49 protein-coding genes (2 of these 49 cut by a window edge) are annotated in these 57,671 nt (G+C 46.3%); 28 read left to right on the top strand and 21 right to left on the bottom strand.

Annotated elements, in window-relative coordinates; translation table 11 throughout:
* Together L5M17_RS09695 and L5M17_RS09700 are read left to right on the top strand one after the other, a co-directional pair.
* Positions 1-88 carry the 3' end of an HDOD domain-containing protein gene (locus tag L5M17_RS09695; protein ID WP_028761421.1) on the top strand. It extends 755 nt beyond the left edge of the window, so only the last 88 of its 843 coding nucleotides appear in the window; its start codon lies beyond the left edge, outside the window; the stop codon is at positions 86-88.
* A gap of 90 nt (positions 89-178) precedes the next feature.
* Positions 179-1,672 carry a putative bifunctional diguanylate cyclase/phosphodiesterase gene (locus L5M17_RS09700; protein ID WP_263147021.1) on the top strand — a complete coding sequence of 498 codons (1,494 nt, stop codon included), beginning with the start codon at positions 179-181 and terminating at the stop codon, positions 1,670-1,672.
* A 214-nt stretch (positions 1,673-1,886) separates the two neighbouring features.
* On the opposite strand, the gene L5M17_RS09705 is transcribed toward L5M17_RS09700, so the two are convergent.
* On the bottom strand, positions 1,887-2,312 hold the full coding sequence (locus L5M17_RS09705; RefSeq protein ID WP_263146938.1) for a thioesterase family protein: 426 nt from the start codon (positions 2,310-2,312) through the stop codon (positions 1,887-1,889).
* Positions 2,313-2,663: 351 nt separating this feature from the next.
* Here L5M17_RS09705 and L5M17_RS09710 point away from each other — a divergent pair, with 351 nt between their 5' ends.
* The gene (locus tag L5M17_RS09710; protein WP_028761419.1) at positions 2,664-3,644 is read left to right on the top strand and encodes a chemotaxis protein; all 981 of its coding nucleotides are present in this window, start codon (positions 2,664-2,666) and stop codon (positions 3,642-3,644) included.
* Between the two features lie 152 nt (positions 3,645-3,796).
* Here the strand turns inward: L5M17_RS09710 and L5M17_RS09715 are convergent, their stop codons facing one another.
* Positions 3,797-5,053 (bottom strand): adenylosuccinate synthase, encoded by a 1,257-nt coding sequence (locus L5M17_RS09715; protein WP_263146941.1) that lies wholly within the window; start codon positions 5,051-5,053, stop codon positions 3,797-3,799.
* A 140-nt stretch (positions 5,054-5,193) separates the two neighbouring features.
* On the opposite strand from L5M17_RS09715, the gene L5M17_RS09720 reads away from it, so the two are divergent.
* Entirely contained in the window at positions 5,194-6,084 is an 891-nt protein-coding gene (locus tag L5M17_RS09720; RefSeq protein ID WP_028761417.1) for a LysR family transcriptional regulator, read from the top strand.
* Between the two features lie 28 nt (positions 6,085-6,112).
* On the opposite strand, the gene L5M17_RS09725 is transcribed toward L5M17_RS09720, so the two are convergent.
* Entirely contained in the window at positions 6,113-6,937 is an 825-nt protein-coding gene (locus tag L5M17_RS09725) for a substrate-binding periplasmic protein (protein WP_263140160.1), read from the bottom strand.
* Between the two features lie 593 nt (positions 6,938-7,530).
* Entirely contained in the window at positions 7,531-7,965 is a 435-nt protein-coding gene (locus L5M17_RS09730; RefSeq protein ID WP_263146943.1) for a PACE efflux transporter, read from the bottom strand.
* Between the two features lie 90 nt (positions 7,966-8,055).
* Between L5M17_RS09730 and L5M17_RS09735 the strand changes: the two genes are divergently transcribed.
* Positions 8,056-8,943, top strand: coding sequence for a LysR family transcriptional regulator (locus L5M17_RS09735; RefSeq protein WP_212599308.1), 888 nt, complete (start codon positions 8,056-8,058; stop codon positions 8,941-8,943).
* 99 nt (positions 8,944-9,042) lie between these two features.
* Here the strand turns inward: L5M17_RS09735 and L5M17_RS09740 are convergent, their stop codons facing one another.
* Positions 9,043-9,660 carry a TetR/AcrR family transcriptional regulator gene (locus L5M17_RS09740; protein ID WP_198572928.1) on the bottom strand — a complete coding sequence of 206 codons (618 nt, stop codon included), beginning with the start codon at positions 9,658-9,660 and terminating at the stop codon, positions 9,043-9,045.
* A gap of 418 nt (positions 9,661-10,078) precedes the next feature.
* Between L5M17_RS09740 and L5M17_RS09745 the strand changes: the two genes are divergently transcribed.
* The 6 genes from L5M17_RS09745 to L5M17_RS09770 all read left to right on the top strand — a co-directional run bounded on the left by L5M17_RS09745 (position 10,079) and on the right by L5M17_RS09770 (position 19,336).
* Positions 10,079-11,317, top strand: a complete 1,239-nt coding sequence (locus L5M17_RS09745; protein ID WP_263146948.1) for an efflux RND transporter periplasmic adaptor subunit — start codon at positions 10,079-10,081, stop codon at positions 11,315-11,317.
* A 13-nt stretch (positions 11,318-11,330) separates the two neighbouring features.
* Entirely contained in the window at positions 11,331-14,489 is a 3,159-nt protein-coding gene (locus tag L5M17_RS09750; RefSeq protein ID WP_113939332.1) for an efflux RND transporter permease subunit, read from the top strand.
* 442 nt (positions 14,490-14,931) lie between these two features.
* Complete coding sequence (locus L5M17_RS09755; RefSeq protein ID WP_263146951.1) at positions 14,932-15,609, top strand: methylamine utilization protein; 678 nt, start codon at positions 14,932-14,934, stop codon at positions 15,607-15,609.
* Positions 15,599-17,905: a GGDEF domain-containing phosphodiesterase gene (locus tag L5M17_RS09760; protein WP_263146954.1), complete on the top strand. Its 2,307-nt coding sequence runs from the start codon at positions 15,599-15,601 to the stop codon at positions 17,903-17,905. The genes L5M17_RS09755 and L5M17_RS09760 overlap by 11 nt, the downstream gene beginning before the upstream one ends.
* Positions 17,906-17,981: 76 nt before the next feature.
* Positions 17,982-18,863 (top strand): DUF3034 family protein, encoded by an 882-nt coding sequence (locus L5M17_RS09765; protein WP_263146956.1) that lies wholly within the window; start codon positions 17,982-17,984, stop codon positions 18,861-18,863.
* Entirely contained in the window at positions 18,860-19,336 is a 477-nt protein-coding gene (locus tag L5M17_RS09770) for a group I truncated hemoglobin (protein WP_263146958.1), read from the top strand. The genes L5M17_RS09765 and L5M17_RS09770 overlap by 4 nt, the downstream gene beginning before the upstream one ends.
* Before the next feature lie 111 nt (positions 19,337-19,447).
* Here L5M17_RS09770 and L5M17_RS09775 read toward each other — a convergent pair whose 3' ends face one another.
* Both L5M17_RS09775 and L5M17_RS09780 read right to left on the bottom strand, forming a co-directional pair.
* A complete protein-coding gene (locus tag L5M17_RS09775; protein WP_263146961.1) occupies positions 19,448-19,921 on the bottom strand; it encodes an NYN domain-containing protein in 474 nt (157 codons plus the stop codon).
* Between the two features lie 115 nt (positions 19,922-20,036).
* Entirely contained in the window at positions 20,037-20,897 is an 861-nt protein-coding gene (locus L5M17_RS09780; protein ID WP_263146963.1) for a helix-turn-helix transcriptional regulator, read from the bottom strand.
* Positions 20,898-21,090: 193 nt separating this feature from the next.
* Between L5M17_RS09780 and L5M17_RS09785 the strand changes: the two genes are divergently transcribed.
* Positions 21,091-22,002, top strand: coding sequence for a DMT family transporter (locus L5M17_RS09785; RefSeq protein WP_263146966.1), 912 nt, complete (start codon positions 21,091-21,093; stop codon positions 22,000-22,002).
* Between the two features lie 75 nt (positions 22,003-22,077).
* On the opposite strand, the gene L5M17_RS09790 is transcribed toward L5M17_RS09785, so the two are convergent.
* Complete coding sequence (locus L5M17_RS09790; RefSeq protein ID WP_131523569.1) at positions 22,078-22,845, bottom strand: AraC family transcriptional regulator; 768 nt, start codon at positions 22,843-22,845, stop codon at positions 22,078-22,080.
* Positions 22,846-22,990: 145 nt separating this feature from the next.
* Between L5M17_RS09790 and L5M17_RS09795 the strand changes: the two genes are divergently transcribed.
* The 3 genes from L5M17_RS09795 to L5M17_RS09805 all read left to right on the top strand — a co-directional run bounded on the left by L5M17_RS09795 (position 22,991) and on the right by L5M17_RS09805 (position 26,670).
* Positions 22,991-24,154, top strand: a complete 1,164-nt coding sequence (locus tag L5M17_RS09795) for a multidrug effflux MFS transporter (protein WP_263146970.1) — start codon at positions 22,991-22,993, stop codon at positions 24,152-24,154.
* 677 nt (positions 24,155-24,831) lie between these two features.
* Positions 24,832-25,635, top strand: coding sequence for a sensor domain-containing diguanylate cyclase (locus tag L5M17_RS09800; RefSeq protein WP_263146973.1), 804 nt, complete (start codon positions 24,832-24,834; stop codon positions 25,633-25,635).
* Positions 25,636-25,746: 111 nt separating this feature from the next.
* Positions 25,747-26,670 (top strand): GGDEF domain-containing protein, encoded by a 924-nt coding sequence (locus tag L5M17_RS09805; RefSeq protein ID WP_219254128.1) that lies wholly within the window; start codon positions 25,747-25,749, stop codon positions 26,668-26,670.
* A gap of 117 nt (positions 26,671-26,787) precedes the next feature.
* Here L5M17_RS09805 and L5M17_RS09810 read toward each other — a convergent pair whose 3' ends face one another.
* The 7 genes from L5M17_RS09810 to L5M17_RS09840 all read right to left on the bottom strand — a co-directional run bounded on the left by L5M17_RS09810 (position 26,788) and on the right by L5M17_RS09840 (position 36,079).
* The gene (locus L5M17_RS09810) at positions 26,788-29,931 is read right to left on the bottom strand and encodes a multidrug efflux RND transporter permease subunit (protein ID WP_263146974.1); all 3,144 of its coding nucleotides are present in this window, start codon (positions 29,929-29,931) and stop codon (positions 26,788-26,790) included.
* A complete protein-coding gene (locus L5M17_RS09815) occupies positions 29,931-31,040 on the bottom strand; it encodes an efflux RND transporter periplasmic adaptor subunit (RefSeq protein ID WP_263146976.1) in 1,110 nt (369 codons plus the stop codon). The genes L5M17_RS09810 and L5M17_RS09815 overlap by 1 nt, the downstream gene beginning before the upstream one ends.
* Positions 31,041-31,250: 210 nt before the next feature.
* Positions 31,251-32,045, bottom strand: coding sequence for a substrate-binding periplasmic protein (locus L5M17_RS09820; protein WP_263146979.1), 795 nt, complete (start codon positions 32,043-32,045; stop codon positions 31,251-31,253).
* Positions 32,046-32,293: 248 nt separating this feature from the next.
* Positions 32,294-33,496: a metallophosphoesterase gene (locus L5M17_RS09825; RefSeq protein WP_263146981.1), complete on the bottom strand. Its 1,203-nt coding sequence runs from the start codon at positions 33,494-33,496 to the stop codon at positions 32,294-32,296.
* A 307-nt stretch (positions 33,497-33,803) separates the two neighbouring features.
* On the bottom strand, positions 33,804-34,274 hold the full coding sequence (locus L5M17_RS09830) for a nuclear transport factor 2 family protein (protein ID WP_198572917.1): 471 nt from the start codon (positions 34,272-34,274) through the stop codon (positions 33,804-33,806).
* A 2-nt stretch (positions 34,275-34,276) separates the two neighbouring features.
* Positions 34,277-34,969 carry a DsbA family protein gene (locus L5M17_RS09835; protein WP_198572916.1) on the bottom strand — a complete coding sequence of 231 codons (693 nt, stop codon included), beginning with the start codon at positions 34,967-34,969 and terminating at the stop codon, positions 34,277-34,279.
* Positions 34,970-35,155: 186 nt separating this feature from the next.
* Complete coding sequence (locus L5M17_RS09840; protein WP_198572915.1) at positions 35,156-36,079, bottom strand: MBL fold metallo-hydrolase; 924 nt, start codon at positions 36,077-36,079, stop codon at positions 35,156-35,158.
* Positions 36,080-36,361: 282 nt separating this feature from the next.
* Between L5M17_RS09840 and L5M17_RS09845 the strand changes: the two genes are divergently transcribed.
* On the top strand, positions 36,362-37,303 hold the full coding sequence (locus tag L5M17_RS09845) for a LysR family transcriptional regulator (RefSeq protein ID WP_263146987.1): 942 nt from the start codon (positions 36,362-36,364) through the stop codon (positions 37,301-37,303).
* Between the two features lie 130 nt (positions 37,304-37,433).
* Here the strand turns inward: L5M17_RS09845 and ettA are convergent, their stop codons facing one another.
* Positions 37,434-39,101, bottom strand: coding sequence for an energy-dependent translational throttle protein EttA (gene ettA / locus L5M17_RS09850; RefSeq protein ID WP_028761391.1), 1,668 nt, complete (start codon positions 39,099-39,101; stop codon positions 37,434-37,436).
* A 189-nt stretch (positions 39,102-39,290) separates the two neighbouring features.
* Between ettA and glyA the strand changes: the two genes are divergently transcribed.
* The 9 genes from glyA to L5M17_RS09895 all read left to right on the top strand — a co-directional run bounded on the left by glyA (position 39,291) and on the right by L5M17_RS09895 (position 47,071).
* Entirely contained in the window at positions 39,291-40,544 is a 1,254-nt protein-coding gene (gene glyA / locus L5M17_RS09855) for a serine hydroxymethyltransferase (RefSeq protein WP_263146991.1), read from the top strand.
* 302 nt (positions 40,545-40,846) lie between these two features.
* Positions 40,847-41,296 (top strand): transcriptional regulator NrdR, encoded by a 450-nt coding sequence (gene nrdR / locus L5M17_RS09860; protein ID WP_006082643.1) that lies wholly within the window; start codon positions 40,847-40,849, stop codon positions 41,294-41,296.
* Positions 41,297-41,415: 119 nt separating this feature from the next.
* Entirely contained in the window at positions 41,416-42,594 is a 1,179-nt protein-coding gene (ribD, locus tag L5M17_RS09865) for a bifunctional diaminohydroxyphosphoribosylaminopyrimidine deaminase/5-amino-6-(5-phosphoribosylamino)uracil reductase RibD (RefSeq protein WP_263146993.1), read from the top strand.
* A gap of 50 nt (positions 42,595-42,644) precedes the next feature.
* Positions 42,645-43,301, top strand: coding sequence for a riboflavin synthase (locus tag L5M17_RS09870; protein ID WP_263146994.1), 657 nt, complete (start codon positions 42,645-42,647; stop codon positions 43,299-43,301).
* 95 nt (positions 43,302-43,396) lie between these two features.
* A complete protein-coding gene (ribBA, locus tag L5M17_RS09875; RefSeq protein ID WP_028761388.1) occupies positions 43,397-44,500 on the top strand; it encodes a bifunctional 3,4-dihydroxy-2-butanone-4-phosphate synthase/GTP cyclohydrolase II in 1,104 nt (367 codons plus the stop codon).
* A gap of 130 nt (positions 44,501-44,630) precedes the next feature.
* Complete coding sequence (gene ribE, locus L5M17_RS09880) at positions 44,631-45,110, top strand: 6,7-dimethyl-8-ribityllumazine synthase (RefSeq protein WP_006082639.1); 480 nt, start codon at positions 44,631-44,633, stop codon at positions 45,108-45,110.
* Positions 45,111-45,121: 11 nt separating this feature from the next.
* Entirely contained in the window at positions 45,122-45,526 is a 405-nt protein-coding gene (gene nusB, locus L5M17_RS09885) for a transcription antitermination factor NusB (RefSeq protein WP_006082638.1), read from the top strand.
* 78 nt (positions 45,527-45,604) lie between these two features.
* Positions 45,605-46,561 carry a thiamine-phosphate kinase gene (gene thiL / locus L5M17_RS09890; RefSeq protein ID WP_037392620.1) on the top strand — a complete coding sequence of 319 codons (957 nt, stop codon included), beginning with the start codon at positions 45,605-45,607 and terminating at the stop codon, positions 46,559-46,561.
* Positions 46,562-46,576: 15 nt separating this feature from the next.
* Positions 46,577-47,071, top strand: a complete 495-nt coding sequence (locus tag L5M17_RS09895) for a phosphatidylglycerophosphatase A (protein WP_263146996.1) — start codon at positions 46,577-46,579, stop codon at positions 47,069-47,071.
* Between the two features lie 152 nt (positions 47,072-47,223).
* Here the strand turns inward: L5M17_RS09895 and recN are convergent, their stop codons facing one another.
* Together recN and L5M17_RS09905 are read right to left on the bottom strand one after the other, a co-directional pair.
* Positions 47,224-48,882, bottom strand: a complete 1,659-nt coding sequence (gene recN / locus L5M17_RS09900; protein WP_131523581.1) for a DNA repair protein RecN — start codon at positions 48,880-48,882, stop codon at positions 47,224-47,226.
* A 128-nt stretch (positions 48,883-49,010) separates the two neighbouring features.
* A complete protein-coding gene (locus L5M17_RS09905) occupies positions 49,011-49,973 on the bottom strand; it encodes an AEC family transporter (protein ID WP_263146999.1) in 963 nt (320 codons plus the stop codon).
* A 291-nt stretch (positions 49,974-50,264) separates the two neighbouring features.
* Between L5M17_RS09905 and lldR the strand changes: the two genes are divergently transcribed.
* Entirely contained in the window at positions 50,265-51,164 is a 900-nt protein-coding gene (gene lldR / locus L5M17_RS09910; RefSeq protein ID WP_105251752.1) for a LysR family transcriptional regulator LldR, read from the top strand.
* Between the two features lie 36 nt (positions 51,165-51,200).
* Here the strand turns inward: lldR and L5M17_RS09915 are convergent, their stop codons facing one another.
* From L5M17_RS09915 to barA, 3 genes are all read right to left on the bottom strand, one after another.
* A complete protein-coding gene (locus tag L5M17_RS09915; protein ID WP_131523583.1) occupies positions 51,201-51,434 on the bottom strand; it encodes a DUF3319 domain-containing protein in 234 nt (77 codons plus the stop codon).
* 143 nt (positions 51,435-51,577) lie between these two features.
* Positions 51,578-52,177, bottom strand: coding sequence for a YjaG family protein (locus tag L5M17_RS09920; RefSeq protein WP_028761381.1), 600 nt, complete (start codon positions 52,175-52,177; stop codon positions 51,578-51,580).
* On the bottom strand, positions 52,152-54,953 hold the full coding sequence (gene barA / locus L5M17_RS09925) for a two-component sensor histidine kinase BarA (protein WP_263147002.1): 2,802 nt from the start codon (positions 54,951-54,953) through the stop codon (positions 52,152-52,154). Before barA ends, L5M17_RS09920 begins: the two co-directional genes overlap by 26 nt.
* Before the next feature lie 100 nt (positions 54,954-55,053).
* Between barA and rlmD the strand changes: the two genes are divergently transcribed.
* Positions 55,054-56,406, top strand: a complete 1,353-nt coding sequence (gene rlmD, locus L5M17_RS09930) for a 23S rRNA (uracil(1939)-C(5))-methyltransferase RlmD (RefSeq protein WP_263147004.1) — start codon at positions 55,054-55,056, stop codon at positions 56,404-56,406.
* A gap of 152 nt (positions 56,407-56,558) precedes the next feature.
* A protein-coding gene (relA, locus tag L5M17_RS09935; RefSeq protein WP_263147008.1) for a GTP diphosphokinase crosses the window boundary here: on the top strand, positions 56,559-57,671 show its 5' portion. 1,095 nt of this gene lie beyond the right edge of the window; 1,113 of the gene's 2,208 nt are visible here — the first part of the coding sequence; its start codon is at positions 56,559-56,561; its stop codon lies beyond the right edge, outside the window.

Consider the following 57,671-nt stretch of genomic DNA (forward strand, 5'->3'; position numbering starts at 1 on the left):
CGCCCGTGGATTACCTGTGACGACCGATGATTTAGCCAGTGATGAGTTTATGGAAAAATTCCATTCAATTAGAGAAAGTTACCAATAATCGTTAGGCCTAAATGGAATTCAAATGGCGCTGATATCTTTTATCGTGTCATTTGAGAAAAAGCTTACGTGGTATGGCAGAGGCCAAGGTATGTTCGTAATCGGGTTAGTTGTCGCTTCTCTCGCTTTATTGATATTTTCATTGTATATCCTGCAGTCAAAATACAGATCTTTACGGTCGCAGCAAAATTTTTTAGAACAGCTTTGTACCCAGCTAGAACTGCAAAAGGTTGAACGCCAAGCTTTAGACATTGGCATCGTCCCCCAAGCGTTTGCTCCTCTCTACCATACTTTAAATGAATTATTAAAGGCGTTACCGGCAAGTGTGGGTAAGGATAAGCTAACAGGACTTATTAATCGTGTCGGCTTGAAACGTACTCTTACTGGCATGATGCCGCTGACTCAAGGGACATTAGTGCTAATTGATATTTATCGATTTCGCTATGTGAATGATCTCTTTGGTTTTGTATTTGGCGATATCCTGCTGAAGCAATTTGCCGAACGCTTAAACAGCTTAAGTTTATCCCCGAGATTAATCGCACGCCTCAATGGTGATGAATTTTGTTTGTATTACGAGCAAGCGTTGACTGAGGAGCGATTAGTCCACTTAAGAGGGCGGTTGCAAGTGCCTTTTAACATTAAGAACACGCCAGTCAGCGTTAAGCTTCAAATCGGTTGTCTGCATTTACAAGAACACCACGCCGACACGAGTCAGATGCTACGTCGAGTCGATTTGGCGCTGAAGAAAGCCCGCCATTCTCGTAGCGCGATTGCATACTATGCCCAAAATGATGATATTCGTCAGTTAAGGGAACTGAAAATTATCGATAGTTTGCCTAAAGGTTTGCAACGTAATCAAGTATATATGGTGTATCAAGCGAAACAGGATATTGCCACGGGTCGATGTTTTCAGGTTGAAGCCTTGATGCGTTGGGAGCATGACGAACTCGGCATTATTTCTCCGGGAGAATTTATTCCCTTAGCTGAATATGCTGGCATGATTGATTTAGTCAGCCAATGGGCACTCGATCAGGTTTTAGCACAGCAGGCAAAATGGCGTGCGGCGGGGATACAATTGTGTGTTGCAGTTAACCTGTCGACACGGGACCTTGACAGTGAAACCTTACCCCAAGAAATTGCTGCAAGATTAGCCTATTACCAGCTCCCACCCGAATCCTTGATGATCGAAATTACTGAAAGCACTTTAATGGCGGATTTAACTAAGGCGGTTGAGACGTTAGGAAAGATACGTGCTTTAGGGGTTAGACTTGCAATTGATGATTTTGGTACGGGTCATTCTTCCTTAGCTTATTTAAAGCATTTACCCGTTAATGAAGTCAAAATCGATAAAGCCTTTTTAAAGGATCTAGAGCAGGATAAACCGTCGGAATACATCCTCGAAGCCAGTATTAATATTGCCAAAAAACTCGGTTATGAGGTAACTGTTGAAGGAATTGAAACGCTTGAGATTAGAGATAGGTTAGTGGCTATGGGGGTTGATACTATACAAGGTATGTATTACGCGAAGCCCATGAGTGCCGCCGAACTCGAAATGAACTGGGCCCAACTACATAATACAATCTAAACCTTGTGCTCATTAAAGTAAGCGCTCGTTAAATCAAATGCTCGTCAAATCAAATGCTCGTTAAATCAAGAGTACTAAGGCTTGCAGTCGAGCCTTAATACTGTCCAGTTATCGTTATTTGAGTTGTACTTCTTTGAGTGATTTTTGTTGCCTTTGCTTATGTCGAAATAAGCTCAGGAAATCGCGCGTGTACTTGTATGTAAGAGTATTAGCTTTATTCGCTTGATGTGAAACCAAGACTTAATATGGCGATTAACTCTGCCGGCATAGGCGCTAATTGACGGGCTTGATTCATACACACCATTTCAATGGTTGCCGTGACCGCAGGCTTTTTACCCTGTGGACGCCAAATCTCCTGCTGCCACACAGTGCGGTACTTACTCTCAAAGTAAAACTTAGTGCGAACATCGATAATATCGGCAAATTCCACCCCCTCATGGCATAGCATATCGCTACGATACACAGCAAAACCCAGTTGGTTTTGTTGCCATAATACACTTAAACGCTCAGCACCAATCACATGCTCACGGGCTCGCTCGAAGTATTTTAAAAAGTTGGGGTGATACACCACGCCAGAAAAATCAGTATCTTCATAGTAGATTTGCACTGGGAAAGAAAAGGTCGGGCTAAATTGCGGCATGGGGTACGGCTATTCTTGATAGTTTTATTGCGCGATAGTTTAGCGGCTTATCTCTTAAAACAAAACCTCTAATGCGGAGAGGCAAAAGCGCTGTTAAGGGAAATGTGCAGACTACTTTAGGTCGGCAACGGCGATGCTTAATCTGGACATGATTGACAATGTGACGACTGAAATAGTCATTAGATTCGATTATGTGACGTTTTTCTGCTTATAGATAAAATGCTTGTTACCCAAAAATATCACGCTAATCAGGCAGTAAAATCACACTATCGTGCCTAATTCATTAATCCCTTCCTATACTGATAACTGCAATCCCTTTCTTACGTTGATTTGCTAGGTTGAGAGCTTTATATGAGCGAAATTAAAAAATCAGAAATATTGACAGAGAGTGGCACAAATGAACTCGAAATTATTGAGTTTCATCTACATAAGACACTTCCTAACGGTGGCCATAAGGTGTGCCATTACGGTATTAATGTCGCCAAAGTGAGAGAAGTCATTAGGGTGCCAGAAACGTCAGATTATCCCAATGCCCAGCGGCACATGGTTGGGGTGTTCTCGCTGCGAGAAAAGTTGATCCCTTTGGTCGATCTAGCCGGTTGGCTCGGAATATCGACACCTGAGGATTTAACCCACAAAGTGGTCATAGTGACTGATTTTAATAAGATGATTAATGGGTTCTTAATCGATAGTGTTCGTAGCATCCATAGAGTGTCGTGGGAGCAAGTTGAATCGCCGAGTCAATTTTTAGAAGCGGGTGAAAATGATTGTGTCGTTGCCGTAGTGCGCCGTGATGGCATGCTCATTATGATATTGGATTTTGAGAAGATTATTGCCGATATCAATCCTGAACTGAGTATGGATAAGTACGATGTCACGCTCGATAGAAGTGTACTGATCAATGATAAAATGCTGGCGAAACGTGAAGCGAAAACGATTTTAATTGTCGATGATTCCGCTTTTATTCGTAAGATGATCGAAAATACCCTTCGCAGCGCAGGTTACAACATTATCACAGCCAAAGATGGTGGTGATGCCCTTGAAATGCTAATGGAATTTGAGAATCTTGCTGACCAAGATAATGCTTCGATCTCTGATTTTGTCAGCGCCATTATTACGGATGTTGAGATGCCTCGCATGGATGGCATGCATTTGGTGAAACGCTTAAGAGAATCCAAGGCGTATCGACAAATGCCAATTGTGATGTTTTCCTCTTTAATGAGTGAAGATAACCGCGCAAAGGCGATGGCATTAGGTGCTAACGATACCATTACTAAACCAGAAATTGGTCGTATGGTCGGTATGATAGATAAATACGTATTCGAAGAGTAATGCCATTTCATTTAGTGGCGATATTTGAATATGGGGTATTCGAGTCATCGCTATCAACGTCTTGAGTGATTCTTCAATGACAAGCCATATCAAAGTAAAAAGCCATATTCACCGAGGCGAATATGGCTTTTTTGTAGGGTAAATGTTGTTTACTAGCGGATGATCATTTGATCGCGCTCTGGTCCAACAGAAACCATGCTAACGCGTACACCCATTAACTCTTCAATACGTTCAACATATTGTTGTGCGGCGACTGGTAGGCTTTCGAAGGTGCGACAACCAGTAATATCTTCGCTCCAGCTTGGCATTTGCTCATACACTGGGCTTAACGCAGCAGTTTGTGGCCAAATTGGGTTCTCAGTGTGTTCACCAGCATAGGCAACACAGATTTTCAGATCTTTCATGCCAGAAAGACAATCAATCTTAGTCAGGGCAATTTCGGTTGCTGCTTGTAGCTCAACACCATTACGGGTGGCAACAGCATCAAAATATCCCATGTCACGTGGACGGCCTGTCGTTGCACCAAACTCGTTGGCATTTTCGCGGAAGGCGTCTTGCTCTTCCATTGCGGTCACTAACGTGCCTGTGCCGACTGATGAGCTAAAGGCTTTCGCGACAGCAATTACGCGCTCTGGACGCAGAGCTGGTAAACCGCTGCCGATACCCGCGTAAGCCGCAGTCACGTTTGAAGATGTGGTATAAGGATATTCGCCGTAGACTAAGTCGCGGCCAGCACCTAATTGCGCTTCAAACAGTAAGCTCGCATCTTGTTTTTGTAATGCTTTTAATGGCCCAGTCACATTACAAATAAACGGACGCCAAGGTGCCGTCACTTCTAATAACCATGCGGTCATTTCGGCGGCGGTTTGATTAAAATCGCAACTTGGATAAAGTGCTTTTAACTGTGGCAATTTCCAGTCGAGCATAAATTGAATGCGCTCTTGCAGCACTTCAGGTTGGTTTAACCAACCGACTAAAATGCCTTTTTTCATCACGCGATCGCCATAGGCTGGCGCAATCCCTTGACGGGTTGAACCATAGGCGAGGTCGCCAAGACGTTGTTCTTCTAAGGTATCTTCTAATGCATGTAGAGGTAAGCACAGGGTAGCACGGTCAGAAATGCATAATTTGACTTCAATGCCAGCCGCTTGCACTTCAGCAATTTCTACACTGAGTTTTTCAGGGCTGATCACCATGCCAGGGCCTAAAACTGCAACGCAGTTAGGGTTGAAAATGCCACTCGGTAATTGGTGTAATTTAAAGGTGCCATAGTCGTTGACGACGGTATGGCCAGCGTTGTTACCACCTTGAAAGCGAATACTGGCAGCGGCATCCGCGGCTAAATAATCTACGATGCGGCCTTTGCCTTCATCACCCCAATTTGCACCCACAACCACGATCGACGGCATAACAACATCTCCTCATTGATTAAGACGCTATGCTAGACCCGTCATTTAAATAAGAGAAATTAATTATGGTTATCATCCCAATAAGAATTTCATATATCATTGGCTATCATTAACTCTAATACTTTGCAAAAGGTGACGTTATGCTCGATATCCATTGGTTAAAGACCTTCGTGACTTTAGCTGAATACAAGCATTTTGGGAAAGCGGCCACAGCGCTGCACATGACGCAGCCCAATGTTAGCTTGCATATTAAGCAGTTAGAGCAAAGCACTCGAGTCAAGTTGATTGACCGTAATCCCTTTCGATTAACGCAAGCGGGATTTCGCCTGTTAGAGAGCAGTCAGAAGACGTTAATGGAGCTGCAAATTTGTCAGGCGGATCTCAATGCGATTAATGACCTTAGCCAAGGCACCTTGACCATTGCCGCCAGCGACATTATCTCGCGGTTATTGTTGATCCAGCCGTTTCAGCTTTTTAAGGCGGAGTTTCCGGGAATAGATTTCTCACTGCTCAACACAACCTCATCACAAGCCTCTGAATTGGTGAAAAATGCCGAGGCAGATTTAGGGTTTGTGATTGCGCAGAAGGAAAGTCAGCCACTGCATTTTACTGAGCTACAACAGATTAAATGGTGTGCAATCGGAGATAATTTACAGCAATGGCAGCAGGCAAAACCCTCTGTGGATACGCCCTTAGCCGAGCAACCGACGTTGATTTTATTAGGACACGATACGCGAACCCGCGAATTGCTCGATCCCGCATTGCCGTCGCTGAACTTATCGAATTACAGAATAATGGAAGTCGGTAGTGTTGACGCGCAAATCGATTGGGCTGAGGCGGGATTTGGTGTGGCTATCGTACCGGAGTTTTCGGTTTACACTAAGGCGAATCTCACCACTAAAGTCACTCCTCTACCGCAATTCCCTACAACGAGTTTAGGTTATATTGTGCGCCAGAATCAGATCCTGTCGAAGGCTATTAAGCAGCTGTTATATTGGGTGAATCAAGAGATCATTCGCTCGCAGCGGTAATCTATCATTCGCTCGTAGTAATAGGCGATTAGTCAGCGACTAAGAGCAGTTTGTCGTATTGGCCTGTGGCTTTTAGCTGTGATAAGCCAGCGTCGAGTTGGCTTGCTAAGGTTTGTGCTTGCGGATTTCCTTTCGAGAAGGCCAAAAAAATATCGCTGCTGTGGTTAGCAAATGCAGGAATAATCTCATCATCTACCCCCATTTTTTTCAGGTTTTCCTTGGCGACTAAGTCGAACATCAAGGCGGCATCTATGCGACCAATCAATAATAAATTGATCAGCTGTTGTTGGTTGGCGACGGTGACGATATTGAGCTGTTGCTGTTTAACTAATTTGGGAAATTCATCGCCATATTCATAGCTTTTAATCACGCCGATAACGGTGCCTTTAGGTAGCGCCCATTTATTGTCTGCAAGAATAGGTTTTTGTTTCTTTTGATAAAAAGAAGCCGTGGCGATAAATAATGGGGTGTTTCCAAAGATGAAGCGTTGCTCAGTACTGTTCTCGCGGGTGACGTTAAACACCCCATCAACTGCACCTTTTTCCGCCATCATTAAGGCGCGGGAGTAGGGCACAACTAAGCTATTCACTTCAATATGCGACTGTTTAAATGCGGCTTGGATTAAACGATGGGAAATACCTTGACCAAACTGATTGGCGAAAGGTGGCCAACTGTCTTCTGCGGCTAAGGTTATGGCTTGAGGTTGCGATTCTGCTGGTATTGCATTGCTTTCTTTAGCGAGTGCCATGTTGCAAATAATGGATACGAGCAATAAAACGATGCTAAGTATCAATGCTGACGGCAAATTTAATGCCTGCTGCATCCTGAGCCTCATTCTGTTCCCTGCACGCATTTTGCTTCCATCTCCCCGCTTAATATATGGCTTTTATAGCATAAAGAATTATATCTAGACTAATGATTTGAATATTAATTACTGATAGTTAGTCCTTTTGTGATGTTAATAGGATATTTTAACAACCTCAGTTTACTGTGTGCGGGTTTATTATTTTTATGTACTGTGTTTAAGGGGAATTTTACGCTGGGTAACACATGAACTGGCTTAGCTTTCTTGCTAATACCAATCGTACTAAATATCTGTTCATTCAGCGGGAGTTCAACGCGCTTTAGACAAGGCGAAGGCTTGAAGGCATAGTGGTGCTCTGTCGAAAGCCTTGAACGCAGTATAAAGCGCGTTAAAACCCGCCCTTCGGGAGCCTCACAGGCATCCCACTCCCGTGTTGCATTGACTTAAAAGGGAATAACCATTTCTGCGTCAATGCGCCTTGGATTGAGATGCCTGTGAGGCTCTGAACTGATTAGATATTTAATGTGATTGGTATAAGTAGAAGAAATTGAAATGGATAAGTTTCAATGTTGCCATCAAACGAATCGCTAAATTGTTTAGTGAGGTTCGTTTGATGGTGATGTGTGTTGATCTTAGCTGCGCTATTTGACCTTAGTGGCTTGCATAGTAAACCAAGTCTTATAGGGCTGATACTTGTCATAGCACCAATGGAATAGGGTGCTGTAGAAGAAGAAAAAGAGCAAAAAAACCGCTTCTAAGCCCATGGCTGCCAACCAGCCTATTTGTAAAAACCAGGCGATGGTCGGTATGCTAATGAAAATAAGTCCCCCTTCAAATCCAAAGGTATGCAGTATTCGGGTTTTTAAAGTGCGTTGCTCTCGATTTGCGCCAAATACCCTGTCGAATCCTAGGTTGTAGAAGTAGTTCCATACCACGGTATAAAGACTCAAAGCGATACCAACTATGACAAGTTCACTGGTTCCTTTGCCTGATATAAGGGCAGAAACGGGGATAATAATAGCGAGTGCAATCGCTTCAAAGAGTAAGGCGTTAAAGATACGTTCTGTCGTTTTCATGGCTATTTCCCATTCATTTAATGTGACTATGGCCATAATTTTATCTAGTATGGGGATAAGTTATAGTTAGGTAGTATCGGTAAAAGCGATATGTTTAGTCTCGAACAACTCGAAGCCTTTATGGAAACCGTAGAATCGGGTTCATTTTCGAATGCTGCAAGGCAACTTAAGAAAGCACAATCCGTGATTAGCCAGCATGTGATGAATCTTGAAATTGACTGTGGGGTTGAGTTATTTGACCGTTCGGGTCGTTATCCGGTATTAACGGCCGAAGGTAGTAAATTACTGCCCTACGCAAGAGCGACGATTCTTCAACATCGTAGGCTCAAACATACCGCCTTATCGCTCTTCAGTAGTCAATCTTCAGAAGTGTGCCTTGCGATGGATGAAGGCATTCCGATACAGAGAATATCTGAAATTATTCGGTTGTTAGAAGGTGATTTCCCTAATATCGAACTCGAGTTTCTCAGTGCCTCAAGCATAGATATTATCGACATGGTGCATTCGGGAAGAGCATCTACAGGATTGATTTTTAGTGAATTATCTATGCCAAGTAGTATAGATTTTGAGAGTATTGGGGTGATTCAATTCGATCTTTATGTGGCGAGTTCGCATCCCTTAGCAAAATCAGTTGCACCGAACATGGACTCATTGCGACTGTATCGACAATTACTCATCCGCTCACGGAATACTAAAACCAGTAGTTTTCAGCAGGCGTTCAGTCCTGATGTTTGGTATGCCGATAACTATTACGTGTTATTGGAGCTCGCATTACAGGGCCATGGTTGGTGTCTATTGCCCGAGCATATGGTGTCCAATTTAGTTTCATCGGGTAACTTAACTCGCGTCCCCATAGAATTTGAGCAGATAGGCTGGCATGCAAACGTCGATGTGATCCAGCATCAAGATAAAAGCAGCCTGCCATTATTGAAACGACTCAGACAACTGTTTAGAGAACTCTTGGTTGGACAGAAATAAATGGTTGGACAGAAATAAAGCAAAGCATAAATAAAACCCCAGTTAAGTGAGTACTATACTGGGGTTTAGTTTTTGTGGATCAGGATTGGTGAATCAGGATTAATTATTACGCGGAAAGTTAGCCAGCACTAGTTCGGCCACTTTGCGCAGTTCATTCGGGCAAATTCCACTGGTCGCTTGTACGGCCATACCTTGCAATACAGTGCCTATATAACGGGCAAGCAGCAAGGGATCGGCGTCAGCGGGCAAATCACCTTCATCTTTGGCGCGTTGCAGTCGTTCGCACAGGGCTATTTCTCCGTCACGGCGACGATTAATCAAAGTATCTTTAATCGCTTGTCCTGCTTCACTACAGGTGAGTGCCCCTTGAACAATCAAACATCCCTGTGGATGGCTTTTATCCACCAAAGAGCTTGCCGCACCTAGTAGCATTGACTCGATAACCTGATAGGCGGTTTTTTGTTCAAGTGCCGGGTAGAAAAACGCACAGGGGCGTTGTTCATATAATTCTATCGCCTTGAGAAATAACTGTTCTTTATTACCGAAAGCGGCATAAAGGCTAGGTTTATTAATGCCCATAGCTTGGGTGAGATCGGTTAACGATGTACCTTCAAAACCTTTGAGCCAGAAGACTTCTAAGGCTTTTGCTAATGCATCGTCAGTGTCAAAAGCTCGTGGGCGACCAACACAGGGCGTCTGGGTGACGGTTGACATCATTAGGCTCCTCAATTCTCAATTGCCCCTAGGATAGACATGGGTTTAGTCCCTGTCCAGCCACACTTGCCACCGATGACGGACTTAGGGGGATATGTCTACTTAGTCATTCAAGGTGTCACCTAAGTTCAGCATGTTATCTGCGTTAGTCAGTGTTTGCTTCAATATTCATCAAAATGCTTTGCAGTTCAAACTCGTAGCCTTTTGCCTCTGGACGCATTGCCTGCCTAGGGTAAGTGCACACTTTTAATTAAATACCGATCGGTACATAAATTTGTTGACAGCATCATTTTACGCTATATATTACCGTCCAGTACAGAATATTTTTTACCAGTCGGTATTTAATTGGTTTGGTTTGTAACACAGCTGCATGTGTGTGGTTCGAACAGCGTGAAATGCCCGCCACTTTGAGGATAGTAATATGATGAGTAACAAACCTTTACGAATAATGATGTTAACGGCTGTGGCTGCTTTCGTCCTTTCAGCTTGTGGTGAGCAAACTGCGCAGCAGGGACCTGCACCGAGTGCGCCTAAGGTGGATGTCGCTCAGGTATTACATGAGCGAGTCACCGAATGGGATGAGTTTACCGGTCGTTTACAGGCGCCAGAAAGTGTCACCCTTATCCCGCGGGTGTCGGGTTATATAGACTCAGTAAATTTTAAAGAAGGCGCCTTAGTGAAAAAAGGCGAAGTGTTATTTCGCATCAATCCAAGCGTGTTTGAAGTGGAAGTGGCCCGGTTAAAAGCAGATCTTGCTAGCGCACTCTCTGCAGAGCAACTGGCCACTAATGATTTTGAACGGGCACATAAATTATTTGACCAAAAGGCGGTCTCGGCCGAATTACTCGATACCCGTGAGTCGAATAAACGTCAGACTGCAGCCGCAGTCGCTTCGGTGAAAGCAGCACTCATGCGCGCCGAGCTTGATTTAGCTTATACCCAAGTGCAAGCGCCGATTGATGGCCGCGTATCCTACGCTAACGTCACTGCGGGTAACTATGTCACCGCAGGGCAGAGTGTGCTGACCAGCTTAGTCTCTACCGCCAGCATGTATGCCTATTTTGATGTGGACGAGCAAACCTACCTTAAATACGTGAAGTTAACCGCGCAGAACAAACGTAACGATCCCCGTGCTGGCGATAATCCTGTTTACATGGCTTTAGCCAATGAGCGCGATTATCACCATATTGGCATGGTCGACTTTGTGGATAATGCGATGGATAAGCAGACGGGTACTATTCGAGTTCGTGCGACTTTTAACAATGAAGACAATAACCTATTGCCAGGCTTGTTTGCGCGTCTTCGTACTGCGGGCAGTGGCGCCTATGAGGGGATCTTGATTGACGATAAAGCGGTTGGCACAGATCTCAATAATAAGTTTGTGCTGGTCGTCGCTCATGATGGCACGGTCGAATATCGCGGTGTGACCTTAGGCGAAAAAGTCCAAGGACTGCGCATTGTAACCCAAGGCTTGATGGCCGATGACAAGATCGTCGTTAATGGTATGCAACGCGTACGTCCTAAGATGCAAATTGAGCCAAACATAGTGGACATGGTCGACAGCGACAAGCTCGAGGCACTGCGCCAAGCCCAGTTAATACTCGATAAAAATCAAGAGCATTTGACGGCGCAAGCGGTCGAAACGGCGAGCCGCGGTTAAGGAATAACACACTATGTTGTCGCAATTTTTCATTAAAAGACCGATATTTGCAGCCGTACTGTCATTGCTGTTTCTTATCACTGGGGCGATTGCCGTTTGGCAGTTGCCTATTACCGAATATCCAGAGGTAGTGCCACCAACGGTAGTGGTCACTGCTAATTATCCTGGCGCAAATCCTAAAGTGATTGCCGAAACTGTGGCTTCACCGTTGGAGCAGGAAATTAACGGCGTCGAAGACATGTTGTACATGTCATCGCAGGCGACGTCCGATGGACGTATGACCTTGACCATCACCTTTGCGATTGGCACGGATGTGGATAAGGCACAAACCCAAGTGCAGAGCCGAGTCGATCGCGCTATGCCCCGTCTGCCGCAGGAAGTACAACGTCTTGGTATTGTTACTGAAAAATCATCGCCAGACTTGACCATGGTGGTGCATTTGTTATCGCCGGATAACCGTTACGACATGTTGTATCTGTCTAACTATGCGGCGCTAAACGTCAAAGACGAGTTAGCACGAATTAATGGTGTCGGCGCGGTACGTTTGTTTGGCGCCGGCGAATACAGTCTGAGAATTTGGCTTGACCCGAATAAAGTCTCGGCGCTGGGTTTATCGCCCGCAGACATTATTGCCGCCGTGCGTGAGCAAAACCAACAGGCAGCAGCGGGCAGTTTAGGCGCGCAGCCCAGTGGCAGTGCTGACTTTCAACTTTTGATTAACGTTAAAGGTCGTTTAACTGAACTGTCTGAATTTGAAGATATCATTATCAAAGTTGGTCAGAATGCTGAGGTGATCCGCCTTAAAGATGTCGCGCGGGTGGAACTCGGGGCAACGAGTTATGCGCTGCGCTCTTTACTCGATAATAAGGATGCGGTCGCTATTCCTGTATTCCAAGCATCGGGCTCTAATGCGATTCAGATTTCCGACGATGTACGCGCCAAAATGGCAGAGCTGTCTAAAGGATTCCCTGAAGGACTCGAATACGAAATCGTTTACGACCCAACAGTGTTCGTGCGTGGCTCGATTGAAGCTGTGGTAAAAACCCTGCTCGAAGCCGTGTTGCTGGTGGTGTTAGTGGTGGTGCTATTCCTGCAAACTTGGCGCGCATCGATTATTCCGCTGGTGGCCGTGCCTGTGTCTTTGGTCGGTACCTTTGCCTTTATGCATCTGCTTGGTTTCTCGTTAAATGCCTTGTCGCTATTTGGGCTGGTGCTCGCCATCGGGATTGTGGTTGACGATGCCATCGTCGTGGTCGAAAACGTCGAGCGTAATATTGCCGCAGGATTAAGCCCAGTAGAGGCAACGCAAAAGGCGATGAAGGAAGTGACTGGCCCGATTGTGGCAACCACCTTAGTGCTGGCGGCGGTGTTTATTCCAACGGCCTTTATGAGCGGTTTAACCGGGCAGTTCTATAAACAGTTTGCCTTGACTATTACTATCTCGACCTTTATCTCGGCGATTAACTCACTCACTTTGAGTCCGGCATTATCGGCGCTGTTACTCAAGAGCCATGATGCACCTAAGGACGGCTTAACGCGTCTAATGGATAAGTTGTTTGGTGCTTGGTTATTTGTGCCTTTTAATCGCTTATTTAACCGTGCATCCGATGGTTATGGCTGGTTAGTGCGTAAGGTTATCCGTTTTGGCGGCATTATTGGTCTAGTGTATTTAGGCATGGTGGCGTTAACGGGTGTGCAATTTGCCAATACACCAACGGGTTATGTGCCCGGCCAAGATAAACAGTATTTAGTGGCCTTTGCTCAGTTGCCCGATGCGGCATCCCTTGAACGTACGGATAGTGTGATTAAGAAGATGTCTGAGATTGCGCTAAATCACCCCGGAGTCGCGCACTCGATTGCCTTCCCTGGCCTTAGCATCAACGGTTTTACCAATAGTCCTAACTCTGGCGTGGTGTTTGTCGCGCTCGATGATTTTGACTCGCGTACCAGTCCTGAACTGTCGGCGAATGCCATTGCAGGACAATTGAATCAGCAATTTGCTGCTATTCAAGACGCGTTTATTGCCATCTTCCCGCCGCCACCTGTGCAAGGCCTCGGCACTATAGGAGGGTTCCGTCTGCAAATTCAAGACAGAGCCAACCTTGGTTATGAGGCCTTGTATCAGGTGACCCAACAAGTGATGTACAAGGCGTGGGCCGATCCTCAGTTAGCTGGCGTTTTCTCTAGCTATCAAGTGAACGTGCCACAACTTGAACTGGATATCGATCGGACTAAAGCGAAACAGCAGGCAGTGTCGCTCGATCAAATTTTCCAGACATTACAAACCTATATGGGCTCGACCTATGTCAACGACTTCAATCGTTTCGGTCGAACCTATCAGGTGAATATGCAAGCCGACGAGGCGTTCCGTCAAAGTCCGCAGCAGATAAGTCAGCTAAAGGTGCCGAATCTGAATGGTGACATGATCCCGCTAGGTTCGTTCATCAACGTCAGCCAAAGTTCAGGCCCAGACAGAGTGATGCACTATAACGGTTTCACGACCGCTGAAATCAACGGTGGTCCAGCGCTAGGAGTGAGCACTGGCCAAGCGCAGGCGGCGATTGAGAAAATTTTGGCTGAAACCTTACCTAATGGTATGACTTATGAGTGGACCGAGCTGACCTATCAGCAAATTCTCGCGGGCAATACGGGTCTTTTGGTTTTCCCGCTGGTGATCATCTTAGTGTTTATGGTGCTAGCCGCCCAGTACGAGAGCTTAAGCTTGCCATTGGCGATTATCTTAATCATCCCAATGACCTTACTTTCAGCCCTCAGTGGTGTGCTGATTTATGGCGGGGATAATAATATCTTCACCCAAATTGGCCTGATAGTGCTGGTGGGGCTGGCGACTAAGAACGCTATCTTGATTGTCGAGTTTGCAAAGGAGAAACAAGACCATGGTATGGCACCTATGGAGGCGATATTAGAGGCAGCAAGATTACGTTTACGTCCTATCTTGATGACATCTATCGCCTTTATCATGGGAGTGGTGCCTATGGTGTTCTCCACTGGCGCGGGCGCCGAGATGCGCCAAGCCATGGGCGTGGCAGTATTCGCCGGTATGATAGGGGTGACTGTATTTGGTCTTATCCTAACGCCGCTGTTTTACTATGCCTTAGCAAAGAGAGGCGGTAAAAAAGCCGATGAGCATAAAGAGATAACAGTCGGTTAAGCTTGTTTTCTATTTGAAAAACACATGAAAGGTCTACATTGGTAGGCCTTTTTTGTTTATTCACGGCGAGAGCGATTAGATTTGACTATCTTTAGCTGGGGTTAATTAACATTAGGTCAATTGATACTTAGTGATGGTATTCCTCGCCAGGTTAAAACTAAAACCAGAAATGAGGAATATCGTTGGTATTTTCTGGATCATCAATAAGAAACAATGAATAACTATTACCAGACCATTCTGTTAGCTTATAACTTATTGCCACTTGAGCGCGTCATTATCACAGAATGATTAGAATGGTTACTGTTTTACGACTTTTCTATATAATTTGATGATTATTCAATACATTAGTAATGTACAATGCTAGATGAATCTAGATCGTTTTTTTACGCAGAACTCAGCTAAGGTACTTGTTGGCCTTGCATCACTATGCCCGAGGTAACGGATGATTCTATATCGCGTTTTATATGCGTTAGTACTTTGCGTTTTGATCTATTTCACGCCTCAAGTCATGGCTGCTGAACTCAATATTAATGTAGTAGATCTGCAACAACAGGCCATTGCCGATACTGTCGTGGAGCTGATCCCTGCAGTGATGCCTGATAATGCAATACCTGTCGAGCATTATGAAATGTCGCAAAAAAATCGAACCTTTATTCCCTTTGTGCTGGCGGTGCCTAAAGGTGCAAAGGTTGATTTTCCCAACTTAGATCGTACTCGCCACCATGTATATTCTTTTTCAGAAGCTAAACCTTTCGAACTTAAATTGTATGTGGGTCAGGCCGAAGCGCCGATTCAGTTTGATAAACCCGGTTTGGTCGCGCTTGGCTGTAATATTCACGATTATATGCAGGCATTTATCTATGTGGCAGATAGCCCTATTGTCGCTGTGACGGACGAAAAAGGTGAGATCCAGTTTAAGGGACTTACCGCCGGTCAATATAAAGTTAAGCGCTGGCATCCATGGCAGAAGGCGGCATCAGAGCCAACGGATTTACTGATAGTTAATGGTCCTAATCAACTTAGTCTGTCCTTAGACATTGAGCGTCAAGCTAAACCGTCGGCTCCGCCGTCGGGATTTGGTCACTACGATTCTGAAGGTAAGCCATTACATGCTAAATAGTTTTCGCGCTCGGCTGATTTTAGTTTTCTTTATTGTGCTGACGTTAGTGCAATTTGCCACAGCATTTTCTGTGTTGACAGCGACCGAAAAAGATAACTTTTTACAGCAACAGAAAAGCCTCGATATTGGCGCGAATGTGTTTCTCGAAGTGTTATCGAATCGCGGTATTCAGCTCAGTCAAAGTTTGTCCGTACTCAGTGCCGATTTTGGTTTTAAGCGCGCGATTGCTACTGGTGAGCAAGAAACCATTGAGTCAGTGTTATCTAATCATGGATCTCGTATTGGTGCCGACGCCGCTGTATTGCTATCACCTAAAGGGGAGCTCTTGACCTCGAGTTTGCCCGGACTCACTCAGGATGATATTCAATCCTTATTTAATATGACCACCAGCAATCATAATGCGTTAGCTATCCTTAATTTTGATCATGCTAGCTATCAGTTTGTGCTGCAGCCGGTGAAGGCGCCGACCTTAATTGCTTGGGTTGGCATGGGTTTTTTATTGGATGAGAAGGTCGCCCAACAAGCTAAAGCTATTACGGGCATCGATGTGAGTTTTGTCAATCAGGCAACGGGCCGCACTGAAATCGCTTCAACCTTATCAGATAATGAAAAGTTAAGCGTAATTGAGCAGGCGAGCTTATTGCCTAGCTTGCTGAAAATGCCTAGTGAAAGTATTCCCGTAGATCATCTGTCTATGGGCATCAAACTTTATGATCACAACGGCAGCCAATTAGCGCTACTACATCAATCAAACCTTAAGTGGCAGCAAAGTTATCAGCAACTACGCAATAATATGCTGCTGATTTTTGCTTTGACCTTAGCACTGGCAATTGCGATTGCGATTTGGTTGTCGGGCAGTTTGACTGAACCCGTGCATCAACTTGTGAATTATGCCCGCAAAATCGGTCAAGGTAAGCAGCCTGCCAATATTCAAGGTGCGCCAGCAGAGCTGAGGGTGTTGGCCAAGAGTTTGTCCTTAATGCGCGATGATATTGAAGCGCGGGAAAAGGATTTAGTCTACCAATCTCGCCACGATAGCTTGACAGGTTTACTCAATCGTTTTGCCGCAAAACAGCATTTGGCGGATCTTAACGATAAATTATCCGGTGCTATGGTGTTGTTAGATATTAAACATTTCCGCCATATCAACGATATTATTGGTTTTGCCAATGCCGATACTTTGTTACTGCTTTTTGCTCGTCGCCTAGAGCAATTGGCACCGACACCGGATTTACTGGCGCGTTTAGATGGTGACTCATTTTTACTCCTTTACAGTCAAGGGATCCGCCCCGAGCATTTGCTGAAATCATTGGATATGTTGGAGTCGCCATTTCCAATCCAAGGCTCAAACATCTCTCTTACCGTGCGTGCGGGATTACTTGAAATCGATGGTAATGGTGCTGATATCGATGTGTTAGTGCGCCGCGCCGAAATTGCCCTCAATCAAGCCTGTCTCGAAGAGCAACGTATTGTCAGTTATCGTCAAGGCGCCGATGAAAAGTATCAGCGTGAGCTGACGATTATCCGTGATTTGCCTATAGGTTTAGCGCAAAACCAATTGTATTTAGTGTTCCAACCTAAAGTGGATTTACACCTAAACCAGTGCACTGGCGCCGAAGCATTGATCCGCTGGCGACATCCTACGCTAGGGTTTATTCCGCCCGATGAATTTATTCAACTGGCTGAAAATTCAGGCAACATTGATATTGTTAGCCAGTGGGTATTGAAGCAGGCAATTCAGCAATTAGTGGCATGGCAGCGGCGGGGTATGGTGCTAAAACTGGCTATTAACCTGTCGGCCCATGATTTAGTCGATACTCGCTTACCAAATCAAATCGCCATTTTACTGAAAGATAATAATCTGCCAAGCGGTGCACTATGTATCGAAGTCACTGAAGGCGCCGTGATGAAAGATGCACAGACAGTGGTGAGTGTATTACAGCGATTCCGTGACATGGGCGTGTCTGTTGCCATTGATGATTTTGGCACAGGTCATTCATCATTAGCCTATTTGAAAATTTTACCCGTTAATGAAGTGAAAATTGATCGCAGCTTTATCAAAGACATGCTCACGGATAGCCAAGATGTGATGATAGTCGATACGAGTATTAAATTGATCCATGGCTTAGGTTTTACCGTAGTAGCCGAAGGGGTTGAAGAACAAGAAGGTGTTGAGATATTGCGCAATCTTGATTGCGATATCATTCAAGGTTACGTGTTTTCGAAACCCTTAAAAGCGGCTGAATTTGATCTGTGGTTCGAGGCGTTTAACCATCCAAATACCTCTGATGCATAAGCGCGTTTACTCAAGTCAATATGCAAAGACGTTAGACTAACGATTCATCGTCGAAAGAATGAGAGCGGAGCATCAAGTGAACATTTCCATAAATGCATTGAAGTTGAATTCATTAACTTGGAATTATGTTAAGGCTTTGTTTTGCCTATTTTTACTATTGGGTACTGTTCCTACGTTTGCTGAAGGTAGCCGTGTGGTCGCGACTGGCGGCGGGACGATGATTGAAGGCAGTGCTGGCGGTGGCATAGTGCCATGGGCCGTGATTAACGGTTATGGTAGTAGCGGTGAATGGTCGGCAACGGCGATGGCGACGGGGGTCTATGTCGATGATTTTACCCTGAAAGTGATAGGCGCTTCCTTGAGTTTTGATAATCGATTCGAGCTGAGCGTTGCGCGGCAAACCTTTGATTTGGATACTATGGGCGGCGAGTTAGGCCAAGATATCTTCGGCGTAAAATACAAGCTTACCGGAGAGCTGCTTTATACGGCTATGCCGCAAATTACCTTAGGTGCCCAGTATAAAAGAGTCGATGACTTTGCGATTCCTCAGGCGGTTGGGGCGCGGGATGATTGGGGTTTAGATTTGTATGTTGCTGCCAGCAAAGTATTTTTTGATGCGGTAGCGGGACGAAATGTATTACTCAATGGGACCGTGCGCGCGACCAAGGCGAATCAAACGGGTTTATTGGGTTTTGGTACTCAAGCCAATCATGATTACCAGTTTGTGCTCGAAGCCTCTGCCGCGGTATTGCTGACGGATAATGTGGCGCTGGGTATCGAATATCGCCAGAAACCCGATGAGTTAGCTTTTGCCCGTGAGGATGATTGGCAAGATGTGTTTTTAGCGTGGTTTATCAATAAGCATCTTTCCGTGGTTACGGCCTATGCGAATTTGGGCAGTATTGCAGGATTTGAAGAGCAACGGGGTTGGTATCTGTCGATGGAGGGAGCGTTATGAGGCGTTTATTGTTGAAACTATTACCTCTTGCCGCTTCGTTTGTTTTCACTGGCTGTGCGATGCAAACGATCGAAACCTCAGCATCACAAACTCACTCTAGTCATCAAACCGCAAGCCATCAAACCTTATACCAAGATTTAGGTGGTAACGCAGGCGTATCGGCGATAGTCGATGGTTTGCTGGCACGTATTGCCACTGATCCACGCATAGTGCATCACTTTCAAGAGACAGATATTGCGTTATTTCGTGAGCGTGCCATTGAACATTTCTGTCTGGTTGCCGATGGCGGCTGCGTGTATCACGGCGAAAGTATGCAGCACAGTCATAGAGGCTTGAATATTACTCAAGCGGATTTCGATGCCTTAGTCGGCCATTTGATTGAATCGATGAAAGAGCAACATATTCCGCTATCGACCCGTAATGCCTTTCTAAAACGCCTCGCCCCTATGTATACGGACATTACCTATCAGTGACTTGCTTCATCTTTAAAGTAGAAGCTCAACATAGCGTCTCTACATTGAGGGTGAAAGAGTAAATGAGTTAGATACGGTTAGCGTGATGGATAGCCGCATTCTGTCTTGTGACTAGAGCAATAACGCCTCATCTATGGGATGAAATTGAGAGGCTGCATCCCTTAAGGATTTAGCCGTCAGGGTAGGGACGCCATAGACTTGGGTTTCAACGCCATGCTTTTGATGAATTTTTTGCAGCAATAAATCGAAATCGCCATCACCAGACAATAAGATCACTGTATCCACTTCACTCGCCGCTTCCATAATATCTATGGTGATCCCCACGTCCCAATCGCCTTTGGCTGAGCCATCGCTACGCTGAATAAACGGTTTTAACTTCACCTCAAAACCTATGTGCTTTAGTGCGTCTTGAAATTTCAATTGCCCATCGTCGCCCTTATGGATGGCATAAGCCACGGCCAACGTTATATCACCTTCATAACCTAAGTGCTGCCACAGTTTACGATAATTAAATTGGCGACCATAGGCTTCACGGCAGGTGTAATAGATGTTTTGTACATCGACAAATAAAGCGATTTTTTTCAAGGCGTTTTCCAGCGGCTAGGGGAGTAAGGGCACTATAGCATATAGAGGCAATAGGGTTTTCAAGGATGTTAGAGTGTTGGGTTCAGCCGTCGAGATTGTGAACCCAAAGCGTATGTTAGCTTCTATGGTATTTTTGATATTCGCCCGGTGACATGCCGCTGAGTTTTTTAAAGTAACGCCCCATATGACTTTGATTGGCAAAGCCATTATTGAGGGCGATATCGGTCAATGATTGCGTTGAATGGCTCAAGCTTTGTTTGACCTTTTCAATGCGCACTTGCAGCAAATACTCCTGCGGCGTCATCGCAAATTGGCATTTAAACATGCGACAAAAATGGTACTCGCTAAGTTGGGCAAGCTCGGCCAACTCAGACAAGTAAATCTGCCGATGGGAATGGCAATGAATAAACTCTTTGATCGCTTTAGCCACTTTAGGTGCGAGCCCACCCTTAATTGGCCCCACCGACAAATTAAAGCCTGAGCTTTGCAGCAAAGTCACCAGCACAGTGTCGGTTACTTGTTCCATCATCAGATGGTGATCACTCGTCTGCCAATCGAGCCCTGCAACTTGGTGCCGAAACAGCGCCTCTAATCTCGGATTATCGACAAAGGTCAACTCAGGTAAACGCACTTGGCGTGGATCTTTATCAAAGACTCGCACCGCCAATTTTTTAAGATGTTCATCGCTAAAATACAAATGCATAAACTGCTGCGGTTGTCCCAGTTGCCAACGACTCTCGCTACCTTGGGGCATAAGACAAAACTTACTGGGCGCGCCATAGTCGGCCTTGATATCGGTTCTGTGGGTTTCGTAGCCGCCATCCAGATACATGCTCAGCGTATGTTGTGCATCGTTTTGGTAATACAGACGCTCGCTCGCATTTTGATAATGAGCCCAAGATAAATCCTCCGTAATCGCTTGTTTACGAATACAGGTTTTGGCGGATTTATCAAAACTGATGTATTTGGGCTCCATGGGTTCCTAGTGATCTCACTGGCTAAGCATTTTGTCTTTCCAAATTATCGCACTTATGGGCGTGGCTCAACGTCCGCTCGCGATTAAAACCGCAATATCGTGTTATGGCCAACAAGATGGTGACATAAGGACGAAAGCCATCGCTGTATAGTTTGCCTCATTAAGCATTTTATGAAGGTGTAGGAGACTCATTATGGCTGCTGTGATGTATTTGCTGATGATTTTTGTGTGGGGTTTTTCGTGGATTGCCATTAAGTGGCAGCACGGTGAGGTGGCGACGGAAGTCTCGATTTTCTATCGGTTTGCGATTGCGAGTCTCTTGATGTTCACCATTGGCTTTGCCTTTAACAAGCTGCAAGCGGTAAAGCTTAGGCAGCATCCTTGGTTTGCGCTACAAGGCGTGTGTCTATTTTGTTTGAACTTTATCGCGTTTTATACCGCAACCCATTATATCGCCAGCGGTTTAACGGCGGTGATTATGGCCACTGCCCCTATTTTTAATGCGATACATGGCCGCATTTTTTACGGTACGCCCACCAGTCGTAATTTTTGGTTAGGCGTCGGTGTCGGTCTGGGGGGCATTAGCTTACTCTTTGGTGCCGATTTGCTCGCGACTCAGTGGTCACAAAATTTAGTGTGGGGCTTATTGTTTTCGCTGCTAGGTACGTGGTTTTTCTCGATTGGTAACATGATCAGTATGCGCAACTCGCGCGATAATATGTCGCCCTTTACCTCAACAGCCTATGCCATGTGCTATGGCAGTGCGGCGTTATTGCTCATCATTTGGTTTAAAGATTTAAGTTTTAGTTTACCGCTGACAACCAGCTATCTTGGCAGCTTGTTCTACTTAGCCGTTATCGCCTCTGTGGTTGGCTTTACCGCTTATTTGATCTTGGTTGAGCGAATTGGCGCTAATGCCGCTGCGTATCTGTTGGTGATTACCCCTGTGGTGGCACTGAGCGTATCGAGCGTGTTTGAGGATTATCAGTGGACTTGGTATTCAAGCGCGGGACTTTTGCTGGTCGCGCTCGGAAACATGTTAACGCGCCGTCAAAAACCGCTTGCTTGGTTTAAGTCTTCTGCCACGCCAGCTTTGAAAGCCTAACGTCGCAGCTAGCGTCATGAAAGTGCATATGAGGCAAGGCTCGATTCGACGATTGTAAGTCAGTCGAGCCAGTACTTATTTGAAATATTGTGCTGGAGTAGTGCCGGTATATTGCTTAAAAAAGCTGATAAAGGCACTGTCGCTGGAAAATTGTAAATTAAAGCCCACCTGCGCCACCGAGGTTCCCGTTGCTAATTGTTCTATGGCCGCAAGTAAGCGCCATTGCTGGCGCCAGGCTTGATAAGCCATGCCCGTTTGTGCGCTAAAAATGCGGCTAATTGTGCGTTCACTGGCTCCGATTTCTACTGCCATATCCTTAAGATTGGCTGGCGGTTTCTGATGTTGCAGTAGTTGCGCAAGCCAGGTTGTTAAACGTTTATCCTGTGGGAGGGGTAAAGCCAGATTTTCTTCCATGGCATTGCCCAATTCTTCGCAGAGCAGCGAAAAAGCATTGTGTTGACTGCTTCTTGGTTTGTCCCAAGGCCAAAACGACATAGTGTCGATTAAGGCTTTGAGTAGTGGGTTTACATGGAAAATAGTGACCTTATCGGGCAATGAGCTGACGGTTTCTGGCTCAAAGTAGAGTGAGCGATAGGCGACGACATTATGCATTCTGACGCTGTGCTCGACACCTGCTGGCAGCCAAGCGGCTCGCGTCGGCGGTAATACCACCTGAGTCTGGGTTAGGGTGAATGTCATGCATCCTGCTGGAGCATAAAGCAGTTGTGCCTTCCTGTGGTGATGCATTCCCGAGTCGTGTTCGCCCATATTGGCGGCAATGCCAATAACCAGATTATCCAGCAGATCTGGATTAAATAGTTGTTCGGGTTGAATAAAGGCCATCTTGTCCTATTTTTGATGTTTTTTGTCTAAGTGTTGTTAATTGTCACATTTGGATTTTATCTATACTGCGCCATCTTTGACAAGTATGGAGTGACATTTCGGTAAACCAACTCATTTGTTGGAGTGCTGAAATGGACTAAAAATCATGAATATAAAACCCCCTTTAGGGCTCGCTGTGCTGCTAATGATGTTTCCGCAAATTATGGAAACAATCTATAGCCCAGCGTTGCCTAATATTGCAGAACACTTTGCAGTGTCGATTGCTGGCGCATCGCAAACCTTATCTGTGTACTTTATTGCTTTTGCTATCGGCGTATTTTGCTGGGGCCGCTTAGCCGACATTATTGGTCGCCGTAAAGCTATGCTCGCGGGATTAGTATGTTATGCCATTGGCTCTGCGTTAGCCTTGATGGTGAGCGATTTTAGCCTGTTGTTGCTGGCCCGCATATTGTCGGCTTTTGGCGCGGCAGTGGGTTCTGTGATTACCCAAACTATGATGCGTGACAGTTATAGCGGCGAAGAATTAGCCAAAGTCTTTTCTGTGATGGGAATGTCACTTGGGATAAGCCCTGTCATCGGATTGCTATTGGGCAGTATCCTCAGTGCGTATTGGGGATATCAAGGTGTGTTTGCCGCACTCATGGTCTCTGCAATTGTGCTGCTGTTTTTGTCGGTAAAATCTTTACCCGAAACCAAACCCACACATACCCAGAAAATCGCGATAGGCGAGTTAGCGATTAAGATGCTTACCGACAGCGAGATTATTAAGAGCAGCTTGTTGGTGGCGGCGTTTAACCTAATGTGGTTTAGCTACTTTTCACTGGCGCCATTTATGTTTGAGGCGCAAGGCTTATCGACACTCGCGTTTGGTACTAGTGGCTTACTGTTAGGCTTTGGTGCTTTCCTTGGTAGTTATGTTAATAAAATAATGCTGGGTCGAGGCCACACCAGCGCACAACTCGTTCGCTTAGCCAGTGCTATTGCACTTGTCGGTGGACTGGGCATTTGGCTCCTTCAATCGACCTTTATTGGGCTGAATAATGTTTACTTTCTAGCCCCTATGCTATTGATTGTGATGGCTTACGGTATCGCAATTCCGAACATACTAAGCTCTGCTCTGGCAAACTACCGCACCTATGCGGGCTCTGCTGGCGCACTCTTTGGACTATTTTATTATATTCTGTTGGGATTAGGTTTAGGCGGCGCGGGAATCATCCACCATTTAGGTATTGTGATTACGTTAAGTGCACTGCTTTGCGTTGGCTTAGGTTTACTTTTAGGCTTAGCCAATAAAGCAAAAAACGCTTAAGACGCAAATGAAAAGCCAAGATACTAAGTACTTTGGCTTTTCTATGTAATTTCTACATTTTGTATAGACGTGAAAAGCTAGGTTTTAGGTGCGAGTTCCTGCTGCTTTGCTGCCTCTTGGGTGCTGTCGAAATCAATCGAGGCATGGCAGGAAGTAAAATTAACTTCATCATTGAGTAGACCACAGTCTATTCATAAGCAGAGAGTTATGAATGGTGACGTTTACGCATCTATTCTTCCGCTAAATCCCATCATCTCAAAGCTTCTATTGAATATTGTTACTACTGAGTAGTACGAAAAACGAGCATCCGAACAAAGGGAATCAATGTCTTTTCAAACAAACACTTTTCATTAGGCTTTCCTTAAGTAATTGTGATTCCATCATTTTAGATGTACTCAAAGTCACTTTCTGATTTTACGATGTGCGATTGTAGCGTTTTTATATCGACGACAGCCTAAGTGAGTTCTTGTCCTCACAAATCATATGTGGTTCTATCACACTAAATGTTATCTCTATGTTATTCGTTGTATGGGGAGATACGGATGCGTCGACTTTTTTCAGAAGATAGTGAAGTCTTATTATTCAAAAGTTTAAATTATATACCTATCCCAGTTCTATTATCTGAGGCCTTGGACGTTGAAGGACGTCGCCCAAGCACTCATAGGGTGCATAGATTTATGAATCATGCATTTATTGAGCAATTGGGTTATACCATGTCGGACATACCCGATATTGAATCTTGGTTTAATACTGTTTATCCCGAGCCAATCCTTCGAGATAAAGCGATGTTTGATTGGGATAGGGCTGTGTATGTAAGTGAAAAACAGGGGCTGAGTACCGCAGGTTTTCAAACTTACCTTCGCTGTGGCAATGGTGAATATCGTTGGTTTTTAATCACAGCTCAAATTACCACAGAAAATCAATCAAACTTAAACATAGTCACTATGAGAGATGTTCATCAGTTGCAGTTACTGATTGAGGATAACAAGCGACAGTCTAATACCGATTTACTGACGGGACTTGCCAATCGTCGTCAAGTGGAACAGCTCCTCGCTTTAGCCATAGAACACAGTGCTGATGCACAAGGTTCACTCTGTTTAGTGATGTGTGATATCGATTTTTTTAAGAGTATCAATGATAACTTTGGTCATTTGTGTGGGGATGATGTGCTTAAATTAGTAGCGGATCAGCTTAAGCGCTATGCCCCCTCTGCCTCCTGTGTCGCACGTTGGGGAGGGGAAGAGTTTCTGATCGTGCTGGAAAACACTGAACTTGAAGTCGCTATAGAGCTTGCCGAGAAGTTGCGTTGTGATATTGAATCCACGGATTACCAATCCTATGGCCAGCATATGCATTTGACCATGAGTTTTGGGTGTGTCGGGCATCAAGTTGCTGAAAGCTTGCATAGTCTATTATTTCGGGTTGATAGCGTTTTATATAAAGCTAAAAATGATGGCCGTAACCGTGTTGTATTTGATTGAATTCTGAATAAATTCAAACGTTAAATTATATTTTATCTATCATCTTTTAGCCCCAATTAGGTTTGGGATGTGATAACAGATCTTTGTCTGGAATTTGAGCGGAGAAGGTTAATGACAGCACGCAATACCAGTGAGGTAATTCTCTTTAAAAGCTTAGATTTCATTCCTATTCCAATCCTGCTTTCAGAATCACGCATGAATGAGATGTCTGGCCGTATACAGCGGATCCATCGTTTTGTTAATCATGCCTTTATCGAACAGATTGGCTACACATTAGTCGATATTCCCGATATGGATGCTTGGTTTAATACTGTGTATCCAGATCCTTTAGTGCGCCAAGCTATGGTTGAAGGATGGGCAAAAATTGTTGAAAGCAGTATCAATGCAGGAATCGATACGGCTGAAATGCAGGCTCGCATTCTTTGTCGTAACGGTGAGTACCGTTGGTTTTTGATCACGGCACAAATTACCACAGAGAATCAATCGGACTTGCATATAGTAACGATGAGAGATATCCATGATTTACAATTGCTTATTGATGAAAATCAAACTTTGTCTAATACCGATGTGTTGACTGGCCTCGCTAATCGCCGTAAAGCGGAAGCAGTGTTGGAGAATGCCTTAAGTACCACAAATGGCTCTGACCTTTGCTTATTAATGTGCGATGTCGATTATTTCAAAGCCATTAATGACACGTTTGGTCATTTATGTGGGGATGATGTCTTAGTACAAGTTGCAAGGTTACTTGAAGGGCTACAGCAATCCGCTGCTTGTATTGCACGTTGGGGAGGTGAAGAATTCTTGATTGTTTTACAAGGTTACTCCTTAGATGAAACATATCAAATTGCAGAGCAATTACGTTTAGATTTAGCGTCGACGGATTTTTTCTATCAAGATAAACAACTGAATTTGACTATGAGTTTTGGCTGTATCTGTGTTCAAGATAATGAGAGTCTGCGCAGCGCACTTTTCCGGGTAGACAGTGCGTTGTATAGCGCTAAATCCGCTGGCCGAAATTGTGTTGTGATTGGATAGATAAATTCCCAATATCCTATGTAGGGCAAGGAAACTTGATTAAGACGCCAATAAAAAAGCCAAGACACTGAGTGTCTTGGCTTTTTGTTCTGTGATCTTCTGCAGTTATTATTAGCGCTAGGCTTTAGGTGCGAGTTCTTGCTGTTTTGCCGCCGCCTCTTGTGCCGCTAACTCTTGTGCTTTAATCGCCGCTTCGAGCTTAGCTTCAACATAACCCGGTGAATGGGTCGTGGCCGAGATTAATCGATACATGGCGGGGATCACCAGTAAGGTCACAAAGGTAGCAAACGCCATTCCGAAGAACACCACAGTACCTACAGCAATACGGCTTTCTGAGCCTGCGCCCGTCGAGAAAATTAGCGGCACAGCGCCTACTAAGGTGGTGAAGGCTGTCATTAGGATTGGCCGTAAACGACGGGATGACGCATCGATAATGGCTTTATCGAGTTCAAAGCCGCGGTCACGCAATTGGTTGGCAAATTCGACGATAAGGATACCGTTTTTAGTCACCATACCAATTAACATGATCATGCCTATCTGGCTGTAGATGTTGATCCCTTGGCTAGTGATCAGTAGTCCTAAGAAACCACCGAATACACCCATAGGCACAGTAAACATTACCACTAACGGGTTGATAAAGCTCTCAAACTGTGCGGCTAATACTAAGTAGGCAACCAGTAAAGCTAAACCAAATACGATAAAGATACTGCTTTGGTTTTCTTTAAAATCTTTGGATTCGCCCGTGTAACCAATCGAAATATCCTTAGGTAATAATTCAATGGCTTTAGCGTCAAGGAACTTTAAGCCTTCACCTAAGGTGTAACCTTCACTGACGTTAGCCTTGAGGGTGATCGATTTTTGCTTATTGGTGTGGCTTAATCTTTGTGCCGAGGCAATTTCTTCTATATGGGTGACAGTATCGAGAGTGACTAATTCACCCTTAGCTGACCGCATGTAGATTTGGCTCAGGTCACCGACATTGTTGAAACTGTTTTCATCACCGCGTAAATACACATCGTATTCTTCACCTCGATCAACAAAGGTCGTTTCGGTGCGTCCACCCAGCATGACTTCTAAGGTTTCCGATACTTGGTCGACACTGATCCCCAGTTCTGCGGCGCGCTCTTTATCGACAGTAACAATGAGTTCTGGCGTTGTTTCTGCGTAGTCTAAGTCAGCCCCTTCCATCATAGGGCTAGCATTAGCCTCTTCTTTCAATATCTGCGCCCACTTAAACAGTTCGGCATAGTCCGAACCACCAAGTACAAATTGCACGGGTTCGCTCGATTGCCCTCTAAAGCCTGGCATCATAGGGCGAACCATTACATCTGGGATATCTTTTAAGGCATTGCTAATAATTCCAAGGGCTTGCTGCGCTGTCACATCGCGGTGTTCCCAATCTTCTAGCTGCATGATGACAAAACCTGTTTGATCACCAGCACGGCCACCAAAGGCGGGAGCTTGTACGCTGAAGGATCGCAGCACACCTTTACCTAGCAAGGGCATGAGTCTGTCTTCGACTATGTCCATGTTGGCTGTCATACGGTTATAACTGGTGCCTTCGGCGCCTTTAATAAAGGCGAACAACACGCCGCGGTCTTCCTGCGGCGCAAGCTGTGACGGTACTTGTTGCATTAACCACGCGCTGCCGCCGATACAAGCGAGGATGACTAGCGGTGCGAGCAGGCGGAGTTTAATCGCTCGAGTCACGGCGACGCGATAAACGCTTTCCATGCGAGCAAAGCCGCTGTCGACCCAACGATTAAAGCGATTCGGTTTGACGTTGGCTTTAAGTAATTTACTGCTCAGTACAGGCGTAAGTGTGAGTGCCACTAAGGAGGAGAACAGCACTGACACCGCCAGCATCACGGAGAACTCGGTAAATAGTAGCCCGACCATGCCCTCCATAAATGAAATTGGGAGGAATACCATCACCAGTACCGCCGTAGTGGCGATAACGGCAAAGCCCACTTCTCGAGTACCTTTATAGGCGGCGAGTAAGGGCTCTTCACCTTTTTCGATATGGTGGAAAATGTTTTCAACCACCACAATCGCATCATCCACCACTAGACCGATGGAGAGGATTAATGCCATCAATGTCAGTAGATTAATCGAATAACCTAGCATGTTGGCGGCGATAAATGCCGAGATCAAAGATACTGGAACCGTCACCGCTGGGATTAACGTTGCTCGTGCTTGTCCAATGAAGATATACAGCACGAGTACGACCAAGGCGCCGGTGACATAAAGGGTGCTATACACTTCGTTAATCGAGCGGTCGATAAATACGGTCGAGTCGAAGTCGACCACTAGGCTAGTGCCTTCGGGCAGGAAGTTTTGTACGCGATCAACTTCTTTATGCACTTCTTTGGCAACGAGCAGGGGGTTGGCATCGGACTGGGCAATAATGCCTAAACTGATGTTAACTATGCCGTCACTTTTGAAGGTCGAGTTTTCGTTTTGTGCGCCAACAGCCACATCTGCCACATCTTTTAAGTAGATAGCCGTGCCATCGCTGGCGGTACGCACCACAAGATAGTCGAAATCCTTCGGCGTGTAGTACAAGCGTTTGGTACGCACCGACATCACAGTGGTGTCGTTGCGCACTTGGCCGCCGGGCGTTTCGATGTTCTCTTTACGCAGGGCGTTGATAATATCCGTTGCGGTAACATTACGTCCTGCCATTTGTTCGGGTCTGAGCTTGACGTACATGACCTTATACAAGCCGCCGGAAATGCTGATAGAACTCACGCCGCTGATTAAGCTGAATTTGTCCTCGAGTACTCGCTGGGCGTAGTCCGTTAATTGAGTACGGTCCATCACACTCGAGCTTAAGTTCACATAGACTGAGGGTTCGCCGGAGCCGTTGTCTTTTGAGACGACGGGGTCTTTTGCATCTTCTGGGAGCCTGCGTTGGGCGCGGGCCACAGCATCACGCACATCGCTGACCCCTTCGGTTAAGTTCCAACCGAGGAGGAATTTAACTGTGATACGCGAGCTACCGTTACGTGTGGTCGAGGTGATTTCGTCAATACCACTGATCCCTGTTAGCTCATCTTCTAAAGTCTTAGTGATCTGGCTTTCCATAATCGCCGCCGATGCACCCGAGTAACTGGTGCTGATGGTGACCACAGGGCTTTCGACGTCGGGCATTTCCCGTATTGACAGTTTAGTGAACGACACTATGCCGAATACACATAGCAGTAAGCTTAAAACGATGGCAACGACAGGGCGTTTAACCGAAACATCGGATAACCACATTATTTCGTCTCCGTTGCTTTAAGACATGAAAGCTCTGTCGCACGGACTGAGGCTTTATCATCGAGCGTGACTTCATTGATTTGCAGGCCATCGCGCATATTGACTAAGCCCTGTACCACGACTTTGTCACCTATGTTTAAACCGCTTTCGATTAAGACTTGGTTATCGATACGTGCCCCGAGTGTCACTTCTGTGCGGTGGGCAATGTGGTCGGCGCTAACTACGTATACGTAACGTTTAGTTCCTGAATATTCAAGAGCTTGCACTGGCACCATAGGTGCTGAAATCGCTGGGAAGGTGATGGTTGACGACATCATCATGCCCGGTTTTAAGCGTTTCTTCGGATTATCGAATAGCACTCGTACTTTGAGGTTTAAGGTTTCCTCATTGACGCGGGGATCGATAGCTACCATTTTGCCAGTAAAGATTTCATTCGGCCAAGCGCGACTGGTGGCTGATACTTGCATGCCAATACTCAGTTGCGATAGGAAATGCTCAGGCACTTGTAAGTCGAGGCGCATGCTGGACAAATCATCTAGCGACATCAACTCAGTGCCCATGCTGACCATCTTGCCTTCGCTGAAATTAATCAGGCCAGTATTACCCGCAAACGGCGCTATCAGCGAGTGGTAATGTAAATCTGCTTGGGCGGAGGATAAGCGTGCTTGGGCGATATCAACACTGGCTTTTTGTGCGTCAATCTCGGTTTGGGTAATGGCGTTACGGCTGATCAGTTTTTCAAATTCTTTGAGTTTACGTTTTTCATCATTGAGGAAAGCATTGGCCTCGGCGACGGCGGCTTGGGCTTTCATATCATCGAGTTCGATCAGTAACTGGCCTTTTTTCACCGCTTGGTTTGAGGTCACTGCGACTTGTTTAATCTTACCTGTGACTTGCGGTGCAATGATCACTGCACGTTCAGCCGCGAGTTTGCCGATAAGAGAGATAGATTGCGCTAATGGATATTCAATCACTTCACCCGTGACCACAGGAACGGTACGCATAAGATGTGGTGCGTTCTCGGGTTTAGCCGCTTGAAGGACATCACTAAAACTCACCGCTGTGGCGATAATCGCAAGCAGGGCAATGGCAATAATGGTTTTTTTCATTGTAATTATTATCTCGCGCAAAGGCAGTTTAAAAAGGTAATCGCTCTAATGGCGCTATTCTAGTGAATAACGTACGCCAGTTGGGTAAAAGTTTGTAAAGGTAAGCGAACGAAAATGAAAGAAATTGTGTTTTTTGAGCATTGAGCACAATTCAACGAGAGTTTTGCTGTTTTTTTGTGCTGTTATTGCTTTTTAAAAGCTGGACGGACTTTAGGGATGGACTTCAGTTCGCGTTTTTTCAATCGGCGCTTGAGTCGTTTCAACCTGAGGATATTGGCTTAAAATTGCCGCTAATCGTCCATCGCGGCGCATACTCTCTAAACCTTGATTAAAATCCGTCACTAACTGCGGATGATCCGCTACAGCCAAAGAGATCCCTAAATGAAATACCTCAGTCGCTATGGGTTGGCCGACTTGCTCAAAGGCCCCCTCATATTCACTTGGTCCTTTTTTAATTAAATACCTCGCTAAGTTATGGCCAATCAAGACTAAGTCAATACGCTTTAAAAACAGCTTTTTGAGATTCATCTCATCCGAATTTCCTTCCTCTGTGGTGAGCCCCGCGGCGAAGATTTCTGGTGGATTAGCGTAACCGCGACCTATACCAATAGTGAAAGGTTTAAGATCTGAAAGTTGACTGAAACTCAGCGGTGAATCTTTACGTTTATAAAACACAATTTGTACGGGTTGGATAGGCGCAGAATATTGGGCCCATTGCTCGCGCTCTTTACGATACCAGAGCCCAATGATGCCATCAGCTTGGCCAGTTTTAACGAGTAAAGCCGCGCGGGCGAAGGGATAAAACTTGAGGCTGGCAGTGTAACCTTGACGTTTAAAAGCTTCTTTGACGACTTGCGCAACGCCGCCCTGTTCAGGTAAGGCATCGGCATAAAAAGGAGGATAGTTAGTGGCGACTAATTGGAGTTCCCTGCCCGAAAATGCTGGGGGATAGAAGCTGAATAGAAACAAGCAAAAGCTAGATAATGTGAGTAATTTCTTCCCCATTTCTACTCCAGCACTTAGGTGAGTCGCACTTGGCTTGAGTATAGTCAGAGTTAATTAAAACAGGCGAACTTATGGATATTAAGATGGGTGCATGTTGAGAGCCATACGATTGAGCGTTGTGCCGATTGAGAACCATGGCGTGCGCCCGTTTTACCCTTGCTCATTCATGCCTTATTTGCCCCAGCGAATTTATGGATTAAGGCGCTAGCTCATTCACGTATTGGGGCAAAGGATTTTAGCGAGGCAGGTTATAGCGAAACCTGCTCACCCTGATACAAACCTCGGCGGAGTTTTCCAGCGTCGATAAGTAACAGCTCACCGGATTTACCATTCTTAATGCTGCTATCTATCGCAATGACTTTATTATGATAAAGCCCAAGTACTTGTTCCTGCGATGTGTGCCCTACGACGATATGATCGACCTTGAAATAGCTCAGTATGCTATCGATATCCGACTCTTTCAGTTCATCTTTAAAGTAGCCACGATACCAAGTTGGACCATTGGTAAAAAACAAAAAGTTGAGTAAATCGTCTTGCTTTAAATCGGCTTTTTTATCATCTAAATGCTGACGAAATAATTGGTTAGCATCGCTGATATTTAATTTACGCTCGACCCATTCAGGGCTGATGCCACCGTGCATAAACAAGATATTATTGATTTTGACTAAGGTATGTTTGCTGCGAAGCCATTGGCCTATTTCGGTGTCTTTGTTGTAGAGCGCATCGTAGCTGCGTTTGAGTAAATCTGCCGAGACTTGATAGCGTTCGTTGACGTAGCGTAAGTCGCCGCGAAACACCATTTGCTCGTGATTGCCCATGAGTAGATGTAAGCGTCCGCCCGCAGCTTGGGCTTCTTGATCTAAGGTATATAAAAACCACAATACTTCATTGACTTGATGACCACGGTCAAACATGTCGCCCGTCATCACCATATGACCGTCACCAAAGGCCCAGTGGTTATCTTTGTCGATAATCTGATGGGCTTTTAGCAAGTTAATCATTACATCAAACTGGCCGTGTACATCGCTAAGGGCGACAATTTTGCTGACATGGGTGAAGGTATCTGGCTCAACCGTGACAGCTTGTGTATAAAGGTGCGGTTGGGGTAATTCACCGCAACTGGCAGGGCGAGTTAACTGCGCCTTCGCAATCGGCGTTTGTTTTAGTTCACTCTGGCAAATCCAATAGGCTGTGTCTTTTTGAGCATCATCTAAAAACACATAAGGGCCATCGGTGATGCTGCTTTCTTGAATTTTTAACTCTGTATCAGTTTCACTTGCATTGGTCGTCAGTGAGATAAACGCAAGTGAGGTAAAGGGGAGTGCGGTGACAAGCCATAACAGGGGCGTGAATTTTCTCTGTTGCTTGAGTATCCATTGGCTGGCTCGGCTAAGTCGCGTCATAGATAGCGTGATTGGGTGAGCCCCGACTGGCATCGAATTGATTTGCATTAGACCGCATCCTTGTTCTTGTTTTAGTTATTCATTTTTTCATTTTAGACACTTGAGTTGATGAGTCTTCGAACGTGCAGCTTGACGAATTCAATTTCAAGCGCTTAATCCAAACGCTTAATCGCAAGTGCCTAATCTTAAGTACTTAATGTCAAGTGCTCAACCTATTGAAAACACTAAATCATACGGATAAGGCTTAACATCGGCAAGTCGTGGGGCGGGCTAAATTAAACTTGCCCGCCTCGTGATTCAGTTATTCCATCATGGCATTTCTATCGTGCATAACTGTTGTTATGGGTATTGACAATTACATGGCATTGACGACGGTATAACTATCAACAAACTGCTCAAAACTGACGATTTTTCCGCTGTGTATCTTCCATAAATGGGCGACTCGAGCGGTAAAATGTTTGCCCGTTTTGACATAAGTACCTGAATAAGTGCCGAAGGCAAAAACCTTATCACCCTGCGCCACATAGTCTTCGATATCGACGCAATAGTTATCCCATTCTTTTTCGAGGCGGGCGAACACATTGGCGGCTATCGCGCTAAAACCTATGTAAGTGCCCGCATAGGGAAAACCTACCGCCTCTGTCCAGCGTGCGTCATTTGCCAGTGCATGCTCAAGATTTTTGGCATTTTCGGCAGAGCTGTGTCCTGCGTAAGTACTTTTGACAAGTGCAAGATTCGCATCAGTTTGCCTTGCTGTTTCGATAAGATTTAACTGAGCAGGCTCACTCACTAAAGAGTTTGTTGGAACACCATTAAGCGTTGGCATGATTACGACTCAAACTGTGCTTCAAGATGGCTTAACCACTGGGCGGGTTGGCCATAAAAGCGGTTGATATTAATGGCGGTTATGTTGCCGTCATCATCCTCTATAGCCATTGAAGGGAAACCTTGGGCACCTATCAGATTCAGTAATGCTCTGGATTCAACAATATGCTCATATAGCTTGTCTTCACCTTGGGCATAATGTTGCGCAAAGCCTATAGGGTCGAGCCCAAGTTCAGCGGCTAACCTTGCGAGATTACCTTCATCACTGGCGCTGTGACCATCACGGTAATGGGCCAGTTGTACTGAGTGTAGATAGGCCAAACTGTCGCCACCCATAGCATCGACTGCGAGCATGGCTTTAATAGGAGGCGCCGAGTCGAGTACGATTGTGGTATCGCGCAGCAGACCATCAAAATAGTTTTCCCCAAAAGGTTGTCCGGTTAGCTCGGCAATACGCAGATCGTGGGGCATAACATAGTCGCGCCAGTTAGCATCGATTTGTTTACGTCTTGGGCCCGTGAGCATACCGCCGCCGTGGAGCTTAATGGTAAAGCCTGCTTTTGCGGCGGCATCGAGTAAAGGCGCTGCGGCATAACACCAACCACATAAAGGGTCGATAATGGCGTGCAGAGTGCGCTCTTTGGCCGTTGCTGTGCTGCTGGTTGTGCTAGTTGGATGGGTTGTTGGCTGAGTCATAGTTAAACCTTTTGGCTTAAGTTCGTCGCGACATTAGCGACTTAAGCCCTTTGAGAACATCGATTAAAATAGTTAGGTTGGTACCGTTATTTAGCTAAAAAATGGCACGCAATCGCTCACGTGCCTGTCTTTAACTGTTTTCACTTAAATGCTTGTATCTAATCGCCTAGATAGATATGGCTGGGCTTACATAGGCCAGGTCATTTCGCCCATGTAAACTTTGGCGCTGATCTCAAGCCCTGCATCGGCTGGCATTTGTGGGTATAGCGCCAGCATCTTTTGGATTAATTCGGCGGAATCTTTCGAGGCTTTTGCAGCGATTTCAAAGGCTTTTACATATTCACGAGTAAAACCGATGGCGTGGGTATTAAATCGCGCTTCGCCTAAATAGTGCCCTGGGATCACTGTGGTCGGCAGCAGTTTTTCCATTGCATCTAAATGGGTTAACCATTCCTGACGCTCAGAGGCAGTTTGAGTGTCAGCCATCCAAACATGCGTGTTATCAAATACTTCTACGCCACCTGTAATAGTTTTTGCCGATGGCACCCACAGGAAAGTGTGTTTAGGGTGTTTATCATTAAAACCTTTGATAATCACTTGCTCACCGTCGATAGTAAAAGTGTCACTGTGAATCGCCTTAGGTAACACTAATTCGCTTGGCGCATTATCTTTTAAAATCGGCCCCCAGTAGGCGAGTTTGCCTTCCATTGAGGCTTTAATCGCATCGACTGTGGTTTGAGTCGCGACGATTTGTGCATCGGGGAAATTCTTTTTAATCACGGCTAAGCCGAAATAGAAATCAGGATCGCTATGGCTGATATACACCTGAGTCAGCTTTTTACCGCTGGCCTTAATGGTGTCGACCAATGTTTGGGCATCGTTATTTTGAAATTGCGCATCGACTAACATCATTTCACGCTCGCCGCTGATAAAGCTTGATGACACGGCAAAGATGCTGTTTTCGCCCGGATTAAAATGGCTCACTTGCAATGGCGCAGCATTGACCGTGCCAAATCCTGCTAGCAGTAAAGTGGCGGCTAGGCCGATTTTAGATGAGGCCTTCAATGTGGCGTTAACTGTGTTACGTATTGCATAGGTTGATGTGTTCATTTGGGGCTCACTTATAGTCACAGGGTGAAAGAGTAAAAGGTTCGATTTAGCATTCATTGATTTGCAGCTGCTGCAAAAAGTGAGTTAAGTATAGGTTGCAAAAATCAATAGATAAATGCGAGTATCTGCCCATGTTTGTTGCATTAATCGGATGAATTGCTGCGTGTACTATTGCACTCTTAGTTATTAACTATATAGCTATTAGCTATGTGGATACGCGAGTATGTGAGTGGGCCTTCGAGTGATTGAAAGTTATTGATTGAATGTGAGTGGAGATAAATCATGGATAGACTCGAAGCGGCTAAGGTGTTTGTGACTATTGTTGAGCGCGGCAGCATGATCAGCGCCGCCAATGCCTTAGATATGTCGCGTTCTATGGTGACCCGTTACTTGAGCGAAATGGAAGAATGGTCCGGCGCTAGATTGTTGCATCGTTCGACGCGCAGTCTCAGCTTAACGCCCGCGGGTGAGCAAGTGCTGGATTATTGCCATCGACTGCTCGAATTGGCTAATGAAGTACCTGCGGTAAGCCACGCCGCTGTGGCGATTCCGCGGGGATTGCTACGTATTAGTTGCTCCCAGTTTTTGGCGCATCAGATTTTAGCGCCCGTGGTACAGCAATATTTAGCCAGTTATCCGCAGGCGAGCGTGAATTTCCACGTGAGCAGCCAAACCGTCGATTTAGTCGCCGAGCGTATTGATCTGGCTATTCGCATCACCAATGAACTCGATCCCAATCTTATCGCTAGGCGCTTAGGGGAGTGTGAATCTGTTGTGTGCGCTGCCCCGAGTTATCTTGCCGCGCGCGCCGCCGTGCTGCATCCTGAGGATTTAACTCAGCATAACTGTTTAACCTATTCCTATTTTGGCGATGTGATGTGGCGGTTTTATCAAAGCGATGTGGCTGCGAAACAGGCCCAGACGCAGAACTCCGATCCTAAGTTAAACCAAAGTCAAGTATTTAACGTGCCTGTGAATGGGAATTTTAGCGCCAATGATTCCATGGTGGTGCTCAATGCCACGCTGGCAGGTGAGGGGATCGCTATGCAGCCCGTTTGGGCGGCGAAACCCTATTTAGACTCGGGTCAGCTAGTGCCTTTATTAATGGAGTTTAAGCCGCAGTCCCTCGGTGTATATGGCGTGTATCAATCCCGCAAACATATGCAGCCTGCACTTAGGGTGATGATGGACATGCTGGTGGCCTACTTTGCCAGCTTGAATTGAAATAGTTTCAGTTTGAAATAGCACCAAAGTCTACGGCACTCATAGCGTAACTGAATGCCATAAAAAGGAGCTTAACCCTTTCGAGCTAAACTCCTCAGATTTACACTTGTCTAGATTCTAGATTCTAGATTTACTTTATCATGCGCTTGTATTTCAAGCGGTGTGGCTCAACCACATCGGCGCCATAGGTGTTTTTCAACCATGCCGAGTATTCTGTGTAGTTACCTTCGTAGAAGTTCACTTGGCCTTCGTCACGGTAATCCAGAATGTGGGTCGCGATACGGTCGAGGAACCAACGGTCATGCGAAATCACCATAGCGCAACCGGGGAATTCCAGAATCGCTTCTTCCAGTGCGCGCAGGGTTTCAACGTCTAAATCGTTGGTGGGTTCGTCGAGGAGTAATACGTTACCGCCCGCTTGCAGCAGTTTGGCTAAATGCACGCGGTTACGTTCACCACCAGATAAAGTACCGATGACTTTTTGCTGATCGCCACCACGGAAATTGAAGCGGCCTACATAGGCACGGCTCGGGATTTCCATGTTGTTGATACGCATGATGTCTTGACCACCGGAGATTTCTTCCCAAATGGTGTTCTTATCATTCATCGAATCGCGGAACTGCTCAACCGAGGCCAGTTGCACTGTATCACCCAGCTCAATGCTGCCGCTGTCTGGCTTTTCAGCGCCGGATAACATGCGGAACAGGGTCGATTTACCCGCGCCGTTGGCACCGATAATGCCGACGATCGCGCCCTTAGGCACAGAGAACGACAGGTTGTCGATCAATACGCGGTCACCGTAAGATTTGGTCAGGTTATTCACTTCAATAACCTTGTCACCTAAACGTGGTCCTGGCGGAATAAACAGCTCGTTGGTTTCGTTACGTTTTTGGTAATCGTTAGTGTTCAGTTCTTCAAAGCGTGCCATACGGGCTTTGCCTTTAGACTGGCGGCCTTTCGCGCCTTGACGTACCCATTCCAATTCTTTGGCAATGGTCTTTTGGCGAGCGCTTTCGGTAGCCGATTCTTGCTTTAGACGGGCATCTTTCTGCTCAAGCCATGAAGAATAGTTACCTTCCCACGGAATACCTTCACCGCGGTCGAGTTCTAAAATCCAGCCAGCGGCATTGTCGAGGAAGTATCTGTCATGGGTAATCGCGACCACAGTACCGGCATATTCCTGCAAGAAGTGCTCAAGCCACGCCACAGATTCAGCATCCAAGTGGTTGGTGGGTTCGTCCAGTAACAGCATTTCTGGCTTTTCAAGCAGCAAGCGACATATCGCCACGCGGCGACGTTCACCACCGGATAATACTTCGATTTTCTCATCCCAATCTGGCAGACGCAGGGCGTTGGCGGCGCGCTCAAGGACGTACTCTAAGTTATGGGCATCTTGGGCTTGAATAATGGCTTCGAGTTCGCCTTGCTCTTTTGCAAGGGCGTCGAAATCGGCATCCGGCTCGGCGTAGGCTGCGTAAACGGCATCGAGGCGAGTCAGGGCATTTTTTGCCTCTGCTACCGCTTCTTCAATCGCTTCACGCACGGTTTGATTCGGATCGAGTTTAGGTTCCTGCGGCAGGTAACCGATTTTCAATCCCGGCATTGGGCGCGCTTCACCTTCAATTTCGGTGTCGATACCCGCCATAATGCGCAGTAGTGTCGACTTACCTGAACCGTTGAGGCCGAGTACGCCAATTTTGGCGCCGGGGAAAAAGCTTAAAGAAATATCTTTAAGGATCTGCTTCTTAGGCGGAACAATTTTACCCACCCGCAGCATGCTGTAAACAAACTGAGCCATTTTTCTCTATCTTAAGTGACTAATGATGCGGCTAATTCTACTCGATTGCGCGCCGAACTCAACTCGACAATGAGCCAAGTTCAAGCACTCTCTGCAGGAATTTCATGTTTCAAATACTGGGATTGTGACCGCGTTCCGAGTAGAATACCGCGCAACCCTACCTATAAGAATTGGCAGCTGGAGTAAGCAATGCTGAAAAAAGATATGAATATCGCAGATTATGATCCGGAACTGTTTAACGCAATTCAGAATGAAACTCTGCGTCAAGAAGAGCATATTGAGCTGATTGCTTCTGAAAACTACACCAGTCCACGCGTGATGGAAGCGCAAGGTTCACAGTTAACCAATAAGTACGCTGAAGGCTATCCAGGCAAGCGTTACTACGGTGGTTGTGAGTATGTGGACGTAGTTGAAACCTTAGCGATTGAACGTGCTAAACAACTGTTTGGCGCAACTTACGCTAACGTACAACCTCATTCAGGTTCACAGGCAAACAGCGCGGTTTACATGGCATTGTTAAAACCTGGCGATACCGTACTGGGTATGAACTTAGCTCACGGTGGTCACTTGACCCACGGTTCACCGGTTAACTTCTCTGGCAAACTGTACAACATCATTCCTTACGGTATCGACGAGTCTGGCAAAATCGACTACGACGAGATGGAGCGTATTGCCTTAGAACACAAGCCTAAGATGATGATCGGCGGTTTTTCTGCCTATTCAGGTATCGTTGATTGGGCAAAAATGCGTGAAATCGCAGACAAAATCGGTGCTTATTTATTTGTCGATATGGCACACGTTGCCGGTCTTATTGCTGCGGGCGTTTATCCAAACCCAGTACCACACGCGCATGTTGTGACATCTACGACCCACAAAACGTTAGCGGGTCCTCGTGGTGGCGTGATCCTATCTGCTGCTGACGATGAAGACTTGTACAAAAAGTTGAACTCTGCGGTATTCCCTGGCGGTCAAGGTGGCCCATTAATGCACGTTATCGCCGGTAAAGCGGTGGCGTTCAAAGAAGCTCTAGAGCCAGAATTTAGAGTGTACCAACAGCAAGTGGTTAATAACGCTAAAGCTATGGTTGAAGTGTTCCTTGAGCGCGGTTACAAAATCGTCTCTGGCGGAACCAGCAACCACTTAATGCTAGTTGACCTGATTGGTCGTGACTTAACGGGTAAAGAAGCCGATGCTGCCTTAGGTAGCGCTAACATTACCGTGAACAAAAATTCAGTGCCAAACGACCCACGTTCACCCTTTGTGACCTCTGGTGTGCGTATCGGTACGCCAGCTATTACGCGCCGTGGCTTTAAAGAAGCGGAATCGAAAGAGCTGACGGGCTGGATTTGTGACATCCTTGATGATGCAAGCAATCCTGCTGTGATTGAGCGTGTTAAAGGCCAAGTATTGGCACTTTGCGCACGTTTCCCTGTTTACGGCTAATTTGCCTATGCATCTACGCTTAGTAGATGAAGGGCCGAGATTGACCGCCGACAGACTTGATACTTATCACATCAGGTATTTAGCATCAGGTATTTAGCATCAGGTACTTAGCATCAGGCACTTAACATTAGGTTGTTAAGCTCAGGTAGTTAACCTCAGCCCATAAATAGGATAAAATCTCATGGCCGCATCTCGCGGCCATTTTTATTGGTAAAATCTTAGGTTTAAATCCATTGCGTTTGACTGAGATTTAACAGGTAAAGCCATTAACGCTTTACCACCATTCACTGGCAGGAGGCTCAATGCATTGTCCATTTTGTAGCGCGACAGATACTAAAGTCATCGATTCCCGATTAGTGGCAGAAGGCCACCAAGTGCGCCGTCGCCGAGAATGCACCGAATGTCATGAAAGATTTACCACCTTCGAAGGCGCCGAATTAGTTATGCCTAGGGTGATTAAGCGCGATGGTTCACGCCAACCCTTTGATGAAGAAAAACTCCAAGGTGGCATGTTGCGCGCCGTTGAAAAACGCCCCGTATCTATGGATGAAATAGAGCAAGCACTCAGCAAAATCAAGTCTACTCTGCGCGCCACTGGCGAGCGGGAAGTGCCGTCAGAAATGGTGGGTAACTTAATGATGGAGCAATTGATGAGCCTAGATAAAGTCGCCTACATTCGTTTCGCTTCTGTGTACCGCGCCTTTGAAGACGTGTCTGAATTTGGCGAAGCCATCGCCAAGCTGCAAAAGTAGTCATTGAGTTTTGTCGCCGACAAGGCAGACGTGTACGAGCGATTGGCGTGAAAGCACAAATTTAAAAGACAGGTTTGTAAGACTGGTGAAAGCCGAAACCTTTAACAACAGGGTTGAACATGAGCTTGAACATAAGTTGGTCCGTACTCGATACCCAAATGATGAGCCGCGCGATTCAATTGGCGCGCAAAGGCTTTTACACCACAAGACCCAATCCCTGTGTGGGCTGCGTTATCGTTAAAGATAATCAAATCATCGGTGAAGGTTATCATCAAAAAGCGGGTGAACCCCACGCCGAAGTGCATGCGCTACGTATGGCTGGCGAACGCGCCCGCGGCGCAACGGCCTATGTCACTTTAGAGCCCTGCAGCCATTATGGCCGCACGCCGCCCTGCGCCTTGGCGCTGATCAATATTGGCGTTAAACGTGTGGTGGTCGCGGTGGAAGATCCTAATCCGCAAGTAGGTGGTCGTGGCATTCAAATGCTGCGTGACGCCGGTATTGAAGTGGATGTGGGATTACATCGCGATGAAGCCTATGCCTTGAATTTAGGCTTTATGAAGCGGATGGAATCGGGTTTACCCAGAGTTACAGTAAAATTGGCTGCGAGTCTCGATGGTAAAACCGCGCTGTCTAACGGTGTGTCTAAATGGATAACCGGTCCAGAATCTCGTCGCGACGTGCAGCGATTACGTTTACGTTCTTGTGCACTGGTCACGGGAATTGAAACCATACTGGCGGACGATCCCTCACTCAATGTGCGTTATCAGGAACTTGGCAGCTTAAAAGACAGTGTAACCGAGGCGCAATTACTGCAGCCATTAAGAGTGATACTCGACAGTCGCGCCCGTTTGCCGTTATCGGCCGCCTGCTTGGCTATCGTATCGCCCATACTCTTGGTCTCGACCGTGGCTTATTCCGCAGAGTTTCAAGCACAATTGCCCTCCCATGTGAGTTGCCTCGTGTTACCTGCAATTGCAGGTCGCGTCTCATTGCCTGAACTATTAAGCTATTTAGGCCAAAGCTGTAATCACGTGCTGGTGGAAGCGGGTGCAACCTTAGCGGGCGCATTTTTAGCGCAGGGGCTTGCCGATGAGTTAGTGCTGTACCAAGCGATGAAAATCCTCGGTGGGTATGGGCGTAATCTGCTGCAATTGCCCGATTATCAAACCATGGCACACATTCCTGCACTAATTTTGGTAGATGAGCGCAAATTAGGGCCAGATACCCGTTTAACTTTGAGCGTTATGCTTGATACCTCTTTATCTAAATCGAATTGGAGCAAGATAACCGTTTAACCTTGAGTCTTATGCCTTATTACTTCTTTATTTAATTAAGTGAGTTAACCATGTTTACTGGGATTATTGAAGCCGTTGGCACCCTGCGAAAACTGGAGCGTAAAGGCGATGATATTCGCCTTACCGTCGCGAGCGGCAAACTGGATTTAAACGATGTGCGTTTAGGCGACAGTATTGCCACCAACGGTGTGTGTTTAACGGTTGTGCAGCAATTAGCCGACGGCTATGTGGCTGATGTCTCTGCCGAAACCGTGAGTCTAACCGGCTTTGCTCACTACAAAGTGGGCACTAAGGTTAATCTTGAAAAAGCCGTCACCCCAACCACACGCCTAGGCGGACACATGGTCAGCGGCCATGTAGACGGTATTGCTATAGTTGAGCAACGCCTAGTGCGTGGTCAAGCCATCGAGTTTTGGTTAGCCGCACCCGCAGAGCTTGGGCGTTATATTGCCCATAAAGGTTCCATCACCATTGATGGCGTGAGTCTGACGGTTAACGAAGTGGACGGCAGTCGATTCCGCTTGACCATAGTGCCGCATACCGCAGGTGAAACCACGTTAATCGGCCTGCAAGCGGGCGATAAGGTGAATATCGAAGTGGATTTAATCGCCCGTTATCTTGAACGCTTGATGAATTATGATGGCAAGGACAGCAAGAGCGGTGGCGTCACCATGGAAATGTTAGCCCGTGCCGGCTTTGTGCGTTAGTGCACAGGAGCAGATTATTTCACTTAAGCTTATCGGCAGCTTAGGTTATTTAGGTATAGAATTTCATAATAACAGCAAAATCATAAGGTCCTACAATGGCGCTGCACAGTATAGAAGAGATCATCGAAGATATTCGTCAAGGCAAAATGGTTATTTTGATGGATGACGAAGACAGAGAAAACGAAGGTGATTTGATCATGGCGGCCGAAATGGTCACGCCAGAAGCGATTAACTTTATGGCGAAATATGGCCGTGGGCTTATTTGCCAGACCATGACTAAAGCCCGTTGCCAGCAGTTAAATCTCCCCTTAATGGTGACGAATAATAACGCCCAGTTCTCGACTAACTTTACGGTTTCTATTGAAGCGGCGGAGGGTGTGACTACCGGTATTTCGGCCCACGATCGCGCTGTAACGGTGAAAGCGGCAGTGGCTAAAGAGGCTAAAGCGTCTGATTTAGTGCAACCTGGGCATATCTTCCCGTTAATGGCGCAGGACGGCGGCGTATTAACCCGCGCAGGCCACACTGAAGCAGGCTGTGATTTAGCCCGTCTTGCGGGACTTGAGCCATCGGGCGTTATCGTTGAGATTTTGAACGAAGACGGCACTATGGCACGTCGCCCAGATTTGGAGATTTTCTCCGAGTTGCATGGCATCAAAATCGGCACTATCGCGGCTTTAATCGAGTATCGCAACACCAAAGAAACCACGGTTGTGCGTGAAGCTAAATGCAAATTACCGACCCGTTTCGGTGAGTTCGACATGGTGACCTTCAGAGACACTATCGACAATCAACTGCACTTTGCCTTAGTCAAAGGTGAGGTGAAAGAAGATTGTTTGGTGCGCGTGCATTTGCAAAATACCTTCAACGATTTACTCCACTCAGAGCGCGATCAGCAACGCAGCTGGCCACTCGAAAAGGCGATGGAGCGTATTTCTGCAGAAGGTGGCGTATTGGTTTTACTCGGGAATCAAGAACATCCCTGTGAAATCCTTTCTAAGGTGAAAGCCTTTGAAGCCGAAGATCAAGGTCAAGCGCCTGCTTCTGCAAAATGGCAGGGGACGTCGCGCCGTGTGGGTGTGGGTTCGCAAATCCTCGCTAGCCTTGGCGTGACTAAGATGCGTCTGCTCAGCTCGCCTAAACGCTACCATTCACTTTCAGGCTTTGGCCTTGAAGTGACTGAGTATGTGGCGGACTGAAACCCAAAGTTACACTGAAGTAAAATTAACAATTTCTGATAATTTGCATAGGGCTCTGGGCAATTGGCTGTGATATCATGTCGCCACTTTTCGCCCCGAGCTGGGTGCTTTAGCTAAATTAGGTAAGATAATGAACGTAGTTCAAGGTAATATCGAAGCGAAAAATGCCAAAGTTGCGATTGTAATTTCGCGTTTCAACAGCTTTTTAGTTGAGAGCTTGCTTGAAGGTGCACTTGACACGCTGAAACGTTTTGGCCAAGTCAGCGACGACAATATCACTGTTGTCCGTGTACCAGGTGCGGTTGAGTTGCCGCTAGCTGCGCGTCGCGTAGCTGCCAGTGGTAAATTCGACGGTATTATCGCATTAGGTGCGGTGATCCGTGGTGGTACTCCTCATTTTGATTTTGTTGCAGGCGAATGTAATAAAGGTCTAGCTCAAGTTGCTTTAGAATTTGATCTGCCTGTTGCTTTCGGTGTTTTGACCACTGATACCATTGAACAAGCGATTGAACGTTCAGGTACCAAAGCGGGTAACAAAGGCGGCGAAGCTGCTTTAAGCCTGCTTGAAATGGTCAATGTTCTGCAAGAACTTGAACAACAGTTGTTATAGTAGGAAAAATAATGAAGCCTTCTGAGCGCCGCAAGGCCCGCCGTTTAGCCGTTCAAGCCATCTATTCATGGCAACTAAGCGGGAATAATATTGCCGATGTCGAGCATGAGTTTTTAACTGAACAAAGTCTCGACGGTGTTGATGTAGCTTATTTTCGTGAGCTATTTTCAGGCGTTGCAACGAAGAAAACCCAATTGGATGAGCTGATCATCCCGCATCTGGAACGCCCGATTGATGAAGTGTCTCCAGTAGAGAAAGCCATAGTTCGTTTAGCGACCTATGAGCTGACTTTCCGTAAAGATGTGCCATACAAGGTCGCGATTAACGAAGCGATTGAGTTGGCAAAAGCTTTCGGTGCGGACGAGAGTCATAAGTTTGTGAACGGACTGCTCGACAAACTGGTTGCACGCAAGTAATAAAGACAAACGGTATCTTAGGATACCGTTTTTCATTGCTAACAAAGGTGGCCGATGTAAGTCGTGCCAAACTGTACAGTGAAAGAATTCCAATTAATTGAATGTTATTTTAGCAACCGCGGCCCCACTCGCCGTGATGTGAAGCTTGGCATCGGTGACGATTGCGCTTTAGTGCAACCTGCAGAAAACAAGTCGATCGCTATCTCCTGTGATACCTTAGTTGAAAATGTCCATTTCTTCCCCGATATGCCTCCCGCTGCCTTAGGTTACAAAGCTTTAGCGGTAAATTTATCTGATCTGGCTGCCATGGGCGCTGAACCCGCGTGGATGACGCTTGCCTTAACACTACCCGAAGTCGATGAGACTTGGCTAAGTGGTTTTAGTGAAGGTTTATTTGAAGCGGCCGATTACTATGGCATCGCCTTAATTGGCGGCGATACGACTCGTGGTCCACGGGCTATTAACATCACAGTGCACGGCCAAGTCCCACAGGGTAAGGCACTCACGCGTCATGGTGCTAAAGCGGGTGATTGGATTTATGTCACGGGCACGCTCGGAGATTCGGCCTTAGGTCTGGATATCATTCGCGGCGCGCAACAGGCCAGAGCCGAGCATAAAGAATTCCTGATTAATCGCCATTATCGTCCAACACCAAGAGTCTTAGCGGGTCAAGCTTTGCGTTCGCTTGCCTCCAGTGCAATCGATCTTTCCGACGGGTTTATCTCGGATATCGGTCATGTGCTTAAGGCTTCGGCAGTTGGTGCTGTGGTGGATGTTAATTGCATCCCGCTTTCACGCGCGATGCAAGATACCGTCAGCGAGGAGCATGCCTTAGGTTATGCGCTTACGGGGGGCGAAGATTATGAACTGCTGTTCACCGTTCCTGAAGCGCAAAAAGGTGCGCTTGAGACAGCGTTGAGCCATGCAGGAGCAAAGTTTGTTCGCGTTGGACAAATTTGTGCAGGTAGTAAGCTCAAGTTGCAACTTAATGGTGAGCCGTTTACGCCGCCGTATCACGGTTTCGAGCACTTTTAAGCGAAGAGCATGTTAATGAAATGGTTGTCAAAGGATCAGGTGCTAACGCGCCTGTCATTAAAAAATCCTGTCCACTTTTTGGCACTCGGTTTCGGTAGCGGGCTCGCCGCTAAAGCGCCTGGCACCTTCGGTACTTTGGCCGCAGTTCCCCTCTATTTATTGATGGCGCCATTACCGCTCACTTGGTATATCGGCTTAACCTTATTGAGCGCATTTGCGGGATTTTATATCTGCGGTAAAGCCGCTCAAGATATGGGTGTTCACGATCACGGTGCGATTGTGTGGGATGAAGTGGTTGGGCTACTGATCACTATGATAGCGGCACCAGCAGGTTGGGGTTGGTTGTTAGTCGGCTTTGGTCTATTTCGCTTTTTCGACATCATCAAGCCTTGGCCTATTCGATGGCTCGATGCCAAAGTTCATGGTGGCTTTGGCATTATGATTGACGATGTCTTAGCGGGCGTGTTTTCGTTTATTTGTCTGCAAGGGCTAGTCTGGTGTGTTAGCTAACATTATCGCTAACCTAACATGATAGTTAACCTGACATGTTAGTTAGCATGACCAACAACTAATTCTTAGCTTTGATATAGCCCCTTAGCTTGTGATATAGAGTGTGTAGATTCAAGCGGTTAGCGATCTCATTCGTTATCTGATTCATACTACTATTGCAGCAGTTCCCTTGCGTTCGCGAGGGTATTGCTGGTGATAGTATCGCCACCTAACAGTCTTGCAAGCTCTTGGATACGCTGCTCACGATCGAGCGATTTCATTGTGGTCTCAGTACTGCCTGCCTTATTAAATTTATCGACAAACATGTGTTGATGACCATTGCCCGCAACTTGCGGCAAGTGAGTCACGCACAGTACTTGGGTCGATTCCCCTAAGCTGCGTAACATGCGGCCCACCACTGCTGCGGTGGGGCCGGAAATCCCGACATCCACCTCATCGAAAATTAATGTCGGTGTGGCAACTTTCTTCGCGGTAATCACTTGGATCCCTAGCCCTATCCGTGAGAGCTCACCGCCAGACGCGACTTTCGAAATCGGTTGCAAAGGTTGGCCAGGGTTAGTGGTTACCATAAATTCGATATTGTCACTGCCATTGGCTGACATTTGCTCGGGGTGGAAATTGACTTCGATCGTAAATTTACCCTTAGGCATATTCAGTTCGTGGATTGACTGAGTCACCAGTTTGTCGAGTTCTTTAGCATAGCGGGCACGGCTTTGGCTGAGCTTTTGCGCATTGCTAAGATAAGCGGCTCTACTTGCCTCGACTTGAAGCTGAATTTCTTCAAGTTTACTTTCATCACTGTCTAAGGTGCTTAGCTCAGCCTTTAATGCTAAATGATGCTCGGCCAGTTTATTCGGGCTAACATGATGCTTACGCGCCAGTTGCATGGCTTTTGATAGCCGTTCTTCTAAATAGGCAAAGTGGGTTGGATCGAGTTCAAGCTTACTCAAATAGTGCTGTAATTCGCCGGCACTTTCTTGCACTTGGATTAAGGCATCATTGAGCATTGTGTTGATATTGCTTAATGCAGGATCGTAGCTTTGCAGATCTTCGGCGAGGGAAACGACTCGATTGAGCAACGACTCTATGTTGTTCTCTTCGCCTTCAGTGAGTATATCTAAGCTCGCTTGACAGGTGTCAATCAACTCAGTGCCATTGGCTAAGCGTTTGTGCTCTTGCTCAATTTCATCGAACTCATCAACTTTAAGATCAAACTCATCGAGTTCTTCTACTTGATATTGCACTAATTGCTTACGGGCAATACGTTCATGCTGTGAGGCTTCGAGTTGTTTTAGGTCAGCCTCAATTTGCTTGCAGCGTTGAAAGCTGGCGGCAACCGTATCGATAAGTAATCTGTGGTTGGCATAACTGTCGAGCAGGGTGAGTTGATGTTCACTTTTTAACATCGCATGGTGCGCATGTTGGCCGTGAATACCGATGAGCAACTGACCCAGTAATTTGAGTTGCGTCAGCGGCACTGGATTCCCATTGATGTAGGCGCGTGAACGGCCATCGCTACCAATGGTCCGACGTAGTATGCATTCATCATCGAGTTCAAGATCGTTATCTTCTAACCAACGTTTCGCCAATGGAATATCATCCAAGGAAAAGCGGGCGCTGACCTCGGTTTTATTGGCTCCGGGACGAACACTGCTGGCATCGGCGCGATTGCCTAGGCATAGGCCTAGCGCATCGATGGCAATCGATTTACCCGCACCAGTTTCACCTGTGATGCTGGTCATACCGGGGCGAAAATCCAGTTCTAAAAAACGGACGATAGCGAAGTTATTAATGCTGAGTTGGCAAAGCATAGTGAATTCCTGTCGAAAAACATACCAAACCACTGTATTGATAAACAGTATATACTGATTTTATATACAGTAAAGTGGCTTGGGTAAATAATCGGCATTATCGGTAGTAAATATTTTTAATTAACTGATTATGCATAGGTTCTTACTAAGCTTTCTAAGATAGGTAAACTGAAGAAAGTGACTAAGGTGCCAAATAGAATGCCTTGAGCACTGGTTGAAGCCTGAGTGTTATAACGCTGGGCAAGTAAGTACACGCTAGCCGCGGTGGGCAGTGCGCTCAAGATCACGCCCATGATCAGGTAGTCACCACTTACTCCAAAACGGTTAAGCATAAAGTAGACGAGTGCAGGTTGGATAGCCAGCTTGAAGAGGTTGATAAGGCTCAGTTCGATAAAATTCTTGGGGCTAAATACGCTGCTATCTTTCTGGTAGCGCATCGCTTTGGCGAGTACCATGCCGATAGCAAATAGGGCGCAGGGGCTTGAGGTATTGCCTATTTGCTGGATCATTAGCGCCAGCCCTGACGGCAGTTTTATCTCTAGCGCCGAAATGCCGACGCCAATTAAGCTACCAATAACGATAGGGTTTTTACCGACCGCCATCGCCATTATGACTAAGGCGTGGTGTTGTCTTTGGGTGTTAGTGGCCAGTTCCATCGAGACTAAGGCGACGGCAAACATCAGCACGGATAATAAGCTGGCAATCGCGGCGGCGACTAAGGCACTTTGTTGCTGCGGAAAGAGGATGATGAGCAGTGGAATACCAATAAATGCCGTATTACCAAAGGTGGCATTGAGGGCTCGAATAGCGGCAACCGCATGCTGTTTAGGGTTAGCGATCAGCGATAGCCCAAGGCAGACAAGATAAGTGATTACCATAGCTGTGCTGTAGCCCGCAATAAATCCCCATTGCAAAATCTCGTCAATCGGCTGCTGGGCGAGGGCGATAAGCATGATTGCAGGGAACGCAATATAGTAGACATATTGGTTTAGCACTTGATCCGTATCGACGGGCAAGAGTTTTAGTTTTTGCACTAGTGTACCGAGCAACATGATCCCGAAGACGGCAAACAGAGGGGTTAAAATGGTCATTTCCCTCACTCATCCTTACGATTAAATTTGAATAAACTCGCCCACCGTCGTCATTTTACTGTCGCTATGATTCTTGGTGGACAGAGTTACAGCACTTGCTTCTTTTTATGTCACTTTAGAGCCAGATTTAGCGCCAGCGCAGTAAAACTCGCCACAAAATAACATACCATTTCAATCTAAGGCTATTGCGCTATGGTCGTATAAGTGAATAATTCAATGATTTAAAACACAATCACTTAGTGAATTTAGCGTTTTAACGTCAATACCCAATATGTGAAATTAGGATATGCAATGAGTGATGATTTAGGCGCTGAACTACAACTTGTCTATCTTTTTGTGCATTTAGTCAATGCGGGCAGTTTTTCGCAGGCGGCGAAGGAGCTCGATATGCCCATCGCCACTGTGAGCCGCAAGTTAGCGAAGTTGGAAGAGAAGCTCGATAAACAGCTCTTTATGCGCAGCACCCGCAAGTTACGATTGACAGAGGAAGGGCTGGCGCTCTTTCAACGCTACCAGAGTGTGGTTGCTCAATTTGATGAACTAAGTGGTTTAGGCAGTGATAAACCCGAGGGAACCTTACGCATCGCCGCGCCGATTTCGATTATTTCCATTGTGTTTATTCAGGCATTGAATGAGTTTGGCCGTTTGTATCCAGATATCCGTTTGCACATTTCCCAGAGCAATGAGTTAGTCGATTTGATCGACAAAGGCATAGATGTGGCGATTGTTGGCGGTGCTCAGCCTGATTCTTCTTGGGTGTCGAGTACCTTAGGCGAGCTCGACTATTGCCTGTTTGCCACACCAGAATATTTGGCTCAGGCACCTAAACTTGAGCATCCCGATGATCTTGAAGCCCATCAACTGATAAAAGTCTGGCCGCTGTTTAATTGGCATTTAAAGCATCCAAGCGGCGAGTCTTTTTATTTTAATGGCCCGACTAAGCTCACCCTCACGGATTTACACGGAGCGATTCAGGCGACCTTAGGCCATGGCGGGATCTTGTATGGTCCTGAACTATTTGTAAAACAGCAGATTAAAGAGGGAAAACTCAAAGTATTACTGCCTGAATGGATTGGCGAACAGAGGCGAATTTCGATTTTATATCATCAGCGCAGCCAGCAGCCGCTAAAGGTAAGAGTCTTTATTGAGTTTATGCAGTCAAAGGCGCCAGAGTTATTCTCTATGCGTTGATTTAACCGAGTTATTCTTTAATAAGGGAACTGATTTTTAGCGTCTTTTAGGTTTTACGGTGTTTTTGCTCATGGTGTTTTGCGTTTGTTTTGCGTCTTGCAGGCTGGAGCGTGTCGCGGGCAGTATGCCGAGTTCTAAGAAGTATCCCACTAAACGCCGTAGTTCAAATAAAGAACCGATACGCTGTTGATCTTTGATGGTCAGTTTCCAACTGTCGGTGCGTCCTTCGCTATTGGTTAAGATAAATCCTTGATAAACAATCTTTCTCATTGGAATAACTCAATCTTTATTGATGCTATTTATAGCAACTGGATATCTTTGACGGGATTCGTTGGTGAGGGTGTAAAACGATGATCCCTTTCTTATTCTGCATGGATAATAGGTGCTTGAGTAACCCCAAGCACCCCTATCAATTAAGCGACGCTGATACCGATATTTGATACGCCAGCTTCGATAATGTCTTTGCGTAAACCTTTGACCAGTTCTGCAGTGATCTTCGGATTTTCTTCAATAATTTCCAGCAGAGAATTTTGTAATTCTTTCTCTTCTTCCATGACTTCATGGGCGAAAACGAAATCATCTAATGCTTCATCCACCAAATCGACATCGCTGATCGCTTCGATGTAGTTAGCCACTGTGCTGGATGACAATTTGCTGATATTGACTATGTCTTCTTCAATTTTGCCTTGAATCGCACCCAGTAAGGTCGATATGGCGACCACTGCATCCATAGCAGGGTAGACGCCATAGGCTTCAAAATCAGCAGGATCTGGGGTGTTATCTTCCAAGCGTTGCAGATGCACATCGACATTGAATTTGAGCTTGGAGTCGTACTGGGATTGCCACAATAGTTCTAATGCGGTACTCAACACAGTAGGATCGCCAAACTCACAAACTTCGGAAAACAGTTGATAGTTGGGCAACATACGTTGGCAAAGTGCAGTGGCAAAGAGTTGTTTTTGTGGCAGTGTTAACGCCTTGAGACGTTTAAAGAAGCCCGTTTTTTTGGTCATCTGTTATTTCCGCTGATAGCTGTGATATCACTTGATTTGCCGCAGATTCTACCTTAGTTAACTCATCAAGTAACTCTAGTATTTCGGGTTCGAGATCTTCAACCGATGTTTCACGTTTTAGTGCTGATTCAATTTCTTGGCATAACCTTTGTGTGGTGGGCACGCCGCAGTAGCAGCTCGCACCATGCAGCTTATGGATAGTACTGAGCATGACAGGGTGATCGTTTTGACTTAGCGCCGTTTGAATCGTCGCCACGGTTTGCGGCAATGAGTCGAGCAACATTCTGAGCATATCTAAGGCGAGATCGGCCTTGTGATTGGCTTGGGTTAAGCATAAATCCCAGTTCAGCGTATGCAGGTCAAAATGGGTGAACTTAGGTCGAGTGATCCAGCGATGAATAATGTCTTTGAGCGCCGCTTCATCAATAGGTTTCGGTAAATATCCGTCCATACCACTGCCTAAAATCAGTTCGCGTTCTTCGGCAATGGCATGGGCTGTCACGGCAATTATCGGCGTGTTGCGGTTCATCGAGCCTTGGCGAATTTGCTTCGTGGCACTAATGCCATCTGTGCCAGGCATTTGGATATCCATAAAGATCAAGTCGAAGGTGCGAGTCTTCGCCTGTTTAACTGCCTCATCACCACTGTTGACGGCAACCACAGTCGTCACTAATTCGCTGAGTAAAGTATCAATCAGTTTTAAGTTGGCAAAGTTATCATCTACCGCGAGCACGGTTAAAGATTGGCGCGCAACCGGCGTTGATATTGTCGCAGGGGCTATGATGTCGTACTCCATCGGTGGATAGAGTAAGTTGCGCGCAAGCTGATGCTCACTGACTGGCAGAGACAACACCACATCGGCATTCGGGCGAATAAATTGGGTTAAGGCATCCTGTTCTTGGCAATCGTATAGCACTATAAGGCAATCTGTTTTGGTCTTCGCTAAGTTTAGTGTACTTACCAGTTGTGCTGAATCGCTAAACCCATGGCAACTCAAGAGAACATAGTCGTATGGCGCTTCGGCCGTGGTGAGCGTAGTCAACAAGCTTGGAATATGCTGATGATGGGTGACTTTTGTATCCCATTGATTCAATTGGCGGCTTAATACTGCGTGGGTGAGTACCCGCGGTTCGTAAAACAGTATGGTTTTGTCTTTGAGTTTTTCGAGCGGCAGTGAGTCACCGATTTGGAATTGACCTAAGCCGAGCGGCAAACTGAACCAGAAGTTTGAGCCTTTTTCTGGGGATGAAGTAAAGCCGATTTGGCCACCCATTTGATTCACTAAACGTTTAGTGATCACTAAACCTAAGCCGGTGCCACCAAAGCGGCGCGAAATCGACGAGTCTGCTTGGCCAAAGGCTTGAAATAAAAAGTCCTGCTGGCTTTCATCGATGCCGATACCTGTGTCGACCACATCACAGCGCAGTACCACTTGTTCATCCGATTGGCTCTGCAGTTCGATTTTGACCATCACGCTGCCAGAGTCAGTGAATTTAATCGCGTTACCAACCAAGTTATTGATGATTTGGCATACGCGCATAGCATCGCCATTGACATTGTCGGGCACGTTGGGGGCGATATCGACGACGAGTTCTAGGCCTTTGGCCTGGGCGCTGCCGGAGATCAAGGTAATCGTATCGCTTATGGTTTCCCTAAGGCCGAAGGGCATGTTTTCTAACACCATTTTACCGGCTTCGAGTTTAGAAAAGTCGAGAATGTCGTTGATGATACCCAGCAGGTTAGTGGCGCTGCGTTCTATGGTCTTGATGTAATCGACTTGGCTCGAATGCAATGGTGTTTTGACTAATTGCCGAGCAAAACCGATAACGCCATTGAGCGGCGTACGTAACTCGTGGGACATATTCGCTAAGAATTCAGATTTAATTCGGCTGGCTTCTAGGGCGCGTTTTTTAGCTAAATCCAGCTCGACGTTTTGGATTTCAATCTGCTCTAAGGTTTCCCGCAGATCCGACGTCGCTTGGTCGATATTTTGCTGCATCTCATCATGGTATTCTGACAACGAACCTGCCATGGCATTGATGCCGCGTTTGAGTAAGTCCAGCTCACCAATCAAGTTGCCATCTAAGCGGGCGTCCAATTTACCTTCACGGATTTTAGCGACGACGCGCACCATTTCAGTAATGGGCTGAGTGACGTTTTTCACTAGCCGGAAAGTAAATAGCAGGTTTAACTGCACGCCGATCAACACGATAATAAAGGCGGCGACTGCGGCTCTATGTTGATCTAACAAGGCGCGTTCTTTATTGATTATTATCGAGATATAACCTAAAAGATGACCATCGTCTGTCTGGATATCGTAATTAGCGGGAGCAGCAATGGGGCCTGTGGCAAAAATGGGCGTCCGTAAAATAAGGCTGTCGTCCACATGTTCAATTTCGGTTTTATGCAGCGTGTTGAGTGCTTCTTTGTAGCGCATAATCTCAAAGTCTTTGTGATAGTGGGAGGTCACAAAGAGTTGATTATTAGCATCGAAAATCGCGATGGATTTTACTAAGGTGGATTTGTTGAGCTGTGCCGCCGCGAGTAAGCGTTTGGTCGCCTCGCGATCATTCGCCACTAAGCCGATCTCACTGGCAATCGACAGTGGCTCGATAATATTGCTGCCCTGTTCGACGAGCGTATCTTCGAGCTCATAAAAACGGTTTATGGTAAAGTAGCTGCCCAGAAGGATACCGACCAAGATTGTTGGCGCGAGCGCCAGCACAAGAACCCAAGAACGTAGGCTGTATTTGGTCATGTTGTTGACAGGGTTCATAGCAGCGGCGGTGTTTCCTGTGACAGAGACTAAGATAATTTTATAAGACTGCCAGAAAGAGGGCGGTCTTTGCCAGTATTTTATTGATTTAGAGGCCGAAATGGCGCAATTTTTTAAAGCAAAACCAAATAGTTCCAAACAGTTGTCGGCTAAGTTATCGCTGAGCGTAGAACAGCTCGATCACTTAGGTGCTGGTATAGCACAACATCAAGGTAAAGTCGTGTTTATCCCTGGCGCTTTGCCCGATGAAACCGTAACGGTACAGCTCACCGAGCAAAAGAAAAATTATGCCCGTGCCAAGTTGATTAAAGTCGATTCATCAAGTCCTGAGCGCGTTGAGCCTGAGTGTCCACACTACCACACCTGCGGCGGCTGCGACTTACAGCATATGTCATTATCGGGTCAGCGTGAGCATAAAGAAGCCGCGTTGCTGGATATTATGGCTAAGTTTGCCGGTGCCGAAGGCGGCACGTTATCACCCGCATTAACGGGTGAAGGTTGGCATTATCGTCGCCGCGCCCGTCTTGCAACTTTATTTGATAAAAATACCAAGCACTTAAGTTTAGGCTTTCGCGCCGCCAGTAGCAGTAGTGTGGTGCCAATCAGTCAATGTCTGGTGTTAGCTAAGCCGTTATCGGACTTGATCGTACCCTTTGCTAAGTTACTGAACCAATTGTCGGCTAAAGCCAGCTTAGGCCATCTTGAGTTGATTGCCGCCGATAATGGTCACTTCGCTGTGCTGCGGATCACTAAGGCGTTAAACGATAAAGATCTCGCAAAGTTGTCAGCCTTTGCTGAGCTGCATCAGATCCATATTTGTCTGCAGGACAACGAAGGGCTATTCCAAGGCGTCGGCGCTGAGTTAGTGTTACCTGTTTATCAACTGTTAGATGAAAATGCGCAGTCGGATGCGGTGAGCTTAAGTTTCACACCCGGTAACTTTGTGCAAGTGAACGGACAGATTAACAAGGCCATGGTCGCTCAAGCGATGGATTGGTTAGCGCCAGCGCCAGATGAGCGCATTTTGGATTTGTTCTGCGGCATGGGTAATTTCAGTTTGCCCTTAGCGAAAATGGGCGCGGATGTGATTGGCGTCGAAGGGGTTGCCGAAATGGTGACTCAGGCACGGGTGAACGCGAAAGCTAACAATCTGGATAAACTGACCTTTTACCACGGCGATTTAAGTGCGGATTTATCCCTTGAGCCTTGGATGGGCAAGATTGATAAATTACTGCTCGATCCCGCTCGTGCGGGGGCATTTGAAAGCTTGCAATGGCTTAAGAAGATGAAGCCGCGCAAAGTCGTGTATGTATCTTGTAATCCTGCAAGCTTGGCCCGCGATAGCGCAGTACTGTTAGAGCGCGGTTACCGATTACAGCAATTGGGACTTATCGACATGTTCCCACAAACACACCATATCGAAGCCATGGCACTGTTTGAATTAACCAAGTAATTTGCGCTGGCAAAGTAAGCAAAGCGTTTGAATAACGTAAAAAATGTGATTATTACGTCGGTTGGGTTTGACAAGTTCGCGCCAATGCTGAAGATAGGAGAGCTGAAGTGGTGCCCACTTTCTCTCTGAGCACGGATAAGGAAATAAATTAGATGGTCTCTGTTCGCGAAGCGCACTTTAATGATCCCGATTTTCACTTAGAAGATTGGGTAGCTCGCTATGTTGGTCATGCCGATGAAGCGCAGATGCTACTCTCTTTGATAGGGCAGATTGACGCCTTACCCGCCAAGAGTCCTGCGGCGAAGAGAGAACTGCTCGAACGTGCTCGAGAGATGATTGAAATCCTCGCACCGCTAAACATGGACATTGAAACCCTGCAAGCGGCAATTTTGTTTGTGGTGCTCGATGCTGGGTTACTGACCGAAGAAGCCATCCAAGAGAAATTTGGTGAGCCGCTGGCGCGTTTAGTCGCGAGTGTCGTGACCATGAACGCGATTGGCGCCTTGAAAATCAATCCTAATAGTCGTTCAACCGAGCCGCAAATCGACAATATCCGCCGCATGTTATTGGCTATGGTTGAAGATGTGCGCGCTGTGGTGATTAAGCTTGCCGAGCGTGTGTGTTTACTACGGGCGGTGAAAAATGCCGACGAAGAAACTCGCGTGCTGCTGGCCCGTGAAATTGCCGATATTTACGCGCCGCTGGCTAACCGTTTGGGTATTGGTCAATTAAAGTGGGAGCTGGAAGATATTTCTTTCCGCTATCTGCATCCTGATACCTATAAAGACATTGCTAGGCAATTAGATGGCAAACGACTGGATCGTGAAGTTTTTATCGACAAGTTTGTCAGTCAGTTGCAACAAAGATTAGATGAAGATCAAATTCGCGCTAAGGTCTACGGCCGGCCGAAACATATCTACAGTATTTGGCGCAAGATGAAGGGCAAGCACCTTAAATTTGATGAGTTGTTTGACGTGCGCGCCGTGCGTATCGTGACTGAACGTCTGCAGGATTGTTATGGCGCGTTAGGTGTGGTGCATACGCTTTGGCACCATATTCCTCGGGAATTTGACGACTATGTCGCTAACCCAAAACCTAACGGTTATCAATCGATTCATACGGTGGTGGTGGGGCCTGAGGGCAAAACCGTTGAAATTCAAATTCGTACCCAAGACATGCATGAAGATGCAGAGCTGGGTGTGGCCGCCCACTGGAAATACAAAGAAGGCAATCATTCCGGTAAGCAAAGCGGCTACGAAGAAAAA

It is taken from the genome of Shewanella sp. SW24, assembly GCF_025653395.1.
Classification (GTDB): domain Bacteria; phylum Pseudomonadota; class Gammaproteobacteria; order Enterobacterales; family Shewanellaceae; genus Shewanella; species Shewanella oncorhynchi.

Excerpts from the sequence above, each read along its gene's own strand:
- L5M17_RS09700 (WP_263147021.1), top strand. The coding sequence starts at position 179 with ATGTTCGTAATCGGGTTAGTTGTCGCTTCTCTCGCTTTATTGATATTT.
- L5M17_RS09705 (WP_263146938.1), bottom strand. The coding sequence starts at position 2,312 with ATGCCGCAATTTAGCCCGACCTTTTCTTTCCCAGTGCAAATCTACTAT.
- L5M17_RS09710 (WP_028761419.1), top strand. The coding sequence starts at position 2,664 with ATGAGCGAAATTAAAAAATCAGAAATATTGACAGAGAGTGGCACAAAT.
- L5M17_RS09715 (WP_263146941.1), bottom strand. The coding sequence starts at position 5,053 with ATGCCGTCGATCGTGGTTGTGGGTGCAAATTGGGGTGATGAAGGCAAA.
- L5M17_RS09720 (WP_028761417.1), top strand. The coding sequence starts at position 5,194 with ATGCTCGATATCCATTGGTTAAAGACCTTCGTGACTTTAGCTGAATAC.
- L5M17_RS09725 (WP_263140160.1), bottom strand. The coding sequence starts at position 6,937 with ATGCGTGCAGGGAACAGAATGAGGCTCAGGATGCAGCAGGCATTAAAT.
- L5M17_RS09730 (WP_263146943.1), bottom strand. The coding sequence starts at position 7,965 with ATGAAAACGACAGAACGTATCTTTAACGCCTTACTCTTTGAAGCGATT.
- L5M17_RS09735 (WP_212599308.1), top strand. The coding sequence starts at position 8,056 with ATGTTTAGTCTCGAACAACTCGAAGCCTTTATGGAAACCGTAGAATCG.
- L5M17_RS09740 (WP_198572928.1), bottom strand. The coding sequence starts at position 9,660 with ATGATGTCAACCGTCACCCAGACGCCCTGTGTTGGTCGCCCACGAGCT.
- L5M17_RS09745 (WP_263146948.1), top strand. The coding sequence starts at position 10,079 with ATGATGAGTAACAAACCTTTACGAATAATGATGTTAACGGCTGTGGCT.
- L5M17_RS09750 (WP_113939332.1), top strand. The coding sequence starts at position 11,331 with ATGTTGTCGCAATTTTTCATTAAAAGACCGATATTTGCAGCCGTACTG.
- L5M17_RS09755 (WP_263146951.1), top strand. The coding sequence starts at position 14,932 with ATGATTCTATATCGCGTTTTATATGCGTTAGTACTTTGCGTTTTGATC.
- L5M17_RS09760 (WP_263146954.1), top strand. The coding sequence starts at position 15,599 with ATGCTAAATAGTTTTCGCGCTCGGCTGATTTTAGTTTTCTTTATTGTG.
- L5M17_RS09770 (WP_263146958.1), top strand. The coding sequence starts at position 18,860 with ATGAGGCGTTTATTGTTGAAACTATTACCTCTTGCCGCTTCGTTTGTT.
- L5M17_RS09780 (WP_263146963.1), bottom strand. The coding sequence starts at position 20,897 with ATGGAGCCCAAATACATCAGTTTTGATAAATCCGCCAAAACCTGTATT.
- L5M17_RS09785 (WP_263146966.1), top strand. The coding sequence starts at position 21,091 with ATGGCTGCTGTGATGTATTTGCTGATGATTTTTGTGTGGGGTTTTTCG.
- L5M17_RS09790 (WP_131523569.1), bottom strand. The coding sequence starts at position 22,845 with ATGGCCTTTATTCAACCCGAACAACTATTTAATCCAGATCTGCTGGAT.
- L5M17_RS09795 (WP_263146970.1), top strand. The coding sequence starts at position 22,991 with ATGAATATAAAACCCCCTTTAGGGCTCGCTGTGCTGCTAATGATGTTT.
- L5M17_RS09800 (WP_263146973.1), top strand. The coding sequence starts at position 24,832 with ATGAATCATGCATTTATTGAGCAATTGGGTTATACCATGTCGGACATA.
- L5M17_RS09805 (WP_219254128.1), top strand. The coding sequence starts at position 25,747 with ATGACAGCACGCAATACCAGTGAGGTAATTCTCTTTAAAAGCTTAGAT.
- L5M17_RS09810 (WP_263146974.1), bottom strand. The coding sequence starts at position 29,931 with ATGTGGTTATCCGATGTTTCGGTTAAACGCCCTGTCGTTGCCATCGTT.
- L5M17_RS09815 (WP_263146976.1), bottom strand. The coding sequence starts at position 31,040 with ATGAAAAAAACCATTATTGCCATTGCCCTGCTTGCGATTATCGCCACA.
- L5M17_RS09820 (WP_263146979.1), bottom strand. The coding sequence starts at position 32,045 with ATGGGGAAGAAATTACTCACATTATCTAGCTTTTGCTTGTTTCTATTC.
- L5M17_RS09825 (WP_263146981.1), bottom strand. The coding sequence starts at position 33,496 with ATGCAAATCAATTCGATGCCAGTCGGGGCTCACCCAATCACGCTATCT.
- L5M17_RS09830 (WP_198572917.1), bottom strand. The coding sequence starts at position 34,274 with ATGCCAACGCTTAATGGTGTTCCAACAAACTCTTTAGTGAGTGAGCCT.
- L5M17_RS09835 (WP_198572916.1), bottom strand. The coding sequence starts at position 34,969 with ATGACTCAGCCAACAACCCATCCAACTAGCACAACCAGCAGCACAGCA.
- L5M17_RS09840 (WP_198572915.1), bottom strand. The coding sequence starts at position 36,079 with ATGAACACATCAACCTATGCAATACGTAACACAGTTAACGCCACATTG.
- L5M17_RS09845 (WP_263146987.1), top strand. The coding sequence starts at position 36,362 with ATGGATAGACTCGAAGCGGCTAAGGTGTTTGTGACTATTGTTGAGCGC.
- ettA (WP_028761391.1), bottom strand. The coding sequence starts at position 39,101 with ATGGCTCAGTTTGTTTACAGCATGCTGCGGGTGGGTAAAATTGTTCCG.
- glyA (WP_263146991.1), top strand. The coding sequence starts at position 39,291 with ATGCTGAAAAAAGATATGAATATCGCAGATTATGATCCGGAACTGTTT.
- nrdR (WP_006082643.1), top strand. The coding sequence starts at position 40,847 with ATGCATTGTCCATTTTGTAGCGCGACAGATACTAAAGTCATCGATTCC.
- ribD (WP_263146993.1), top strand. The coding sequence starts at position 41,416 with ATGAGCTTGAACATAAGTTGGTCCGTACTCGATACCCAAATGATGAGC.
- L5M17_RS09870 (WP_263146994.1), top strand. The coding sequence starts at position 42,645 with ATGTTTACTGGGATTATTGAAGCCGTTGGCACCCTGCGAAAACTGGAG.
- ribBA (WP_028761388.1), top strand. The coding sequence starts at position 43,397 with ATGGCGCTGCACAGTATAGAAGAGATCATCGAAGATATTCGTCAAGGC.
- ribE (WP_006082639.1), top strand. The coding sequence starts at position 44,631 with ATGAACGTAGTTCAAGGTAATATCGAAGCGAAAAATGCCAAAGTTGCG.
- nusB (WP_006082638.1), top strand. The coding sequence starts at position 45,122 with ATGAAGCCTTCTGAGCGCCGCAAGGCCCGCCGTTTAGCCGTTCAAGCC.
- L5M17_RS09895 (WP_263146996.1), top strand. The coding sequence starts at position 46,577 with ATGAAATGGTTGTCAAAGGATCAGGTGCTAACGCGCCTGTCATTAAAA.
- recN (WP_131523581.1), bottom strand. The coding sequence starts at position 48,882 with ATGCTTTGCCAACTCAGCATTAATAACTTCGCTATCGTCCGTTTTTTA.
- L5M17_RS09905 (WP_263146999.1), bottom strand. The coding sequence starts at position 49,973 with ATGACCATTTTAACCCCTCTGTTTGCCGTCTTCGGGATCATGTTGCTC.
- lldR (WP_105251752.1), top strand. The coding sequence starts at position 50,265 with ATGAGTGATGATTTAGGCGCTGAACTACAACTTGTCTATCTTTTTGTG.
- L5M17_RS09915 (WP_131523583.1), bottom strand. The coding sequence starts at position 51,434 with ATGAGAAAGATTGTTTATCAAGGATTTATCTTAACCAATAGCGAAGGA.
- L5M17_RS09920 (WP_028761381.1), bottom strand. The coding sequence starts at position 52,177 with ATGACCAAAAAAACGGGCTTCTTTAAACGTCTCAAGGCGTTAACACTG.
- barA (WP_263147002.1), bottom strand. The coding sequence starts at position 54,953 with ATGAACCCTGTCAACAACATGACCAAATACAGCCTACGTTCTTGGGTT.
- rlmD (WP_263147004.1), top strand. The coding sequence starts at position 55,054 with ATGGCGCAATTTTTTAAAGCAAAACCAAATAGTTCCAAACAGTTGTCG.